Raw genomic sequence first — 40681 nt, forward strand, 5'->3', positions numbered from 1 at the left:
GCATGGCGCTGCTGTACGCCGAAGCAGGCAGCCTGGGCTTCAGCGAGATCGGCAAGGCCATCGCCGCCACCGGCATGCCAAGCCCGATCGCCAGCCTGGGTCTGGGCATGATGTTGATCGGTCTGGGCTTCAAACTGTCGCTGGTCCCGTTCCACCTGTGGACCCCGGACGTTTACGAAGGCGCCCCTGCCCCGGTGGCAGCTTTCCTGGCGACCGCCAGCAAGGTTGCGGTGTTCGGTGTGCTGGTGCGCCTGTTTCAGATCTCCCCGGCGGCCACCAGCGGTGTGCTGACGGACGTGATGTCTGTCATCGCCGTCGCATCGATCCTGATCGGTAACCTGTTGGCACTGACTCAGAACAACCTCAAGCGTCTGTTGGGTTATTCGTCCATCGCCCACTTCGGTTACCTGATGATCGCGATGGTCGCCAGCAAAGGTCTGGCAGTTGAAGCGATCAGCGTGTACCTGGTGACCTACGTGCTGACCAGCCTGGGTGCTTTCGGTGTAATCACCCTGATGTCGTCGCCGTACAGCGGTCGCGACGCCGATGCGATGTTCGAATACCGTGGCTTGTTCTGGCGTCGTCCGTACCTGACGGCGGTGCTGACCGTGATGATGCTGTCGCTGGCGGGTATTCCTCTGACGACGGGCTTTATCGGTAAGTTCTACATCATTGCAACCGGTGTCGAGGCGCACTTGTGGTGGCTGACCGGTTCGCTGGTGATCGGCAGTGCGATCGGTGTGTTCTATTACCTGCGGGTGATGGTGACGCTGTATCTGCAGGACTCGAAGATTCAGCGCCACGATGCGCCGTTCAATTGGGCGCAGCGTGCCGGTGGTGTGATGCTGTTGGGGATTACGCTGTTGGCGTTCTTCCTGGGTGTGTACCCGCAGCCGTTGCTGTCGCTGGTGCAACACGCCGGGCTTTGAGGGTTCGGTGAGGTAGAAGAAACCCTGCTTTTGAGCAGGGTTTTTTTATGGCTGGTATCCGGGTGATCTGGATTTAGGATGACACTGGGTTTGTAGGCGCATCCGTTGTCGATGGTGGTGCTGATGGGTTCTGGCTAACGCCAGACCTGTTTCGCCTTCGGCGAGTTACTTTTTCAAGAGCCAAAAAGTAACCAAAAGGCCCTGCTCCAGGTTGGGCCCGACTTCGTCGGGTTCCTTCACTTCGGCGACGCTCCGTGGGCCCGCTGCCATCGGCCATCCATGGCCGGGGGCAGCTCTCGCGGCATCCATGCCGCTCGGCCCACTGCGCGACGCCTGCGTTCAGCCTGCACCCAAGTCGCGTTTTGTGGTGTCTGGACTTTCGCGGTGAAAGATCAAGATCAAGATCAAGATCAAGATCAAGATTGGAGGCGCCGCCGCGCTTCGCTATCTCATGACCGATAAAAAGCCCCTGTGGGAGACGTCGGAGGTTACGACGGCAGCGAATGCGATGTGTCATTCACCCTTAATATTTCTCTCCTCCACCGATTGTCTGCAACCTTCTGAATCCCCCTCACCTTCCAGCGTCTGCGGTCGATATGTTGTAGGTAGCCGTGGACGTCTGTTCTAAAAATCCAGCCACGCACTTTTTTGTTTCTGCCTTCCAACACTGATAGAACCAGCGGAATATTTCATGAATATCAAACAGAAGCTGACGTGGGCGTTTGCGGCCATCGCGTGTCTCCCGGTTATCGTGGTGGCGGTGCTTGTCGTGCTGAACGTACGGGCAGCGGCCGAGGCCGACTTCGTGGACAGCAGTGGTCGCGAGATTCGTCAGATCGATAACGGCATGAAGCAGTTTTTCGACGGGATCAGCCAGAACGTCGAGTACATCGCGAAGGACCCGCGCGTCGTCGCTGGCAAGGATTTGAAGAACTACTCAGGGGCTGACGCGGCTCAGATTCCGCTGACTGAAAACAACCGTGCATTTCTTGAGATGTTCGAGGGCTTCGCCAAGACCCACCCGAGCACGGCGTATCTTTCGCTTGGCTTGACGGACGGCGGTTACGCGAGCTGGCCGGACGACGCCAAGCTCACCCAGTACGACCCGCGGCAGCGTCCCTGGTATCAGGCAGCGATCGCCGCACCGGGCACTACCGTGCGTACCGGGGCTTATTACTGGGCCCCCGATGACGTCTCGCTGATTGGGACCGTTCGTACCGTGACCGACGCGACCGGGAAGCTGGTGGGCGTGGTCGGTCTGGACGTCTCGCTCAAACAACTGACGGAGCTGGTCAAGGACATCAAGCTGGGCAACAGCGGCTACCTCATGCTGGTCGAGGCCAACGGCAACGTGCTCGTGGACCCGAGCAACGCTCAGCATAACTTCAAACCAATGGCCGATCTTGGCGCCAACTACGCCGAACTGGCGCAGCGCGGCGACGGCCCTGCTCAGGTCGAGATCGATGGCAAGGTCTACATGGCCAACGTCATCAGTTCCAAAGGTCTGGGCTGGCGTTTCATCGGTCTGATCGAGCGCGATGAGGTCATGGCCAAAGCCTCGAACCTGACCTGGTTGATTGCCGCCATTGCCGCCGCCCTCGCGGTAATCTTCGCCGTGGTCGGCGCCAGCTTCGCGGGCGTGATCGTGCGACCGATTCGTGGGGTTGCCGATGGTTTGCAGGAGATTGCCGAGGGCGAAGGCGATCTCACCCGGCAACTCAAGGTGCAGGGCAAGGACGAAACCGCCACGTTAGCCGGGTGGTTCAACCAGTTCCTCGGGATGATTGCGCAACTGGTGCAACGGATCAGCAGCGCGTCCACCGATTTGCAGGAAGCGGCGGCCGACACCCATCAGGTTGCGAGAAACATGGACGAAGTCGCCGGCCGCCAGCGTGAGGCGGTAGAGCTGGTCAGCACTGCGTTCAACGAGATGGTCGCCACCGCGAACGAAGTCGCGCGCTCCTGCAGCGAGGCGGCGTCCAGCGCGGATTCGGGTTACCGCGACGTGTCCGACGGTCAGCAGCACATCAGCGAAGCCACGGGCAGCGTGCTGAAACTGAGCCAGGAACTGCAGCAGTCAACGGAAACCATGCAGTTGCTGGAACAGGACAGCAAGAACATCAACAGCATCCTCGACACCATCCGCTCCATCGCCGAGCAGACCAACCTCCTGGCGCTCAACGCCGCCATCGAAGCGGCGCGGGCCGGTGATCAAGGTCGTGGCTTTGCCGTGGTTGCCGATGAAGTGCGAGCCCTGGCTCGACGCACCGCCGACTCGACAGGCGAAATTGGCAATCTGCTGGGCAACCTCGGACGGCGTACCCTGGAGGTGACGCAGCAGATGCAGGGCAGCCTGCAGGTGTCGCAAAACAGCGTCGAGTGCATACAGCAGGCGCGGGACAGCTTCGACAAAATTCGCACGTCGGTCGATTCCATCCGCGATCAGAACACCCAGATCGCCACGGCAGCAGAAGAGCAGCATCAGGTGGCAGAAGAGATCAACCGCCACATCGCACAGATTCATGCCGATGCGCAGTTGGTGGAAGAATTCGCACACTCGGCACAGTCCGGCTCGGGGCGCCTGACGGACATCTCAAGTCAACTCAAAGGCCTGGTGGGACGCTTCAAGTTTTGACGGCGTCTGCCTGATGCCACGGAGGGCTGCAGCGGCTTATTACCAGGAGAAGGGCTCACGCAGAGCCCTTCATATGAGCGTGATCAGCTTTTTTTCTGAGGGGGCGAGGCTTGCGAAATGGACCTGTGCCATAGCACGTTACTCACGCCCGAACGCTCCGCCGCTTCCACGATGGACGGATAACTTCCCTGCCACGTGCCCACGACATTCCCCAATGCTGCGCCCGAATGAAGCAGCGCGTAATAGACGGCATCGTGCCCGCAGAGCTGATCTTCCTGGCATTCCAGCACGCGTTGAATGCCTAAAAAACGATAACAAATCGTGAAGCCCATGAAGCACCCCCATCGACACTAATCCATTGTGCAGGGCGATCATAATCCTTGCCCTCGACCACCGCTGTGGCGGGCCGCTCATATTTAGTGACTTTCCGGGCCACCGAGTTGAGGTCAGAGACACACGGTTTGAATCCACGCACTGCCTAGTAATCCTGCGGCTGGCGCCCTGCGTCAAAGAAGGGGCGACGCAGAGCGTTCACAGCGGTGTTACCACGCGGAGCGTGGGAACCATCAAGCAATCAACTGCGGAAGCAGAACTGTCAGATGGACGCGGTCTCTGTAGGAGCGTGGCTTGTCCCGCGATCTGGCGCGCAGCGGCAGCAAACGAGGCGACTCGGCTGTACCAGACACTCCGCATGCGCCGGTTTTGCTGCCGGTCCCCGGCAGATCGCGGGACAAGCCGCGCTCCTACGCCTTCGGCAGAATCAAAAGCCATTGCCATTGCCATTGCTACTGCTACTGCTCTTGCTTCTCTCACCGCGACAGTTCAGACACCACAAAACGCGACGTGGGTGCAGGCTGAACGCAGGCGTCGCCGGAGTGAGCAACCCGACGAAGGAGGGCCGAGCCAAGAGCCAACTTTTGGTCACTTGGGGTTATCAAGTAACTCGCCGAAGGCGAAACAGAAAGGCCTTAACGCCGAACCAACATCAGCGCCAACCGGGTAAAGGGAAATCCCCCCAACCAGCGCCAACCCACCAGAACAAAAAACCTACCCCGGCAACCGCACCGTCTTCTTCGCACTGGTAAACAACCCCCACGTCGACATGAACAACGCCGCAATCATCGGCCCGATCACGAAGCCGTTCAGCCCGAACACCGCCATCCCGCCCAGCGTGGAAATCAGAATCAGATAATCCGGCATCCGCGTGTCCTTACCCACCAGAATCGGCCGCAACACGTTATCCACCAGCCCGATCACAAACACGCCGAACAACCCCAACACCACGCCTTGCCAGATCATCCCGCTGAGCAGGAAATACACCGCCACCGGCGCCCAGATAATGCCTGCCCCTACCGCCGGCAAGAGCGACAGAAACGCCATCGCCACCGCCCACAGCAATGCACTGGGAATGTCCAGCACCCAGAAAATCAAACCGCCCAGTGCGCCCTGGGTGAGCGCCACCACCACGTTACCCTTCACCGTCGCGCGGACCACACGGGTGAACTTCAACTGCAGCCGGCGCTTTTGCGGTTCAGCCAATGGAATCGCGATGCGGATCCGGCGGGTCAGGTCCTGGCCATCCCGCAGAAAGAAGAACAGCAGGTACAGCATGATGAAAAAACTCACGACAAAATCGAATGTGCCCTGCCCGAAACTGAACGCCTGGGTCGCGAGGTACTGGCTGCCCTGCATCGCAGCCTTGGAGATCTTGTCCTGCAGCCCTTTGAAGTCCCCCATGCCCAGTCGATCCAGCCAATGCTGCATCGACCCCGGCAACAACGCTTTGAATTCCGCGAGGTACTTGGGAATGTCGATCTGGCCGCTTTCGACATTCTTGTAGAGCGCCGCGCCCTCTTGAACCATCAGCATGCTGATGATAATGACCGGAAGAATCGCGATCACCAGGCACACCATCAAGGTACACACGGAGGTGAGGTTGCGTTGCCAGCCGAAACGCGCGAGCAGACGGCGCTGGAGCGGCGCAAAGATAATGCCCAGAATCACCGCCCAGAACACCGCGCCATAAAACGGCAGCAGAATCCAGATGAACGCGATGGTCACCAACACCAGAAGCAGCATCAGGGTTTTGTTTTGCAGCGAAGTTTCGTTCATGTTCCTTCCATGTCATTGAGCCCCACTGAACGTACGGCCTAATGGTTAGTCCGCCAATCGTCACAGGAGTGCCGCCTGTAACGTAGACGAAACAAGGGTTGGAATCATGAGGGAGAAGTTTCGTGGCGGGCCGTTGCGACCTGCCACGATGCGTTTGAGACCGTGTCAGGTGCGGAACTGGCCGACCAGTTGCCCGAGACGCTGGTTGAGCTCGGTCAGGTTGCGCGTTGTGTTGGCGCTGTGACGGGTTTCGTCTGCCACGCTTTCGACCGCCGACGCAATCTGGTGCACGCTGCGATTGATCTCTTCCGCAACCGCTGTCTGCTCCTCTGCAGCACTCGCGATCTGCGCGTTCATCGAGTTGATGGTGCCGATCAACTGACCAATGGTGTCCAGCGATGCACCGGCTTCGTTGGCCCGCGCCGAGGTGCCATCACCCGCCTCACTGGAACGGCGCATCGCCGCAACCGCGCCTTGCGTGCCCTGCTGCAGACGATCGATCATGCCCTGGATTTCCTGTGTGCTTTGCTGGGTACGACTGGCCAGCGCACGGACTTCATCGGCCACCACCGCAAACCCGCGTCCCGCCTCGCCGGCCCGCGCGGCTTCGATCGCCGCGTTCAGCGCCAGCAGGTTGGTTTGCTCGGCGATGGAGCGGATCACGCCCAGCACGCCGACAATCGAGGTCACGTCGTTCTGCAGGCTGTCCAGCGAGGTCCCGCTGTGACGGATGTCATTCACCAGGGCGTGAATCTGCTCAATGCTGCCGTCGACCACACGCTTGGCCGCCTGACCTTCTTCGTCAGTTTGCTGTGCGGCCACCGACGCGCCCTGAGCGCTCTTGGCCACTTCCTGCGCGGCTGCCGACATCTGGTTGATGGCCGTCGCGACCTGATCTGTCTCGTGACGTTGACGTTCCATGGCCTGCTCGGAGCGCTGTGCCTGGTCAGTGACCTCACCGACGAGGTCCGTGAGCTGGCCCGTCATTTCAGCGATCTGCCGCACCAGGCCGTGGATCTTGTCGACGAAGCGGTTGAACGAGCCGGCCAGTTCGCCGAGCTCGTCCTGAGAGGTCACCGTCAGGCGCCGGGTCAGGTCGCCCTCCCCTGCGGCAATGTCATCCAGGTTGGCTTTCATCTGGCGCAGTGGCCGCAAGAGGCCACCCGCCATCCAGACGCCGACCACGGTAATGATCACCAGCACCAGAAGTGCGATGCCAACGATGGTGATCAGCATGTTCTGCACCCGCTCACTCACGTTCTTCTCGACCTCGGCGACCTTCGCGTCGATGTTGTCCAGATTGACGGAAGAGCCTACCGCCATGTCCCACTTAGGCAGGTATTCGGAGTAACCGAGCTTGGGCACCAGTTCGCTGGAGCCTGGAAGCGGCGAAGAGTATTCGAGGTAATGGGTCCCGGCCTTCGCGACGTCGACAAGACCGGCGTTGACGTACACGCCGTTGGGATCGCGAGCATCCTTGAAACTCTTGCCGACGCCGTCAGGACTGCTGCCCTTGAACAGGCGTACTGCCTGAGAGTCATACCCGAAGAAATAGCCGTCTTTGGCGTACTGGACCTGCGAAAGCATCTTGATGACTTGCGCACGGGCCTCCATGTCGCCCGGTGCCGACGCGTCATACAAGGGCTTGATGGTACCGATGGCCACCGCGACGTAGCTTTGCAGCGTTGCCTTGGCCTCGGCGAGCAGGTGTTGACGGGTGTCTTCCACCTCACGTTTCGCTTGATCGCGCAACATGACCACCGTGCTGACGCTGACAATCAATGCAAACAGCAAGACCGGAAGCACCGCAAGCGTGAGAACTCTGGCTTTCAGATTCAGGCGCATATATCCGTGACCTTTTATTTTTGTGTGCGTTACGCCGTTGGGCTCCTTAACGGTTAACGGCCCCGCCCGGCAAAAGTTGAGGTCAACGGGCAATCAGTCGATGATCGGATGCCCCGTTCGCTCAGGCAGATCGATCCGCACCTGAAGGCCGCCCAGCGGGCTGTCCAGCAACTGAATACGTCCGCCCCAGGATTCGACGATGTCCTTGACGATACCCAGGCCGAGACCGTGCCCCGTAACCTGCTCATCCAGACGATTGCCACGACCCAGCACCTCTTCGCGCTGATCCGGCGCAATGCCCGGCCCATCGTCGTCGATCAACAGGCAATAGCCACCCGACACCTCAGTGATGCACAGGCAAATACGGCTGTCCGCCCATTTGCACGCGTTGTCCATCACATTACCCAGCAATTCGAGGATATCCTCCCGGTCCCATGGCAGAACCAGCCCTGGAGCAACCTGGTTGTTCAACTCCAGGTGTTCGCCGTGAATCATCCGCAAGGTGGAAAAAAGGCCCGGCAGTTCAACGTCGCAATCGAAACGCACACCGGGCAAGGCGTCCCCCGAAAGCCGGGCGCGATTGAGCTCACGCTCCAGACGTTGCTGAATCTGCTGCAACTGATCGCGCAACGTGGCCCGAACCTGGGGGTGCTGCTCCAGCTTCTGGCTTTCGGTGAGACTCATCAGGACGGCCATCGGGGTTTTCAGCGCATGCCCCAGGTTGCCCAGTGCGTTGCGCGAGCGCTTGAGGCTGTCCTCGGTGTGCGCCAACAAGTGATTGATCTGTGCCACCAGTGGCTTCAACTCAACCGGTACGGCTTCGTCGAGTTGGGAGCGCTGACCTTGTTGCAATTGAGATATCTGCTCGCGCGCGGTGTCCAGCGGACGCAATGCCCGGCGCACAGTGACGCGCTGCAAGGCCAGTATCAGAATCAGCGCCGCCAGCCCAAGCCCCAGACCAATGCGCTGAACCAACGCAAAACTGGCCTGAACCGGTGTGTAGTCCTGGGCGACGGTGATCGAGATTTTCTGACCGAATTTGCGGTATTCGGAGTGCAGCAGCAGCAACGACTGCTTCGTTTTTTCCAGCTCAAGGTCAGCATGCAGCCCAGGCTGCTCGGGCTGCGGCAATTCAACGTCCCACAGGGATCGCGAGCGCCAGTGACCGCCATCGAAGTCGATGCGGAAGTAATGACCGGAATACGGTCGCTGATAACCGGGTGAGAGACGGTGTTCATCCAGTTGAAGACCGGTGGGTCCACGGACGATCGCCACCAGCAGCAACTCACTGTCGTTGCGCAGCCCGGATTCCAGATAGCGCTGCAGCCCGACCTCGAACAGCCAGAGACTGATCTGCGCCAACACCAGCCCAACGATCAGCAGTACGCTGATCAGACCAAGACTCAAGCGGCGCTGGATCGACCTCACCCGCCACTCCCGCCGAACCGGTAACCCTGGCCGCGCCGGGTTTCCACGACCGCTCGCCCCAGCTTGCGACGCAGGTGATTGACATGAACTTCGATCACATTCGAATCCCGCTCGTTCTCACCATCGTACAAATGTTCGGCCAGATGGCTTTTGGAGAGGATCTGCTCGGGGTGCAGCATGAAATAACGCAGTAACCGAAACTCGGCGGCGGTCAGTTGAATGTCTTCGCCGTCGCGGCTGACGCACTGGCGGCCTTCGTCCAGATGCAGCCCGGCGGCTTCCAGCTTCGGTTGATTGGCCAGGCCACGGGCACGGCGCAACAGCGCCTGAATGCGCAACTGCAACTCTTCGGGGTGAAAAGGCTTGGTGAGGTAGTCATCGGCACCGGCCTTGAGGCCTTCGATCCGCTCGGCCCACGAGCCACGCGCAGTCAGAATGAGCACCGGGGTCGACAACCCGTCCGCACGCCATCTCTGCAGGACCTCAAGGCCAGGAACCCCGGGCAATCCAAGGTCGAGCACGATCAGGTCGTAAGGCTCGCTCGCGCCTTGATGGATGGCGTCCCGGCCATCGGCCAGCCAGTCGACCGCGTACCCCTGACGGCTGAGTCCGCTGATCAGTTCATCCGCCAGGGGAACGCTGTCTTCAACCAATAGCAACCGCATCAATCGTCTTCCTTGTCTTGCAACAAACGACAGTCCCGGGCATCGAACTTCAACTCGCGGACCACATGGTCGGCCGTCAGCAGTTCGATTTCATAGACCAGCACGTCGTGTTTCTCTTCAAGCTCCGCTTCCAGAAGCTTTGAGCCCGGATATCGCCCCAGTGCCTCTTCGATGAATTGCTCAAGCGGCAGGATGACACCTTCCTGACGCAACTTGAGCACTTCATCCTGATCCAGGTCGCGTGCCGAGCTGACCGTAGCAATCATGACGGCACCGACCGCCAGTAAACAGTAAACGAAACCCTGACCCGGCCGTTTACCGGCAAAGCGACGTTTACGCGCGTTCATCAGGTGTCCTGATGGTCTTTGAGTACCTGGCCGCTGACCGCATCAAGTTCGACGTCCCACTCGACGCCCTTGGCATCGCGCAGTTCGACTTGATAGATATATTTGCCATATTCCTCTTCCAGCTCGGTGTCGGTCACGGTCGCGTTCGGGTGTTTGGCCAGCGCCGCGGCGTTGAGTTTTTCGAAAGACTGAATAGTACCTGCATCGCGCAGTTTCAGCGCCTCATCCGGGCCCAGATCCTTGGCCTGAACGTAACCGGCAGTGACAGCGAGGGCAGTGGCAGCAAAAAAAGCAGTCAAGGTGTTCATGAGTGAATCTCCGTTGTAGTCGTGATGTTTACGGAATCCACGATAACCAACCGAACTTAATTGAAGCTTAATGTTCTGGCTACATGCCATCACCCTGCTCAGACTCCCCGATCGCCTGACAGCGGATATAATCCGCGCCTGACTGCCCCTGGAGTGCTCATGAGCGCCATTCACATCACATCCCCCGCGCTGACGATCAAGGCCGGTCGACGCGCCATGACGCGCATTCGCGAGCAGGGCCTGAAGCCTGCGGACGTCGGGATCCTTCCCGGCGCGGCTGGCGGCCCGAAGGCGCTGGGCATTCAAGGGCTGGATCTGGCGCTGTTTGGCGAATGGCTGCCGCGTTTTGAGCGTGAACGCTCGCTGATCGGCGCCTCGATTGGCGCCTGGCGGTTTGCGAGTGCGTGCCTGCCCGACCCGGTGGAAGGCCTGGAACGGCTTGGACGGTTGTACAACGAGCAGCGCTTCGCCAAGGGCGTGACCATGGCCGAGGTCACACAGAGTTGCGTGAAGATGCTCGACGACCTGTTGCAGGGGCGCGATGCCAGCGTACTGAGCAATCCGCACTACCGCCTGAACATCATGATCGTCAAAAGCCACGGCCTGCTGGCGATGGACCATCGCGGTCGCCTCGGGCTTGGGCTCGGCTCGGTGATCGCCAACAACCTGATCGGGCGGGCACGGCTGTCACGGCATTTCGAACGCCTGATCATGCATGACGCGCGCCTGCCTCCGCCTCTTTCCGGGCTGACGGATTTCCCCTCCCGAAACCTGCACCTTGATGAATTCAACTTGCGTCAGGCATTGCTGGCTTCAGGCTCTATTCCCATGGTCATGCAAGGGGTGACGGACATCCCGGGGGTCGGCCCCGGCACGTTCCGCGATGGTGGATTGCTGGATTACCATCTGGACCTGCCCTACAGCGGCAGCGATATCGTGCTGTACCCGCACTTCACCGACAAAATCATTCCGGGCTGGTTCGACAAGACCCTGCCCTGGCGTCGAGGGGACCTGGGCCGGCTGCAGGATGTCGTGCTGCTGGCGCCGTCTCGTGAATACCTCTCGAGCCTGCCGCTGGGCAAACTGCCGGACCGCAGCGATTTCAAGCGCTTCGTCGGCAAGGACAAGGAACGTCAGGCCTATTGGCGTACGGCAATGGAAAACAGTCGACGCCTGGGCGATGAGTTCATTGAGCTCGTGGACACTGGCCGGCTGGCGGAGCGGCTGCAAGCGCTGGTTTGATACCAGGTTTAACGGAGCGGCGTTAACCGAGCGGTCAGGTTCTGCCTGTTCCTGGCTAAAGCATTGCTGGTAAACTCGCCACCTGCATTTTTTCGCTCAGGCGATCGCCACCTTTCAAGGCTCTCTATACCGTGGAAATCTTCAAGGAATTTACGTTCGAATCGGCTCACCGTCTTCCTCACGTCCCGGAAGGCCATAAATGCGGCCGTCTGCACGGTCACTCCTTCCGTGTCGCCATTTATCTGCAGGGCGAACCTGATCCGCATACGGGCTGGATTCGTGACTTCTCCGAGATCAAGACGATTTTCAAACCGCTGTATGAGCGTCTGGACCATAACTACCTGAACGATATTCCCGGCCTGGAAAACCCGACCAGTGAAGTGCTGGCCAAGTGGATCTGGAATGAGTTGAAACCGTTGTTGCCTGAGTTGTCGGCAATCCGGATTCATGAAACATGCACCAGCGGTTGTGTTTATCGCGGTGACTGATGGGTCAGTGATATCTACAAAAAGCCACCTCTGCGGTGGTTTTTTTGTGGGCGGTGTTGGCGTTAATAGCGGTGAGGTATTCGCCTGCTGCGGTATGAAGATCAAGCGCGAGTCGCGCTTTGCGCTCTTTGAGTCCAGGACACGTGTCACTGGTCTTACACAAAACCTGTGGGAGTCAGCTTGCTGACTCCCACAGGAGAGCGGCGTTCGTTCAGACCGACCGCTCAAGATGGTCAGGCCATAACCACACAGGCCGGTTACCGATCATGCCGTGAACGATCGATCATCAAGCATCTACCGGACGCAACCGTCAGAACCGATAAGCCACGGCCAGGTTAGACACCACCGTTCTGCTGGATTGAGAGCCGGAATCGCCGCCATAGTAGTCACGCTCACCGCTCTGTAGATCCTTGGCGACAACACTGCCCTTCGCTTCCGCGTAAACCTGGTAATCAATGCCGGCCTTCACCGACAGTTTCGGGTTGACGTCATAGGACACCGCCAACGCCAGGCTTTGCATCCGACCGCTATTGCCCTGGTTGCCGGCAAATGTCAGGTCACGCATGTGATGCTGATCGTAGTCCCGCGCCTTCACCCACTGGCTGTATTTGAAGCGGCTTTCAACCGTCCAGTCCCGGTAGTGGTAGACACCGACCAGACCCACATAGGGCGTCGCGTAAGATTGCCGGTAGGTGATGCCCTTCTCGCCGGCCGGAAACTCCCCTGCGTTATCACGGAATCTCTCGTCCGACGAATAGACATAGCGACCGCCACGGGCTTGCCAGCCCAATTCATTGCGCTGATAGCCCAGCATGGCGCCAAGGGCCAGACCGCCACGTTTCAGCGCCCACGCGGTCGCCGCGACCTCCGCCTGCCAGGCCTTCTGCACGCGGGTGTCAGGGTGATCGGAAAAGTCCGTCCAGCCCTCGCCCCCATCGTCCATCCAGTCATAATCCTGCAAGTGACCATCGCCCTTGGCCACTTTGGTCCAGCCTTTCGCTTCAAGGGAAAGCCAGTCCAGCGGGTGGTAGATCAGGCCCAGATGCAAGGTGGGCACCTGCTTGAGGTCCCAGTTCAACTGACTGATTTTCTGGCCATCGTAAGCGTCATACACCTTCTCCTGCGCCTGTCCGTTCAACAGGCCCAGACCCAGACTGACGTCCACACCGCCCAGCTGAAATCGCTGTTCATCCAGGGTGTGTGCATGCGCAACCGCGTGTTGCCCAACCGTCACGAGGCCCAGCAGCGCCAGCGTTTTACGTACCTTCATCGACCATCCGTTCCTTTCGTTTCGAGGGTGTACCGGGCGGCAACGTGCTGCCACGGCAAGCGGCGAAAGGATGAACACTCAAGAAGGAAATTTCTGCCAGCCCGATCCCAAGTCGGCGTGTGAAAGCTAAACGTTTTGAACGGGATGTTTCCTACAAGAAGTCACGGGGTCGGGCTGCGATCCAAGCGCTACCGGGCGCGGTGTGCAACACACAAAAAAAAGGCCGCCCGTTCGCACGGGCAGCCCTTCCATCAACAGCAACTATCAGCAGCAACGACCGACGCGAATTACGCCAGGCTTTTGCTCACCACCTCGTAGACGTCCGGCGACAGCTGGCCGGAAGCACGGATGCGCTCCAGCTCGCCTTTCATCAAGGCCTGACGGGCGCTGTCGTATTTGCGCCAGCGGGTCAGGGGCGCCAGTTGGCGCGAGGCGATTTGCGGGTTGAAGCCGTTCAGCTCGATGACCAGATCGGCCAGGAAGCGATACCCCGAACCGTCCGCCGCGTGGAAGTTGATCAGGTTTTGCCCGGCAAAGGCGCCGATCAGGGCACGCACCTTGTTCGGGTTCTTCATCGTGAACGCCGGGTGTTGCATCAGCGCCTTCACACGGGCCAGGCCACCCGGCAAGGTGCTGCCGGCCTGCACGCTGAACCACTGATCCATGACCAGCGCGTTGTCCTTGAAGTTTTCGGCGAACACCGCCAGCGCCTTGGCCTTCTCGTCTTCGAACGGCGAGTTGACCAGCACGGCCAGCGCGGTCAGGCGCTCGGTCATGTTGTCGGCGTTGTCGAACTGCTCAATCGCTGCCGCCAGCACGTCAGGCTTGCCGGTCAGCATCAGGTAAGACAGCGCAATGTTCTGCAGCGCGCGGCGAGCGAAGTGCTCGGACGCAGCCACGTACGGAGTCTTCTTCGACAGTTCACGGTTGGTCTGGTAACGCTTCCAGAGTGCATCGCTCAGACTGTTCGCCAGTTGCCGGCGTGCGAATTCACGGGCCGCGTGAATCGCATCGACGTCGGCCACTTCGCTGATTTCCGTCAGATAGGCTTCGCCCGGCAGGGACAGCATTTCCGCGACCATCGCCTGGTCCAGACTGTCGTCCGCCAGCACCGTCCCGAGTGCGGTGACCAGACGCTGATCCATGATCAGGTTCTCGCCTTTCTGATGCTGGGCGATGAGTTCCTGAAGGACCTGAACCGACAACTGCTGGCCGGCATCCCAACGGTTGAAGCCGTCGGTGTCATGCTGCATCAGGAACATCAGTTGATCGCGGTTGTACGGGAAGCTCAGTTTGACCGGTGCCGAGAACCCGCGCAGCAGCGACGGCAATGGCTGTTCGGCCATGTCCACGAATGTGAAGGTCTGTTCGGCTTCGGTGACCGAGATCACCCGGGAAGTCCCCGATGCCGACGGCTCGCCCTGCAGACGTAGCGGCATCTCCTTGCCTGCCTTGTCGAGCAGGCCCAGCGACACAGGAATCACGAATGGCTTTTTCTCTTCGCCTGGCTGGCCTGGCGTCGTCGGCGTGCTCTGGCGGAAGGTCAGGCTGTAGGTCCTGGCCGATGGGTCATAGGACTCGGTGACCGCCAGACGTGGCGTACCGGCCTGCGAGTACCAGCGCTTGAACTGGGTCAGGTCGACACCGTTAGCGTCTTCCATGGCTTTGACGAAGTCGTCGCAGGTCACGGCCTGGCCGTCATGGCGTTCGAAATACAGGTCGCTGCCTTTGCGGAAACCGTCGGCGCCCAGCAAGGTGTGGATCATGCCGACCACTTCCGAACCCTTTTCGTACACGGTCAGGGTGTAGAAGTTGGAAATTTCGATGAAGCTGTCCGGACGCACGGCGTGGGCCATGGGACCTGCGTCTTCGGCGAACTGGTGGGTGCGCAGGTAGGCCACATCCTGAATGCGCTTGACCGTGGCCGAGTTCATGTCCGAAGAGAAGCCGGCGTCGCGGAACACCGTGAAGCCTTCCTTGAGCGACAGCTGGAACCAGTCGCGGCAGGTGACGCGGTTGCCGGACCAGTTGTGGAAGTATTCGTGGGCGACGATGGCTTCAACGCGCTGGTGCGCGGCGTCGGTCGCGGTTTCCGCGCGGGCCAGCACGGCGCTGGAGTTGAAGATGTTGAGGCCCTTGTTCTCCATCGCGCCCATGTTGAAGTCGTTGACGGCAACGATCATGAAAATGTCCAGGTCGTATTCGCGACCGTAGACTTCTTCGTCCCAGCGCATGGACTTCTTCAGGCTGTCCATGGCGTGCTGGCACTTGTCGATGTTTTCCTGCTCGACATAAATACGTAGCGTGACCTTGCGGTTCGTCATCGTGGTAAAGGTGTCTTCAATGCACCACAAATCACCGGCCACCAGCGCAAACAGATAGGCCGGTTTTTTGAACGGGTCTTCCCACGTGATCCAGTGGCGTCCGTTTTCAGAAGGACCCGCCTCAATCGGGTTTCCGTTGGACAGCAGGATCGGGAAATCCTGCTGGTTGGCAATGACCGTCGTGGTGAAGCTGCTCATCACGTCCGGGCGGTCCAGGTAATAGGTGATCTTGCGAAAGCCCTCGGCCTCGCACTGGGTGCAGAACATGCCGCCGGATTTGTACAGGCCTTCCAGTGCGGTGTTGGTTTCCGGGTGGATCTTCACGCTGGTGTCCAGGGTGAAGGTTTCGGATTTGGGCTGGACGGTCAGGCTGTCCGGGGTCAGTTCATAGTCGCCCGGTGCCAGATCGACATCGGCCAGTTTCACCGACAGCAACTCCAGCAATTGACCATCGAGAACCAACGGCGGCAAACCGGCGCCTCGCTCAGGGTTGCGACGCATCACCAGTTGGGCATGGACCAGCGAGTGATCGTCGAACAATTCGAAGGTCAGGTGCGTCTCGTCGATGAGGTACTCAGGCGCCTGATAATCCTTCAGGTAAATCATTTTCGGCTGTTCGGTGCGCATGATGCTGTCCTTGATTCGTAGGCTGAATACATAGCTGCCAATGAACGGCTACTGGTGCACGGCGAGCTGATACGCCGTGTATTTGCGGATATTGATCACGCCGGTGTCGAAGATCAGGTATTGACCCTTGATGCCCAGCAACGTGCCCTCGGCGATCGGGTCCTTGTCCAGATTGAAACTCACGATCTTGGTCGGGTACGCCTGGACCGGGTATTGAATCTCGATCGGCGCGACATCGTTCAGCAACTGGATGGCTTGCAGGCCGAACCGCGCTTGCAATGCGGTCAATCCTTCAGCGCAGGACTCGAACAATTGCTGACGGATGGCCGTCAGGTCCACCGAGGGCGCGTCGCCTTTAAGCAACGCGCGCCAGTTGGTGCGGTCGGCCACCTGACTGCGGAACAGGTCTTCGACGAAGCCCGACTGCTGGCGGGTCGCCACGCGCACGATCGGCAGCGCCTGACTGGCGCCTTGATCCAGCCAGCGCGTCGGCAATTGCGTGGCGCGGGTAATACCGACCTTGATGCCCGACGAGTTGGCCAGATATACCACGTGATCGGTCATGCAGAACTGCTCGCCCCACGACGGATCCCGGCAGGTGCCGTGCTCGTGGTGGCACTTTTCCGGGCTCATGATGCACAGGTCGCATTGCGCCAGCTTCTGCATGCACGGGTAGCAGTAGCCCTGGCTGAAGCTGGTCTTGGTGCGACGGCCACAGTGGCTGCAATGGATCGCGCCCAGATACTCCAAGCGCACGGTCTTGCCGATCAGCGGGTTGACCGGGATTTCCGAATCACCGAGACGAAATGCGTATTCAACCCGCGTGACATCCAGCCGCGCGGCCATCTTGTTGACGGAGCCTCGACCTAGTTCGATCAATGGATGGCATCCGACTTGAACAGGATGTTCGGCACGGGCGCCGACTTGGAGGCACACTCTTGCGGGCCCATATAACCGATACGCTGCTCTTCGGGCACATTGCGCACTTCCCAGGCGATCAGGGCCTGCAGGGACAGTTCACGTTGTTCCTGGGTCAGCTTGCGGCCATCGGACCATTTGCCGATTTCAACGGCCAGTTTCAGGCTCTCGTAGATGTCCGGGGTGATGTTTTCGATCATTTCAACGAATGAGGACATGGGGCTCTCCCAGAGTGAGGCGGGCAATTTTAATGTTTACGGCGAGCTAATGCACCGCCCACAAGACCTGTTGCACAACCGATGATCAGTCCGCCGACATGCGCCCCGTTGGCGATCTCGCCAAAGCCGAGCAGGCTGATCAGCCCGGACATGCACAGCACCAGCCAGATCAGCATCATGGCCAGCACGCCACGCGGCAGACGATAGATGGGGTTGGGCGCCAGTAATTGAAAGATCCAGCAGTGGCCGAGCAGGCCATACAGTACGCCAGACAGGCCGCCAAACAGGCTGGGGCCGCTCCAGAAATACTGCCCGTAGTTGGAAAACGCGCTGAAGGCGAGGGTCAGGCCCAGCAGTTGCCAGCTTCCTTGACGCAGTTCGATACGTCGCCCCAACTCCCAGAACCAGAGGGCGTTCATGACCAGGTGCAACACACCGAAGTGAATCAGCATCGGCGACACGACACGCCACCACTGCCCTGCCGCCAGCGACACCTCGACCGGCGTGAACGTCACGTAATCACCGCTGACGCGGAAATCATTGAAGGTCAGCCAACTCAGCGCTTCGTAGTTGTCGCCGAGCAACGTCACGCCCGCGACGATCAGGCACACCAGCAACACGATGCTGGTCACGGGACTGCTGCGCACCTGCACCATCGGGCCCGGCCGGGTCACGGCCACCACTTCGCGACCGGGCGGCAGCTGCGCGGTGGGATCACCTTGTGGGTACTGCGCGTACAACTGACGAATGTCATCGGCCAATTGCGGCGCGTCGGGCACCCACAGCACTTGCTCACCGGCCTCTTCGCTGACGCGATGAGGGACGTTGAGGCGTCGCAATAACTCGACGAAACCACTGAGGTCTGTGTTCAACGGCAAGCGTAATACCGCAACCGGATTCATACGGTGTTCTCCGGTCGAGTGACGTCAACCCAGACGAATTTGCCGGGGTCGATCCGGGTTTCCTGATCGAGCCTGTAAGCCACGAGTTTGCCATACAGCACGGCGCTGTAATCGAGGCACGCCAGGTTCGGGCGGATCGGCGCAGGGATACCGCTGCGCCAGTAGTGGCCGACAAACAGCAGCGGCTCATCGGCGCCATAACGTAGCAAGGCGTTTTTCTCGCTCTCGGACAATGGTCGCTTGGCCACGGGTTCCGGCAAGGCATCGGGCTGGAACACCACATCGCCGTAGGTCTGCGGGTCGTCCTCCCAGAACTTGGTGCGAAACGAGGCCCGCGTCAGGCCGTCGCCACCGGTCAGCGTCATGCCGTGCGGCAGGCGCATGTCGGTGCCGCGCAACAGCCGGTCGAACACGGCGCTGGCAAAACTGCCCGGCACCGCTGACGCCTGAACGAAATGCTGATCGATACGGCCATCGCCATGGGCGCTGCGCAACGGTTCGATCAGGCTCGCGTCCCAGCAGGCATGCACCAGCCGAAACCGCTCGGCGTCGATGAACAACGGCAGCTCGTAGAACCAACCGAGGAAGTCTTTCCAGTCGCCGGGATGCTGCTCGAACTGCGCCAGCGTTTCACCGAGCAAACGGGCGTGACGCGGGGTGTGTTCGCGCACGAACTGCTTGCCACTTTCCGGCGGCGCCGGCGTGCTCCAGCCCAGCGCGTTGAACTCATGGTTGCCCATGATGCAGAACGCCTGACCGGCCACGACCATGTCATGCACAATGTGCAGCGCCTCGCGAATGCGCGGGCCGCGATCAATGATATCGCCGAGGAACAGGGCGATGCGTTCAGGGTGACGCCAGACGCCAGCCTGAAAGCGGTAACCGAGGGTGTCGAGCAAGTGCTCAAGGGTCTGGGCACATCCATGCACGTCACCGATCAGATCGTAGCTACGCGCGGGATCGAGCATCAGTCGCCCCCGCCGCCAAGCCGACTGCCCCAACCGAGTTTGGTCCGGCAGACTTCGTAGTAATTGTGATCGAGCGGGTGAATGAGTCGCAGCTTCTGGGGTTTCTTTTTCACGGTCACGGTGTCACCCGGCGCGCAGGTGAAGTGGTTTTGTCCATCGCAAGAGACCTGTGGATAAATCGTCATGTCCTTTGAGACAACGATTTTCAGCTCACTGTTGCCGTCGACGACAATTGGCCGCCCCGAAAGCGTATGCGGGTACATCGGCACGATGACAATGGCGTCCAGTTTCGGGTGCATGATCGGCCCGCCCGCCGACAGCGCATAGGCGGTGGAGCCGGTCGGCGTGGCGACAATCAAACCATCGGCCTTCTGGCTGCAGACGAACTGGCCGTCGATGTAGATCTCGAATTCGATCATGCGCGTGGACTTGCCAGGGTGCAGGACCACATCGTTGAGCGCGTCGCCCTGGCCGATGGCTTCGCCGTGACGGCGGACTTCAGCCTGCAGCAGGAAGCGGTTCTCGACCAGATAATGGCCGTCCAGCACCTCGGCGACCTTCACTTCCAGCTCGTCAGGGCGGATGTCGGTGAGAAACCCCAGGCTGCCACGGTTGATGCCGAGCACCGGCACATTGTGCTTGGCCAGCGCACGGGCGGCGCCGAGCAGGCTGCCATCGCCACCGACGACGATGACCATGTCACAGACCTCCCCCAGCATCTTGCGCGAAGAGGTCTGCATGCCGTGCCCCGGCAGCACTTCGGCGATGGCGTCTTCGAGGATGACGTGCAGGTGCCGCGACATCAGAAATTTCTTGAGTCGGCGAACGGTCTCGAGCACCTGGGAACTGCCCAGGCGACCAATGATGCCGATATTACGAAATTGCTCCATGGGGCTCCCGCAGGGTCGATGCATACAAAGAAGGCGATTATGGGGGAAGGGGTCGGGGGCGGCAAACCGGCAAGCGTAATCGCCGCGATTACATGGCGCTGAAAGCTGGTTCTGCCTAACGGCAGAAGCGTTTCAACTTCGTGACCTGCCCGGCGGTTTGGCGACTTCTTCGTCGTCTTACTCTTCGGGGAGGATCAAAAGCGCCGCAGACAGCGATCGTTCCCGCGCTCCGCGTGGGAATGCTTTGCATGACGCTCTGCGTCCAAGTCGACGCGAAGCGTCAATCGATGCATCACCACGCGGAGCGTGGGAACGATCAGAGCCACAAATCACGAAACAAATCACGATACGAGCCAATCCCGACCTGCACCGTGCCACGACCCACAACACCCGCTATTCTCCCCCCATGACCCCATTCCCCACCCTCGCCGCCCTGCCCCGTCAACTGCGCACGCCTCAGGTGCGTGACCTCGCGTGGGCGATTGTTTCGCCGCCGATGCTCGCGGTGACCGATTGGCCGCAGCGTCATCCCTTGAGCGGGAGCGACTGGGTGCAGCATCCCGACGCGCTGGCGGACTTCCTGCGCGCGCTGGATCAGGACAGCAGCGCATTGCTCGACTGGTTATCCAAAAGCTCGATACGCCGTCTGGGCCTGTACTACGAACGCCTGTGGCATTTCGCAATCCGGCACGCGCCGGGCGTGGAGATGATCGCCGCCAACCTGCCGATCCGTGTTGAAGGCCGCACGCTGGGCGAACTGGACATGCTGCTGCGGGACCGGGATGGCGTTCACCACGTCGAACTGGCAGTCAAGTTTTACCTCGGGCCTCAAGACGGAAACGGCGAGGATCCCGCGAGCTGGCTGGGACCGGGCGCGCATGACCGGCTCGACCTGAAGCTGGCGCACCTTAACCAGCACCAATTGCCGATTTCCACGCGAGACGAAAGTCGTCGGGCGCTCGCGGCACTCGGCATTGAGTCGCTGGAAAACCCTGCGCTGAAGGCGGAGCTGTGGCTCGGCGGATACCTGCTCTACCCATGGCCCCACAGTGCCGCCTCCCCCGTCGGTGTGAACCCGAATCATCTGCGCGGTCTATGGTTGCACCAGAAGGACTGGCTGGCCTTTGCCGCTCGACATCCTGACGGGCGCTGGCAACTGCTACCCCGTCACGCCTGGCTGGGGCCGGCGCGTTATGACGAGGCTTGGAACGCAGAGGAGCTTCAGGCCTGGCTCGAACAACTCACGCCCATGGCGCCCGCGCAGTTACTTGTTCGCCTGGTGGAAACGCCCAAGGGGCATTGGGAAGAAGCCGAGCGGCTGTTTCTGGTGTCCGACCTGTGGCCGGACGTCACTGAAATGAACGGGGCTACAGACTCAATCTCAGCACCAGCGCCGCCAGCGTGATCAACAACACTGGCAATGTCAGCACGATGCCGACCCGGAAGTAATACCCCCAGCCGATGCTCACACCCTTGCGCGCCAGCACGTGCAACCACAGCAATGTCGCGAGACTGCCAATCGGCGTAATCTTCGGACCCAGATCGCTGCCGATGACGTTGGCGTAGATCATCGCTTCTTGCAGCGGACCATGGGCCTGACTGGCGTCGATCGACAGCAGGCCGATCAGCACGGTCGGCAGGTTGTTCATCACCGAAGACAACAACGCCGTCAGCACGCCCGTGCCCATCGCCGCGCCCCACAGGCCGTGCTCGGCAAAACGGTCGAGCCAGCCCGCCAGGTAAGTGGTCAGGCCTTCGTTGCGCAATCCATAGACCACCAGGTACATGCCCAGCGAAAAGATCACGATCTGCCACGGCGCGTCTTTCATCACCTTGCGGGTCGAAATCCTGTGTCCCTTGGCGGCGATGCCCAGCAGGATCGCCGCACACACCGCCGAGATCGCGCTGATGGGAATCCCCAGCGGCTCCAGCGCAAAACAGCCCACCAGCAAGATCACCAGCACCCACCAACCCGCCAGAAACGTCGCGCGATCATGAATGGCGGACGCGGGCTCGGCCAGTTGCGAAGCGTCGAATGTCTCGGGAATGTCGCGACGGAAGAACAGCATCAGCACCGCCAGCGTCGCGGCGACGCTGACCAGGTTCACCGGCACCATCACCGAGGCGTAGCGATTGAAGCCAATGCCGAAGTAGTCGGCGGAAACGATGTTCACCAGATTGGAGACCACCAGCGGCAGGCTTGCGGTGTCGGCAATGAAACCGGCGGCCATGACGAACGCCAGCGTGGTCGCCGGTGAGAAGCGCAGCGCCAGCAGCATCGACATGACGATCGGCGTGAGGATCAACGCCGCTCCGTCGTTGGCAAACAAGGCGGACACCAGAGCCCCCAGCAGCACGATGAACGCAAACAGCCTGCGGCCCTTGCCATTCCCCCAACGCGCAACGTGCAATGCCGCCCAGTTGAAGAATCCGGCCTCATCGAGCAGCAGACTGATGATGATCAGCGCAATGAACGTGCCCGTGGCGTTCCAGATGATGTGCCAGACCTGCGGGATGTCCGTCAGATGGACCACGCCAAAGAGTAGCGCCAGCACGGCACCGAACGTGGCACTCCAGCCGACCCCCAGACCTTTCGGCTGCCAGATGACTAAGGTGATGGTAACCAGAAATATCAGCGCGGCGATGAGCATTTAACGTCGGGTTCTCGGAAGCAGGATGGCGAGGATGCCAAGCAACGGCAGGAATGAGCAGAGGGTGTAGACATAGACAATGCCGTGAAGATCCGCGAGGTGGCCTAATAATGCCGCACCAATGCCACCGAAGCCGAACATCAGTCCGAAAAAGATCCCGGCGATCATGCCGACGTTGCCCGGAACCAGTTCCTGCGCGTAGACCACGATGGCCGAGAACGCCGACGCGAGGATGAAGCCGATGATCACACTCAGCACGCTGGTCCAGAACAGGTCGGCGTACGGCAGCGCGATGGTGAACGGGGCGACGCCGAGAATGGAGAACCAGATCACTGCCTTGCGTCCGATCTTGTCGCCGATCGGGCCGCCGAAAAACGTCCCCGCCGCCACCGCCGCCAGGAACATGAACAGGTGCAATTGCGAACTGGCCACGGTCAGCTGAAATTTGTCGATCAGGAAGAAGGTGAAGTAGCTGGTGAAGCTGGCCATGTAGAAATACTTGGAGAACACCAGCAGCGCCAACACCACCAGAGCGCCGGTCACTCGGCCCCTGGACAACCCGTGTGTCGCCGCTTGGCCGGCCTTCAGCTTGAAGAGCGCAAGGTGTTTTTTGTACCAGCGGCTGATAGCGTAAAGCAGCCCCACCGAGAACAGCGCGATCAGACCGAAATAGGCGATATGCCCCTGCCCGAACGGAATGATGATCGCGGCGGCCAGCAGCGGGCCGATGGCCGAGCCACTGTTACCCCCGACCTGGAAGCTGGATTGCGCCAGACCAAAACGACCACCGGACGCCAGTCGGGCGATGCGCGACGCTTCGGGGTGGAAGGTCGAGGAGCCAACACCGATCAAACCGGCCGCCAGCAGGATCAGCGGGAAACTGCCCACGGTCGCGAGCATCAGAACACCCGCCAGAATGCACAACGACCCTACCGGCAGCACCAGCGGATTCGGATGACGGTCGGTGTAATAGCCCACCCAGGGCTGCAGCAACGAGGCCGTGACCTGAAACGTCAGGGTAATCAGGCCCACCTGGGTAAAACTCAAGCCGTATGACGCTTTGAGCATGGGATAGATCGAGGGCAGGATCGACTGGATCAGGTCATTGAGCAGGTGCGCCAAGGCCACCGCACCAATGATGCGCATGACCAGCGGACTGGATTGAGAGGTCGCGGAGGTCGCGGTCGAGGGGCTGGTGACGGCCATCGGGTTCATCCATCGAACGATTGAGCACCGCGCGCGAGATCATTTCAAAAGATGTCGGCGGCACAAGGGGCCGCCAATGTGCCATTTTTTGGGGCAGTGATGCCATGTTTTGTTGCGAGTGGCCGGGCTCGCCTCATCAGCATCTTCTGCAGGAGTGAGTTTGCTCACGAAGAGGCAAGCGCATCCGCCACCTTTCCATCGCCTGATACTCACCCTTCGCGAGCAAGCTCACTCCCACAGGGACGGTCCAGGCCCTAGGCGACGGGCTGCATCGCAGGACGCCGGGCCAGGCTGCCATCCACGTCGTGCAACGACACCTTCGACGTTTCCGGCAACGCCAGACCGCCGACCAGCCCCAACAGCGCGATCACGATCAGGTAGAACGCAGGCGAGAGGTTGCTGCCGGTCAGGCCGATCAGCCAGGTCGCCATCAACGGCGCGGTACCGCCAAAGATCGTGTAAGCCATGTTGTAGGTGATGGCCGACGCGGTGTAACGGGTGCGTGTCGGGAAGGTTTCCGACAGCAGTGCAGCGGTCACCACGTTGCACAGTACGGCGCCGGTCGCCAACAGCATCACGCCGACGATCGAGCCGGTGAACGATCCGGAACTCGCCATCAGGAACGACGGATACACCATCACCGCCAGCAGGACGCAGGCGGTAATCACCGTCGCCCGACGCCCGACCTTGTCGGAAAACGCCCCGGCCACCGGACACATCGCTGCGGCGAACAGCAAGGCAATCAATGACACCAGCAATGCGGTCGCGCGGCTCAAACCTCCCGCGACTTGCAGGTAGGTCGCAAAGTAGGTGGTGAACATGTAGAACGACAGCGCCGTCAGCGAAATGAACGCGCCCAGAGCACAGATCGCCGCACCGTGATTGCGCAGGGTTTCCTTGAGCGGGGAATGCGCGACCGCGTGTTCTTCAGTGACCGCCTGGAACGCAGGGGTTTCGTCCAGCTTCCAGCGCAGGTACAGGCCGACCAGCCCCAGCGGCGCGGCGACCAGGAATGGCAGGCGCCAGCCCCAACTGCTCATGGCGTCGGCAGACAGCGAGGCTTCCAGCGCATAGGCAAAGATCGCCGCCGCAGCGAACGCCGAAAAGGTCGAAACGGGCACGAAACTGCCGTACCACGCACGCTTCCCGCGAGGGGCATGCTCCATCAGGTAGGCACAGGCACCGGCGTATTCGCCGCCGGCCGAGAACCCTTGCGCGCAGCGAATGATCGTGAGCAAAACCGGTGCCGTGACACCGATGGCGGCGTAGGTGGGTAGCAGTCCAATGATGGTGGTCGCCCCGGCCATCAACAGAATGGTGAACGCCAGCGTGCGTTTGCGGCCGATCTTGTCGCCGAGCATGCCAAAAAACAGCCCGCCCAACGGACGGAACGCGAAGGCTACGGCGAACACTGCGAAGGTCTTGAGCAACGCCACGCTGGCATCGCCACTGGGGAAGAATTGCTGGGCGATCGTGGTCGCGAGAAATCCATACACGGCGAAGTCGAACCATTCGACGAAATTGCCGATCCCGGCCGCAACGATGACTTTTCTCAAGGTGGCAGGTTCAACCTGCTCAATGGCTGGAGTGGTCATGCAAACCTCGGCAAACGTGGGAAAGATCCAATTATCGGTACAGCGCCTGAGCCATCTTGCTCCAGAAGTGTCGCCGACATGCTCAGGACCGACCTGTCGGGGTGTCTGTTTCGCAGGATTCGTGCCAGACAGCGCGCAGCGGCGGAAATCTTCCGCCATTCTGTCGCCGAGCGACGGTACGCTGAGGGAGCGCATTCATTCGCTCCACAGGCGGCGTGTGGTCGTTTATTGAATCAGCGTGCCCCCACGGTGAACGTTGTTTTTCCTTGAAGCCCGCCGGTGTGTACGAAGACCAACCGAGTGCCTGACGCGAAACGCCCGGCCTCCACCGCCTGCCGCAATGCCAACAGCGCCTTGCCGGTGTACAGCGGTTCAAGCGGGATCCCACCCTGCTGCTCACACTCCGTCATGAACGTCATAAGCGCGGAATCGACTTTGGCAAAGCCGCCTCGACTGGCATCAAGCAACTCGTAACGCTGATCGTGAGAACCGCCGAGAATGGCTTGTACGTTCTGCGCCACGCCATGCCCCTCAGGCACCGCCATCGCGCCGTAGACCTGGTGTCCCGCCGACTCTGCGAGCACGAGGCCCGCCAGTGTGGTTCCCGTCCCGCAGGCCAGCCACCAACCGTCGTAATCCTGCCAGCCCAGAGCGCCAAGCTGGCTGCGCGCCTGACTCACGATCTCGGCGCAACCCAACGCGCCGTCCATACCGCCACCGCCTTCAGGAACCGGGTGCAGCTTTGGATAACGGTCACGCCACGGCGTCCAGAAACCCGCTTCATGCCGAGCGCGATACCCGGCATAGCCCAGCCAGTGCAGCGTCATGCCGAACCGCTGCACGTCGAGCACCGTAGGCGTTTCCACCGGGTGCCCGCGCACCAGCCCGACCGTTGAAAAGCCAAACCGCTTCCCCGCGGCGGCCAGTGCATGAAGGTGATTGGAATGCGCGCCACCGAGACTGATCACGCCTTCAGCGCGGGCCTGCCTGGCGGCGGTCAGATGATGTTTCAGCTTGAACCACTTGTTGCCGCTGATCAGCGGGTCGATCAGGTCCAGACGCAGGATGGCGACCTCGATGCGGGCGGCACGCAGCCAGTCGAGATCGAGGATGTGCAATGGCGCGGGAGGGAGCATGGCGATCGTTGATCCATCAAAGAGGGCGGAGTTTACCACCACGCCCGGGCCACGCTGGGCCCGGTCCGCCTTGACCTCATGACCGCCGATACCCGCAGGATCGTCCCTTATAGCTCCGCCGCCAGTCGCGAGCCCTGGTTGATTGCACGCTTGGCATCGAGCTCAGCGGCGACATCCGCCCCCCCGATCAGGTGCACGCTCTGACCTGCGGCCTGCAAGCCATCGTACAGCTCACGGAGCGGGTCCTGGCCTGCGCAGATCACCACGTTATCCACCGGCAGCAACCTCTCCTCGCCTTCCGCGCCGATGCGAATGTGCAGACCGGCATCGTCGATCTTCAGGTACTCGACGCTGTTCAGCATCTGGACCTGCTTGTTCTTCAGCCCCGTACGGTGAATCCAGCCAGTGGTTTTCCCCAGGCCATCGCCCACCTTCGAGGTCTTGCGCTGCAGCAGGAACACCTGCCGCGCAGGGGCGTGTGGATGCGCCTTGATCCCGGCGACACCCCCACGGGCCGACAACGCGCCGTCGATACCCCACTCTTCCCAGAACGCGTCGCGGTCCAGACTGGTGGCAACCCCCTGATGCACCAGGAACTCGGAGACGTCGAACCCGATCCCGCCCGCCCCGATCACCGCAACCGAGTTGCCCACCGGCTTGCGCCCGAGGATCACGTCCAGATAGCTGAGCACCTTGGCATTATCGACACCTGGAATCGCAGGCGTGCGAGGGGCGATCCCGGTGGCAAGAATGACTTCGTCGTACCCCTTGCCCACCAGATCATCCACCGCGACACGGGTGTTCAGGCGCACATCGACTCCGGTGGTCTGCAGCTTGCGACCGAAATACCGCAGGGTTTCGTAGAACTCTTCCTTGCCCGGAATCCGCTTGGCGATGTTGAACTGACCACCAATCTCGCTGGCTGAATCGAACAGTGTGACGTCATGTCCGCGCTCGGCGGCGACAGTCGCCGCCGCAAGGCCGGCGGGGCCTGCGCCAATCACCGCGATCTTCTTGATCTGCCTGACCGGCAGGTAATTGAGCTCGGTTTCGTGACACGCACGCGGGTTGACCAGGCAGGTGGTGAGCTTGCCGCCGAAGGTGTGATCCAGGCACGCCTGGTTGCAACCGATGCAGGTGTTGATTTCATCGCCTCGGCCTTCTGCCGCCTTGTTCACGAAATCGGCGTCAGCGAGAAATGGACGCGCCATGGACACCATGTCGGCATCACCTTCAGCCAGTACCTGCTCAGCGACCTCCGGTGTATTGATCCGGTTGGTGGTGATCAGCGGGATCGACACTGACCCGCGCATTTTTGCGGTGACCTTGACGAATGCCGCGCGCGGGACCTTGGTGGCGATGGTCGGAATGCGCGCTTCGTGCCAGCCAATGCCGGTGTTGATCAAGGTCGCCCCGGCCTGTTCGATGGCTTTGGCCAGTTGCACCACTTCTTCCCAGGTGCTGCCACCTTCAATCAGGTCCAGCATCGACAGGCGATAGATGATGATGAAGTTCACCCCCACAGCCTCTCGAACCCGACGGACGATTTCCACCGGAAGGCGCATGCGGTTTTCGTAACTGCCGCCCCAACGATCGGTGCGGTGGTTGGTGTGGGCGACCAGGAACTGGTTGATGAAATAGCCTTCCGAGCCCATGATTTCCACGCCGTCGTACCCGGCAGTCTGGGCGAGGGTTGCGCAGGTGACGAAATCCTGGATCTGCTTCTCGATGCCTTCCTCATCCAGTTCCTTGGGCTTGAACGGGTTGATCGGCGCCTGAATCGCGCTGGGCGCAACTTGCTTGGGACTGTAGGCATAACGGCCCGCGTGCAGAATCTGCATGCAGATCTTGCCGCCAGCCTCGTGGACCGCCTTGGTGACGATACGATGGTGATCGGCTTCTTCGGGCGTGGTCAGCTTGGCTGCGCCGGAATACACCCCGCCCTCGGCATTAGGGGCGATACCGCCTGTGACCATCAGCCCGACCCCGCCACGCGCCCGCTCGGCAAAGTAGGCCGCCATCCGTTCGAAGCCACCCGGCTTCTCTTCAAGACCGGTGTGCATGGAACCCATCAGCGTGCGGTTGCGCAGCGTCGTGAAGCCCAGGTCCAGCGGAGCGAGCAAATGCGGGTAGTGTGCGGCGGCCATAAAAACTCCATCGAGCATCATCACGGGACGCGAGCACTCTGTGGCGCTCGTCGAATTCATCAGGACCTTTAAGGTTAGCCCTGTTCATGACGCAGACAGTAAACAGCCGCACGGTCACGCTCAATGCCCGAAAGTGACAAGTTAATGATCTGAATGCGCAGCGGATCGCCGATTGGGGGCGTTTTTGCCCCAAACCTTGGCGGAGGTCTAGACACAGGATCTTGAAAACGGATGCAGGTCGTGGAGAGAATCGACCTATCCCCTGCCAGGAGGATCCATGTTCCTATGTGGAGGGATGGCCGGATGTCATTACACTAGTGGCTCGTGATATTTTCCAGCTAGGCCAAGGCCTCCTTTTCATCCAGGTCTCCACACCTCATGTCGAGCATTGCCGTTACCGATCTGCCCTCCACCATGGACGTCGACAGCGTCTCGCGGCCGATTGTGGCTCTGAGTGCCACATTGGCTGCCAAGGACTGGGAAAATGCCACGCATCAGCACCGCAAGTCGCAATTGATCTATTCGGTTCGCGGCATCCTCAACTGCGAAATCGAAAGAGGCGTCTGGATCGTGCCGCCGCAGTGTGCCTTGTGGATCCCCGGCGACCTGCCCCACTCAGCCTGGGGTTCTGGTGTATTGGAGTGCTGCTGCTTATTCGTCGAGCAGGGCGTCGCGCCGGGTCTGCCGACCACCTGCTGCACCATTTCGGTATCGCCGCTGCTGCGCGAGTTGTTGCTCAGAGCAACCGCCATTTCCGAGCTGTATGCCCCAGGCGGACGGGAGGAACGGCTGCTGGCGGTATTGCTCGACGAGCTGGTGGCGGCCCCGGTGGAGGACCTGCACCTGCCCATGCCGCGCGACCCACGATTGCGTCGCCTCGCGGAAATGATCCTGGCGACGCCGGCTGATAAGACGCCGAAGACCGCCTGGGCGACGCGCATTGGTATGAGCGAGCGCAGCATGAGCCGTTTGCTACTGCAGGAAACGGGTATGAGCTTCGGGCGCTGGCGTCGACAACTGCACGTGATCCTGGCGCTGCAACGGCTGAACAAGGGTGAAAGCGTGCAAACGGTGGCGTTTGAACTGGGCTACGAAAACGCCAGTGGCTTCGTGACGATGTTTCGCAAAGCGGTGGGCAAGCCGCCAGGTCGCTACCTTTCGGATCGCACCGATAGCGCGGTGACGAGAGTTGCGCCCGGAACCACGCCCCCCGATCCGACCGCCCCCTGATCCAATCCCCGCTCCTGACGCCATCCTGCGCTGCGTCATCGAAAAGCTTCGGACTTCGGCAAGCCCCCAGCGAGGGCACTCGCCCATGAAGACGGCTGCGCACAACGGCAACACGGCCGCATGTCAAACGGGCCGATTCCCCTCCTCGATCCGACTCACAAGTCGGCCATATCCCGAGCCATCACTATTACCAAACGGCCAAGGCGAAGGGCTCGATCATGATTGGCCGAATCGAGCAACAATCTGGCCTGATTTCACCATCGTGATGCGTCGCCCTTGTTGTTAAATCCGCCAACATAAATACGAATGAGTATCGCTTAATGAATGCTTCATCTTTTGAAGGGAAGTCTCGCACGCCTCTCGCCCTGTGCACCGGTTCGGTCGTCTGTCCGCCGCCCGCCGGGCACATCAAAAACGCCCCCCGCAGCGCGTTGGGCTCGGCGATTGCGGCAGCACTTCTGCTTAATGCGCCAGGCGCATTGGCCGCCGAGACGGCGCAGCCGCAGAACCAGACAGCAGACCCTTCTCAACAGGAGGTGGCCCTGCCGGCTATCAGCGTGACAGGCCAGATGAACAACGCGACTAGCGAGGGCACCGGCTCCTACACCACCGGCGAGACAGCAGCGGCGACGCGCCTGCCGATAACGCTTAAGGAAACGCCCCAAGCGGTGACGGTGATCACGCGTCAGCGCATGGACGACCAGCAACTCAACACGGTACAGAGCGTGCTGGAGAACACCAATGGTGTCACCGCGGACCAGGCCGATAGCGAGCGCACCAGTTTCTATTCTCGGGGCTTTCTGATTAGCAACGTGCAGTACGATGGCATCCCCACCGTGATCGGCAACGCCGTCAACGGCAGCGGCATCAGCGCTCTAGACACCGCCTTCTATGACCGTGTTGAGGTGGTGCGCGGCGGCTCGGCCCTGCTGACTGGGACCGGTAACCCTTCGGCCGCCATCAATCTGGTGCGCAAAAGGCCCACGCCTGAATTCGCGGCATCCGCGTCCCTAGACGCTGGGAGCTGGGATACCCACCGCGGCATGGGCGACGTCTCCACACCGCTGACCGAGGACGGACGCATTCGCGCGCGCCTGGTGGGTACCTATCAGGACGGCAACTCGTACCTGGACGGCTACAAGCCCGAGCGCAAGGCATTCTACGGCATCGTTGAGGCCGATCTGAGCGTCGATACCACGGTGAGCCTGGGCTACGACTATCAAGACATCACGCCAAAGGGCGCCACTTGGGGCGGCTTGCCACTGTGGTACAGCAACGGTTCACAGATCGATTATTCCCGCTCCAAGAGCTACGGACAGGACTGGAGCCATTTTGACAATACTTTGAAGACCGCCTTTGCCGAAATTGAACACCGCTTCGATAACGGCTGGACCCTCAAGGGCGTGTTCAACCAGTACCACACCGATAGCGAATCCGAACTGGTCTCCCTGGGTGGCCGACCTGACCCCGTCACGGGGCTGGGCGCATTCCCATTTGCAGTGGCGTCCCAAGGACGCAGCCGTCAGAACACTTTTGACGTGATGGCCAGCGGTCCCTTCGAAATGCTCGGACGCCAGCACGACCTGGTGGTGGGCGCGACCAACTCACGCCGCAAGGCCGGCCAGGACGACGTAGCGCCGTTCTTCGCAGGCTTTACGCCGATCAACATCCATACCCTGAGCCCAGGCACGCCGCGGCCCAACTTTGATGCCATGCCGCATATCCCGACCCGCACCGAGGTCAAGCAGAGCGGCATCTATAGTGCGGCCCGCTTCTCCCTGGCCGATCCGCTGAAGCTCATCGTCGGCGGGCGCCTGAACTATTACGAGGTCGATGACGACGCCAACGGCAGCACGCTGCACTACAAGAAAAACAACGAATTCACCCCGTACGTCGGACTGGTCTACGACATCGACAGTACCTACTCGGCTTACGTCAGCTACACGGGCATCTTCAACCCGCAAACCGACTTCCGCGACACGACCGGCAACGTGCTCACGCCGTCCAAGGGCAAGACCAAGGAAGTCGGCCTCAAGGCCGCCTACCTGGACGGGCGCCTGAATGCTGCCGTGGCGGTGTTCGAGACCAAGCTGGACAACGCCGCGCAACTGGTCCCCGGCGCGTTCACCCCAGGCGGAGCCAACGCCTATACCGGCGCCGACGGCACCAAGTCTCACGGCATCGAGTTCGACCTGCAGGGCGAGCTGGCCACTGGCTGGAACATCTACGCCGGTATCGCCCACTTCACCGCCGAGGATGGCGACGGCGAGCGCCTGAACTCCCAGCTACCGCGCACCACGGCCCAGTTCTTCACCACCTACCGGCTGCCCGGCGCGTGGAACAAGCTGACCCTGGGCACAGGCGTGAAGTGGCAGAGCCGCTTTTACCAGGCGCCAGGCGTTGGCACCAGCACGCTGGGCGGCGAACAGAGCGCCTATGCCCTGACCTCGGTGATGGGGCGTTACGCCCTGAGCGAGAACATCGACCTGGGCCTCAACGTCAACAACCTGTTCGACAGGAAGTACGCCTTGCAGAAGGGTGACTTCGACACCGTGACCTATGGCGCCCCGCGCAACCTGATGGCCACGCTGGACTACCGCTACTGATTGCCCGCAGTACGCGGATCGCTGCCGGCAACTCGTGCCCCTACCGCCTGAACATCGAGAACGTGCTCATGCCTACCCAAAACCCGGTTCACGTATTGGCGATACACAATGCGAACAAGGTCACCTTGCTCTGGTTGACGACTACTGCTGGCGCAGTGCTCTTCGTGACCTTCCAGTTGTTCTTCTACGTAAATGACTTTGTGAGAGCACAGGGCACCGCCCCGGCGATTACCTTCGAGCCCGGCATGCTGTGGGTGTTTCCTACCTTCTATGGCTCCTGGATCGTCACGGTGCTCCTCGCCCTGATCGAAACCCGCAAGGCCCAGTGGGCTGTCCTGATCCTCGGCAGCCTGCTTGTCGTGCTCAATACCCTGGGCGGAGTCACCGACGGGCTGCGCGACGGCTGGTACGTCGTCTTCTCGGCGGTATTCTTCATCACCCTGCCCGGCGTGTTCGCCATCGCCGCCAACTGGCGTCACCTCAACCGCAAAGGAACCCGCCATGTCGATGAATAGCGCTGAATTCCCGCTGGTGTGGATGAGTTTCGCCCACGAGCCCGGGCACGATACCCAGAAGGACTTCGACGAGTTCGCAGCCAACCTGCAGCGCGGCGACCCCTTCGTGCTGCTCAGCGAAACGCCACCGGGCGATGACCATGAGCACTCACCACAAGAAAAGAAACGCATCACGCTGTGGATGAAGAAGCACAAGGCACAACTGCGCAGCCTGGTTCTGGCCCTGATCATGGTCGAACCCAGCGCGGCAAAGCGCTTGGGATTCAAGGCATTCGCCGGCCTGTTCGCCAAGGTCTGGGGCTACCCGCTGCTGTTCGCCGCCTCACGCAAGCAGGCCATCGAGATGGCCCACGAACTGCTGCGCAAGACTAACAGGTAGGCGCGCTGAGGGTTGGCTCGCTGAAACGACTCAGGTCGCTACAACTTTATCCTCGGAAACTTCGTCCAGTGATTTGCCGCGAGCTCGCTCTTGCGAAACGGCTTGGTAAGCCGCGGTACTTCTGGGTGATTATCAGGCATCAGTGCGGTGAGGGCATGCGATGGGCAGCAAACGGCCCAGAGTGTGTAAAAACGCTTCGCCAAAATTGAAATGTGCGCGTCCACGTTAAATCTGAAATTTATCGGCACGTCAGCAGATGTGGATTTCGCGTAGAAGCGCGATTTTCAGTCCGTTCTGCGGGATGTTCGAACGTAAAGACACCAGTAGCAATGTGCAGAAGGGAAGCTTTGGCCAAGCGCTTGCTGAACAGATTGCCTTGAAGCCCGAATTCAAGGTCCCAGAATACCTCGCGCAAGCGATCCAGCACGTTTGCCGGGGAGCGGACAAGCCATGAAGCTATCCGATGAGCAGAAAGCTGTAATCGAAGCGCCCTTAGAACCGATGGCAGTCACTGCTTGCGCCGGCAGTGGTAAAACAGCCACCGCTATTCGGCGGCTGATCGCCATTCGGCAAAAGCTGGCTGATCACCGCGGCCGCGTCGTGCTGTTGTCTTTTTCCAATGTGGCCGTGAATACCTTCAACAACGGCTACGCAGAGCTCGCTTCGGATCTGCCGGACGATGCTAATCGCAAGCGCGTAGAAGTGGACACGCTAGACGGATTTTTCACCCAACATGTTCTGCGCCCCCATGGCTACCGCACCATGGGAGCCACGCGACCCCCCTATCTTGTATCGGGTTCGGAGCCGTTCTTAAGTAGCTTCCAGTACTGGAAGAGCAAAACCGAACGCCCAATCCCGATCAAGGATGTGCAGGTGGGCGTAGAGAATCGAAAGTCGGTCTTCTTCGTCGACACCAAAGGAGGGGTAGAACAACTTGATCACGGAAAGGCCAAGGAGGTCATCGAAAAGCTGGGACGCACTGGCGCATATACCCATGACCTCGGGCGCTATTGGGTAATTCGAACGCTGCTCCATCAACCTGCGATTCTTAAGGCATTGGCCACCCGCTATCCGCATATTCTGGTCGACGAATCGCAGGATCTGGGCACGATGCACAAAGTGACCTTGGAAATACTCATGAAGGCGGGCGTGCAGATTTCGCTGATCGGTGACGTTAACCAGGGCATCTTCGCCTTCGCTGGCGCTGATGGCATGTGCGGCTCAAGTCGGGCCAAAAAACCAAATCATCCGCAAAAAAAATCCACCTAATGTGGACGAACCGTCATAAGTGATTGATTTGTCGTGTTCCGCATTTCAGACTGAGTGATTACCCACGACACGCTGGCCCTGCGGCAGGGCCAGCGTAAATCTTCTACAGTGATCAGTGATCAGTGATCAGTGATCAGTGATCAGTGCCCCAGCATCATCGATTGCATCCGCGCCTGGGCTTTTTGAACGGTCTGGGCCTGTGCATTCAGGTCTTGCAACAGCGCGTTCAGTTCCGCCTGCACTTTGGCGTCCTTGACCTTGACCACCGGGCCATTGATTTCAATCTGCGCCTTATGGGCGTCAAGGTAATCGGCCACCTTCAAACTGCTGTCCAGGGCGCCGTTGATCTGAGGCACCACGCTCAGAAACGTATTCGCGGGGACGCTCACGGTCCGGTCATAGGCGCTGTCGTAGACCGCTTTGAGATCTTCAGGCTGTTTGAGCTGGACATGGGCACTGTCGGCCTTGGCCTGTTGTGCCTTGAGTTGCGCGGCCATGTCGTTCAGGCCGCTTTGCACCGCCCTGAGGTCGTCACGGCGCGAGACCACATCGCCCAACGAACGCACGGTGCTTTTCTGGACAAGGCTGCCCAAGGGTTTGACGCTGGCGTCCATGCCGTTGTTGAAATCAGTGATCACCGCGTAGTGAGTCGCGTACTCACCAAACGACTTCGACTCATCGGGCGTCAGTTTCGGTACGTGAACCCCCGGTTTGTCGACGATGCGAGTCTGCAGAAATTGCTTGAACGCGGCGCGCTGGTCGGGCTCGCTGCTGCCGCAGGCGGCAAGTACGAGGGGAAGCGCGATGGCCAGTAACCAGTGAGGGCGAAATGAGACGTTCATGTCGGTGAATCTCCAGGCAGTGAATAAGCCCGTGGCAGCCAGCTACTGCACACGAGCGGATGATGAGTGAAGCAGCGCCCCGCGGGGAAAGTTGGCCGATGCAAGGCGACCTGCGAACGACTGAACCGATCGCTGTCAGCGCCCTATGACATACCGTTGCACTTGGTCGTGCAGCAAAACAGCGAGTAAAAAGCCGCCCAGCATCGCGAGTAGATCCAGCAATCGGGCGCGACGGACTCGAGCTCATCGCTCTCGCCTTCAACGCTGTAGATGATGTGTTCAGTCATGGATCAACGGTTCCGTCGTTCAACTCAATACAGGACTCAGACCGACACCGGCGCAGTCTGCGCGAGGTCCAAAGCCGTATCCTCCATCAACAGGCTCAAGGTGTTGAGAAACAGGTCATGGCTCAGGATGCCGGTGGCCACTGTCGACAGCACGACCTTTCCGGCCTCGTCCTTGATCACAACCTTTTCGCTCCAGGCGCTCAGGTCAACGGTGCGCAGCGTAGCGACTGGTACCTGGCTGTCCTGGATGTACAGGACGTCGCGGGAGACCCGGATCGGCAATGTCTTCACGTTCAGGAAATCACCGCTCATGCGCTTGCCCCAAACCTGCGCGGAGTCGATGTAATTGAACGTCACACTGCCGCCGGCCTGGAGCGTTTGCAGCACCGCTGGCTGCCGGGCATTGAGATAAAGTTCGCGGAACATCTGCTGAAAACGCTGGAAGCCTTTGAGCGCTTCGATCACGCGATGGAAGGGTTCGCTTGCGTTGCGACGAAACGCCAGATTGGTGATCAGCCCCGTGAATCCCGCCTGGCCCGAACCGAACAGATACACGTCGTCGATCTCGGTGAATGCCAGATAGGTTTTCTTGCCGTGAGTGATGTGGGCGATGCCGCGCTCATACAGCTCGTAGCTTGTCTGACGCAGTTTCTTTTGCCACGCATAGACACCGAATGCGCCCAGGCCGAGGATGGCCAGAAAAGCGCTGGTGCAGTAGATCAGGACGATGGGGTTGGAAAAGTCGAGCGTGTTGCCGCGCTGGGTCGTGAGCGTGACTGATCCCGAAGAGTTCGCGGGGAGCACGGTGCTCAGGTACAGCACGAACCCGGCCATGCCGAGCAGGATCACGCCGAACACCAGAAGAAAAATCAGAAAGCCCTTGCCGTACTGAAAACGGGCGACCAGCTCGCCGGTGGTCGGCGCAGTTGCTGAGGCTGTTGAGGTCGTTGGGGTCGTTGGGGTCGTTGGGGTCGTTGGGGTCGTTGGCATGAGGTTTTATGCATCCCTGTCGTGGTGAATGAAGCAGCGCCGTCCGGATTGGCTTCGCCGTCTGGCCGGCGCTGAACGCGTGTCGCTCGCGGGTGCGAACTGCCCCTGAGCGTGATGCTAGATAGCTTACGGAACAATAAATTCATTTTGGATCCGATTTTTTTGTCGTTTTGAGGACTGCTGCTCATTCCGCGGCTCGAACATCGCGTCCCTGCTTCCACTCCCCCGCTCCCACTGCCGAATTATCGTTCACCCCTTGTTTTGTCGTATCCTGCCCGCCTCTCGATTCCGCACCCGCTATCTGATCAGGGCAATCATCCGTCCCCCATGCGCAAAGTTCTTGGCACGTTCATCACAGTGGTATTGGCGATTCTTCTCGTCAGTTATGCGCTGTGGACGAGCAAGCGACATGTCGGCCACTACCTCACGGACCTGCGCATTCAACTGGTGATCAACGATGGTCAGCCCGGCGGACGTGGCAACCTGTTGGGCATTCAGCCTGAGCTGTTCCCTTCGGATTACTCAAGCGTCAAGCGCCTGCACCGCAAGCTTGCGGCTTATCTGGAGCAGGCGCGGGACCAAGGTTTGCTCAACGACAAAACCATCGTCGTACTGCCCGAACACATCGGAACCTGGCTCCTGGCCGTGGACGAGAAATCGCAGTTCTATGAGGCCACGACCATTGAAGAGGCCATGAACTGGCTGTCGTTCAGCAACCCGTTGCTGTTCCTCGATGCGCTGTTTCATACCCGTGGTGAACGCTGGCTGGATGACGTGCACTTGCGCATGAAGTCACGCAGCATGGCGCGCGATTATCAGACGGTTTTTGGGGGACTGGCGAAGGAGTTCGGCGTGACGCTGGTGGCCGGCTCCATCGTGTTGCCCAACCCGAAGGTACGAGACGGGCAGTTATTGGTCGGCACAGGCGCGCTTTACAACAGCAGCCTGGTGTTCGGACGTGACGGCTTGCCGATGGGTCAGCCGCAACGGCAACTGTTTCCCAACTGGTATCAGCGGGGCTATATCCGCGCCGGTAAAAAGGCGCCGCTGAACGTCGTCGAAACGCCAGCCGGCCGTCTTGCCACACTGATCGGCAGCGACAGCTGGTACCCGGATAACTACACCCGCCTTAACGAAAGCGGGGCCGAATTGATCGCCGTCCCGGCCTTCGTCGCAGGCACCGGCAGTTGGTCGCAGCCGTGGCGAGACGATAAGCACGAGGCGCTCGCAGCGCATCTGCAGCTCGGCGCACAGCCCCTGAACGAAGGCGACGCCTGGCAACGCCTGACGCTTGCCCCGCTGACCGGCGCCAAAGCCGGCATCAGCGTGTTCATGCGCGGCCAGTTCTGGGACCAAGGCAGTGCCGGCCATAGCTTTGCCAGCCGGGGCGGGAAGAGCATCGCCGAGCAATCCGTCAGCGCCGCGCCCAAGGGTGCCAAACCCGGTCACGGGGCGCGTTTGATCAATCTGTGGTTGTGACAGATGACCGCGCCCAGGGTCCGCCTCGGTGATCTGTCGGTCGGCTTCGTCCACAACCTGGCCGACGCTGTCCGCGATCTGGGTCAGGACCCGCAGTCGCTGCTCGACCAATACGGGCTCGACCCCGCCCGGCTGGCGGAAGCCGGTGCACGGTTATCGATTCCCCGGTACATGCGCCTGGGCCATGCGGCGATTCAACTGACCGGCACGCCGGCCCTGGGTCTGCGCATGGGCCGGTTGAGCCGGTTGAGTCAGTCAGGCCTTGCCGGGGTGACGGCGGCCCAGGCGCCGACCGTAAGAGAGGCGGCACGGACATTGATCCGCTTTGAGCCGCTGTACGGCTCCAACTACCGCGGGCAGTCGAGCTTTCACGAGGACAGCGAAGGCGCCTGGCTGCGCTTCTACTCCATCAGCCCTTACAACGATTACAACCGCTTCGTGGTGGATTCGATTCTCGCAGGGTGGCTGCATCAGCTATCCACACTGGCGCGCACAGACATCATCGCGGAGAAGGTCGAGATCGAATTCGACGCCCCTGCCTATGCCAGTCAATACGGCAGCTTGAGCGAAGATCCCGTCAGTTTCGCGGCGGGCGTCAATCAGGTGCGCCTGAGCCAACGCGTGCTCGGGCTGCGCAACCCGGATCATGTGCCCGGCACATGGCGGCATCTGCTTCAGCTGTGTGAGCGGGAGCTGGAGCAACTCACGCGCACCCGCAGCCTGCGTGAGCGTATCACTCAGTTGCTGGGACCGTTATTGAACGGAGGAAGAGAGCCGGATCTGGAGGAAGTGGCTGCACGGCTGAAGCTGCCCACCTGGACCCTGCGCCGCAAACTGGCGGAGGAAGGCACACGCTTTCGCACGATTCTCAATGACACGCGGCGTGACCTTGCGATGACCTATATCCGTGACACGGAACTGGCTTTTGGCGAGATCGCCTACTTGCTGGGTTTTGCGTCGGCCGAAGCCTTTCAACGCGCCTTCAAACGCTGGAACGGTCAGACGCCAGGCGCGTTCCGCCGCAGCCAACGTCATTCAGCCTGAGCAATGCTTAAAGCTCGGTAGCGTCGTCAGCAGGCTCAAGCGGGTCAAGTTCGTAAGCCTGATATTCCAGCAGTTCTTCTTGGTAATCGTCCATCACTCATGCCCTCGTGGCTGTTCTCGTTCGTCTCGATAGTCTTTTCTGTCGTCTCAACGACTGGTTTCACTGACCACGACCTTCACCCTAAAGTGCCGTCATGAAGGATAAATGAAGGCTTCTTGAACAGTTGACGCGCTCATTTTGAGGAAACGGCCCTGATGCACCCCTGCCAAGGCTCTAGAACGGGATCCGTAGCCAGCCAATGGAATGTTTAGCTCATAACAAAAAATCACGCAAGTGGTCAGGAAATCCCTACGCCCATGGGTCACGCATCTGTAGGAGCGTGGCTTGTCCCGCGATCGGCTGCGCAGCAGTCGTAAAACCGGGAAATGCGGTGTATCGCCAGAAGACACTTGATCATCTTACTGTCGGTTCCCGGCAGACCGCGGGACAAGCCGCGCGTCTATACGAGCCTGCCCTTGACGGATGCGCCGCGTTCGCCATAGTCTTCAGGCCATGAACCTTACCCAGCACTTCTTCGGCCAGATCATTATTACCGCCATTCCAGTCATGGCGGGTTAGCCGACGTTTGCACCGAACCCGCCCTGGAGGCGGGTTTTTTCTCCCTGTCTCCCGGGCTTCGAATCTCGAACCAGGAGTCAGACATGATCACCATCCGCCCTTCCCTCGCCGTTTTTTCGCCACGCCTGATCATCGCTTCCGTTTCGACGAGGCCGACACGATGAACTCGATGTTCGACAGAACGCAGGCGCATGGCGACCTGCTCAATCAATACGTCAAGAAAATCCTCACCTCCCGTGTCTACGACGTGGCCGTGGAAACCCCGCTGCAAGGCGCTCGTCAGCTGTCCGAGCGGCTGGGCAACCAGGTGCTGCTCAAGCGCGAAGACCTGCAGCCGGTGTTCTCCTTCAAGATTCGCGGCGCCTACAACAAGCTGGCGCAGCTGAGCGCGGAAGAACGGGCGCGGGGCGTGGTGACCGCCTCGGCGGGCAATCATGCACAAGGCCTGGCACTGGCGGCGAAGACGCTGGGTGTGTCAGCGACCATCGTGATGCCCAAGACCACCCCGGAGATCAAGGTCGAAGGCGTGCGTTCGCGCGGTGGCAAGGTCGTGCTGCACGGCGACTCGTT

The 40681-nt window shown here is 60.4% G+C and carries 34 protein-coding genes and 2 pseudogenes (1 of these 36 cut by a window edge); 14 read left to right on the top strand and 22 right to left on the bottom strand.

Features of this window, described 5'->3' with window-relative positions; translation table 11 throughout:
* From nuoN to BMY73_RS28735, 3 genes and pseudogenes are all read left to right on the top strand, one after another.
* Window positions 1–929, top strand: the 3' portion of a protein-coding gene (nuoN, locus tag BMY73_RS03565; protein ID WP_062380720.1) for an NADH-quinone oxidoreductase subunit NuoN. Its footprint begins 529 nt before the window's first position; only the last 929 of its 1458 coding nucleotides appear in the window; its start codon lies off the left edge, out of view; it ends in the stop codon at window positions 927–929.
* Between the two features lie 691 nt (window positions 930–1620).
* A pseudogene (locus BMY73_RS28730) lies at window positions 1621–2703 on the top strand (cache domain-containing protein); the annotation flags it as partial.
* A 93-nt stretch (window positions 2704–2796) separates the two neighbouring features.
* A complete protein-coding gene (locus BMY73_RS28735; protein WP_371914945.1) occupies window positions 2797–3564 on the top strand; it encodes a methyl-accepting chemotaxis protein in 768 nt (255 codons plus the stop codon).
* Between the two features lie 83 nt (window positions 3565–3647).
* Here BMY73_RS28735 and BMY73_RS03580 read toward each other — a convergent pair whose 3' ends face one another.
* The 8 genes and pseudogenes from BMY73_RS03580 to BMY73_RS03610 form a co-directional block, all read right to left on the bottom strand.
* Window positions 3648–3896, bottom strand: a complete 249-nt coding sequence (locus tag BMY73_RS03580; RefSeq protein WP_062380716.1) for a hypothetical protein — start codon at window positions 3894–3896, stop codon at window positions 3648–3650.
* A 715-nt stretch (window positions 3897–4611) separates the two neighbouring features.
* Complete coding sequence (locus BMY73_RS03585) at window positions 4612–5676, bottom strand: AI-2E family transporter (RefSeq protein ID WP_062380714.1); 1065 nt, start codon at window positions 5674–5676, stop codon at window positions 4612–4614.
* A 165-nt stretch (window positions 5677–5841) separates the two neighbouring features.
* On the bottom strand, window positions 5842–6663 hold the full coding sequence (locus BMY73_RS28740; protein WP_371914946.1) for a methyl-accepting chemotaxis protein: 822 nt from the start codon (window positions 6661–6663) through the stop codon (window positions 5842–5844).
* A 36-nt stretch (window positions 6664–6699) separates the two neighbouring features.
* Window positions 6700–7521: pseudogene (locus BMY73_RS28745) on the bottom strand (cache domain-containing protein); the annotation flags it as partial.
* 93 nt (window positions 7522–7614) lie between these two features.
* The gene (locus BMY73_RS03595; protein ID WP_092405079.1) at window positions 7615–8949 is read right to left on the bottom strand and encodes an ATP-binding protein; all 1335 of its coding nucleotides are present in this window, start codon (window positions 8947–8949) and stop codon (window positions 7615–7617) included.
* Window positions 8946–9614 (bottom strand): response regulator transcription factor, encoded by a 669-nt coding sequence (locus tag BMY73_RS03600; RefSeq protein WP_092405081.1) that lies wholly within the window; start codon window positions 9612–9614, stop codon window positions 8946–8948. The genes BMY73_RS03595 and BMY73_RS03600 overlap by 4 nt, the downstream gene beginning before the upstream one ends.
* Window positions 9614–9880 carry a PepSY domain-containing protein gene (locus BMY73_RS03605; RefSeq protein WP_092405141.1) on the bottom strand — a complete coding sequence of 89 codons (267 nt, stop codon included), beginning with the start codon at window positions 9878–9880 and terminating at the stop codon, window positions 9614–9616. The genes BMY73_RS03600 and BMY73_RS03605 overlap by 1 nt, the downstream gene beginning before the upstream one ends.
* 80 nt (window positions 9881–9960) lie before the next feature.
* Complete coding sequence (locus tag BMY73_RS03610; protein WP_062380705.1) at window positions 9961–10269, bottom strand: PepSY domain-containing protein; 309 nt, start codon at window positions 10267–10269, stop codon at window positions 9961–9963.
* Between the two features lie 159 nt (window positions 10270–10428).
* Between BMY73_RS03610 and BMY73_RS03615 the strand changes: the two genes are divergently transcribed.
* Together BMY73_RS03615 and queD are read left to right on the top strand one after the other, a co-directional pair.
* Window positions 10429–11511 (top strand): patatin-like phospholipase domain-containing protein, encoded by a 1083-nt coding sequence (locus BMY73_RS03615; RefSeq protein WP_092405083.1) that lies wholly within the window; start codon window positions 10429–10431, stop codon window positions 11509–11511.
* Window positions 11512–11642: 131 nt separating this feature from the next.
* The gene (gene queD / locus BMY73_RS03620; protein ID WP_062380703.1) at window positions 11643–11999 is read left to right on the top strand and encodes a 6-carboxytetrahydropterin synthase QueD; all 357 of its coding nucleotides are present in this window, start codon (window positions 11643–11645) and stop codon (window positions 11997–11999) included.
* Window positions 12000–12309: 310 nt separating this feature from the next.
* Here the strand turns inward: queD and BMY73_RS03625 are convergent, their stop codons facing one another.
* From BMY73_RS03625 to BMY73_RS03655, 7 genes are all read right to left on the bottom strand, one after another.
* Window positions 12310–13269, bottom strand: coding sequence for an omptin family outer membrane protease (locus BMY73_RS03625; RefSeq protein ID WP_092405085.1), 960 nt, complete (start codon window positions 13267–13269; stop codon window positions 12310–12312).
* 287 nt (window positions 13270–13556) lie between these two features.
* Window positions 13557–16220 (bottom strand): aminopeptidase N, encoded by a 2664-nt coding sequence (pepN, locus tag BMY73_RS03630; protein ID WP_092405087.1) that lies wholly within the window; start codon window positions 16218–16220, stop codon window positions 13557–13559.
* Window positions 16221–16268: 48 nt separating this feature from the next.
* Window positions 16269–17099, bottom strand: coding sequence for a DUF2797 domain-containing protein (locus tag BMY73_RS03635; protein WP_175500120.1), 831 nt, complete (start codon window positions 17097–17099; stop codon window positions 16269–16271).
* Window positions 17096–17356 (bottom strand): YeaC family protein, encoded by a 261-nt coding sequence (locus BMY73_RS03640; protein ID WP_062380693.1) that lies wholly within the window; start codon window positions 17354–17356, stop codon window positions 17096–17098. Before BMY73_RS03640 ends, BMY73_RS03635 begins: the two co-directional genes overlap by 4 nt.
* A 29-nt stretch (window positions 17357–17385) precedes the next feature.
* Window positions 17386–18258 (bottom strand): rhomboid family intramembrane serine protease, encoded by an 873-nt coding sequence (locus tag BMY73_RS03645; protein ID WP_062380691.1) that lies wholly within the window; start codon window positions 18256–18258, stop codon window positions 17386–17388.
* Window positions 18255–19229, bottom strand: coding sequence for a metallophosphoesterase (locus BMY73_RS03650; protein ID WP_371914947.1), 975 nt, complete (start codon window positions 19227–19229; stop codon window positions 18255–18257). Before BMY73_RS03650 ends, BMY73_RS03645 begins: the two co-directional genes overlap by 4 nt.
* Window positions 19226–20116 (bottom strand): NAD(+) kinase, encoded by an 891-nt coding sequence (locus tag BMY73_RS03655; protein ID WP_062380689.1) that lies wholly within the window; start codon window positions 20114–20116, stop codon window positions 19226–19228. Before BMY73_RS03655 ends, BMY73_RS03650 begins: the two co-directional genes overlap by 4 nt.
* Before the next feature lie 406 nt (window positions 20117–20522).
* On the opposite strand from BMY73_RS03655, the gene BMY73_RS03665 reads away from it, so the two are divergent.
* Window positions 20523–21521 carry a DUF1853 family protein gene (locus tag BMY73_RS03665; protein WP_092405093.1) on the top strand — a complete coding sequence of 333 codons (999 nt, stop codon included), beginning with the start codon at window positions 20523–20525 and terminating at the stop codon, window positions 21519–21521.
* Here BMY73_RS03665 and BMY73_RS03670 read toward each other — a convergent pair.
* The 5 genes from BMY73_RS03670 to BMY73_RS03690 form a co-directional block, all read right to left on the bottom strand.
* Window positions 21484–22767 carry an arsenic transporter gene (locus tag BMY73_RS03670; protein WP_092405095.1) on the bottom strand — a complete coding sequence of 428 codons (1284 nt, stop codon included), beginning with the start codon at window positions 22765–22767 and terminating at the stop codon, window positions 21484–21486. The genes BMY73_RS03665 and BMY73_RS03670 overlap by 38 nt on opposite strands.
* A complete protein-coding gene (locus tag BMY73_RS03675; protein WP_092405097.1) occupies window positions 22768–23973 on the bottom strand; it encodes an MFS transporter in 1206 nt (401 codons plus the stop codon).
* A 254-nt stretch (window positions 23974–24227) separates the two neighbouring features.
* A complete protein-coding gene (locus BMY73_RS03680; protein ID WP_092405099.1) occupies window positions 24228–25568 on the bottom strand; it encodes an MFS transporter in 1341 nt (446 codons plus the stop codon).
* 233 nt (window positions 25569–25801) lie between these two features.
* The gene (locus tag BMY73_RS03685; RefSeq protein WP_092405101.1) at window positions 25802–26704 is read right to left on the bottom strand and encodes a 1-aminocyclopropane-1-carboxylate deaminase/D-cysteine desulfhydrase; all 903 of its coding nucleotides are present in this window, start codon (window positions 26702–26704) and stop codon (window positions 25802–25804) included.
* 107 nt (window positions 26705–26811) lie between these two features.
* Window positions 26812–28851 (bottom strand): NADPH-dependent 2,4-dienoyl-CoA reductase, encoded by a 2040-nt coding sequence (locus tag BMY73_RS03690; RefSeq protein WP_092405103.1) that lies wholly within the window; start codon window positions 28849–28851, stop codon window positions 26812–26814.
* Between the two features lie 378 nt (window positions 28852–29229).
* Here BMY73_RS03690 and BMY73_RS03695 point away from each other — a divergent pair, with 378 nt between their 5' ends.
* The 5 genes from BMY73_RS03695 (at window position 29230) to BMY73_RS03720 (ending at window position 34850) form a co-directional block, all read left to right on the top strand.
* Window positions 29230–30081 (top strand): AraC family transcriptional regulator, encoded by an 852-nt coding sequence (locus BMY73_RS03695; RefSeq protein ID WP_092405105.1) that lies wholly within the window; start codon window positions 29230–29232, stop codon window positions 30079–30081.
* Window positions 30082–30401: 320 nt separating this feature from the next.
* Window positions 30402–32687, top strand: coding sequence for a TonB-dependent siderophore receptor (locus BMY73_RS03700; protein ID WP_092405107.1), 2286 nt, complete (start codon window positions 30402–30404; stop codon window positions 32685–32687).
* A 68-nt stretch (window positions 32688–32755) separates the two neighbouring features.
* The gene (locus tag BMY73_RS03705) at window positions 32756–33202 is read left to right on the top strand and encodes a hypothetical protein (protein ID WP_062380670.1); all 447 of its coding nucleotides are present in this window, start codon (window positions 32756–32758) and stop codon (window positions 33200–33202) included.
* A complete protein-coding gene (locus tag BMY73_RS03710) occupies window positions 33189–33581 on the top strand; it encodes a hypothetical protein (RefSeq protein ID WP_062380668.1) in 393 nt (130 codons plus the stop codon). Before BMY73_RS03705 ends, BMY73_RS03710 begins: the two co-directional genes overlap by 14 nt.
* 450 nt (window positions 33582–34031) lie before the next feature.
* On the top strand, window positions 34032–34850 hold the full coding sequence (locus BMY73_RS03720; protein ID WP_256570802.1) for a UvrD-helicase domain-containing protein: 819 nt from the start codon (window positions 34032–34034) through the stop codon (window positions 34848–34850).
* Window positions 34851–34990: 140 nt separating this feature from the next.
* Here BMY73_RS03720 and BMY73_RS03725 read toward each other — a convergent pair whose 3' ends face one another.
* Window positions 34991–35692: a DUF3053 domain-containing protein gene (locus BMY73_RS03725; RefSeq protein ID WP_092405111.1), complete on the bottom strand. Its 702-nt coding sequence runs from the start codon at window positions 35690–35692 to the stop codon at window positions 34991–34993.
* 323 nt (window positions 35693–36015) lie between these two features.
* Window positions 36016–36969 carry a hypothetical protein gene (locus BMY73_RS03730; protein ID WP_139214093.1) on the bottom strand — a complete coding sequence of 318 codons (954 nt, stop codon included), beginning with the start codon at window positions 36967–36969 and terminating at the stop codon, window positions 36016–36018.
* Between the two features lie 327 nt (window positions 36970–37296).
* On the opposite strand from BMY73_RS03730, the gene BMY73_RS03735 reads away from it, so the two are divergent.
* From BMY73_RS03735 to BMY73_RS03745, 3 genes are all read left to right on the top strand, one after another.
* Window positions 37297–38448 (top strand): carbon-nitrogen hydrolase family protein, encoded by a 1152-nt coding sequence (locus BMY73_RS03735; RefSeq protein ID WP_092405113.1) that lies wholly within the window; start codon window positions 37297–37299, stop codon window positions 38446–38448.
* A 3-nt stretch (window positions 38449–38451) separates the two neighbouring features.
* Window positions 38452–39492: an AraC family transcriptional regulator gene (locus BMY73_RS03740; RefSeq protein WP_092405115.1), complete on the top strand. Its 1041-nt coding sequence runs from the start codon at window positions 38452–38454 to the stop codon at window positions 39490–39492.
* An 818-nt stretch (window positions 39493–40310) separates the two neighbouring features.
* Window positions 40311–40681 (top strand): pyridoxal-phosphate dependent enzyme (locus BMY73_RS03745; protein ID WP_139214095.1); only part of this gene is annotated, 371 nt, incomplete at its 3' end.

Origin of the sequence: Pseudomonas sp. NFACC02 (genome assembly GCF_900110765.1) — a bacterium.
Lineage (GTDB): Bacteria > Pseudomonadota > Gammaproteobacteria > Pseudomonadales > Pseudomonadaceae > Aquipseudomonas.

Coding starts and splice junctions, on each gene's coding strand:
- BMY73_RS03675 (WP_092405097.1), bottom strand. CDS start 23,973: ATGGCCGTCACCAGCCCCTCGACCGCGACCTCCGCGACCTCTCAATCC.
- BMY73_RS03670 (WP_092405095.1), bottom strand. CDS start 22,767: ATGCTCATCGCCGCGCTGATATTTCTGGTTACCATCACCTTAGTCATC.
- BMY73_RS03720 (WP_256570802.1), top strand. CDS start 34,032: ATGAAGCTATCCGATGAGCAGAAAGCTGTAATCGAAGCGCCCTTAGAA.
- pepN (WP_092405087.1), bottom strand. CDS start 16,220: ATGCGCACCGAACAGCCGAAAATGATTTACCTGAAGGATTATCAGGCG.
- BMY73_RS03730 (WP_139214093.1), bottom strand. CDS start 36,969: ATGCCAACGACCCCAACGACCCCAACGACCCCAACGACCCCAACGACC.
- BMY73_RS03655 (WP_062380689.1), bottom strand. CDS start 20,116: ATGGAGCAATTTCGTAATATCGGCATCATTGGTCGCCTGGGCAGTTCC.
- BMY73_RS03625 (WP_092405085.1), bottom strand. CDS start 13,269: ATGAAGGTACGTAAAACGCTGGCGCTGCTGGGCCTCGTGACGGTTGGG.
- BMY73_RS03725 (WP_092405111.1), bottom strand. CDS start 35,692: ATGAACGTCTCATTTCGCCCTCACTGGTTACTGGCCATCGCGCTTCCC.
- BMY73_RS03585 (WP_062380714.1), bottom strand. CDS start 5,676: ATGAACGAAACTTCGCTGCAAAACAAAACCCTGATGCTGCTTCTGGTG.
- BMY73_RS03580 (WP_062380716.1), bottom strand. CDS start 3,896: ATGGGCTTCACGATTTGTTATCGTTTTTTAGGCATTCAACGCGTGCTG.
- BMY73_RS03615 (WP_092405083.1), top strand. CDS start 10,429: ATGAGCGCCATTCACATCACATCCCCCGCGCTGACGATCAAGGCCGGT.
- BMY73_RS03680 (WP_092405099.1), bottom strand. CDS start 25,568: ATGACCACTCCAGCCATTGAGCAGGTTGAACCTGCCACCTTGAGAAAA.
- BMY73_RS03700 (WP_092405107.1), top strand. CDS start 30,402: ATGAATGCTTCATCTTTTGAAGGGAAGTCTCGCACGCCTCTCGCCCTG.
- BMY73_RS03600 (WP_092405081.1), bottom strand. CDS start 9,614: ATGCGGTTGCTATTGGTTGAAGACAGCGTTCCCCTGGCGGATGAACTG.
- BMY73_RS03740 (WP_092405115.1), top strand. CDS start 38,452: ATGACCGCGCCCAGGGTCCGCCTCGGTGATCTGTCGGTCGGCTTCGTC.
- BMY73_RS03710 (WP_062380668.1), top strand. CDS start 33,189: ATGTCGATGAATAGCGCTGAATTCCCGCTGGTGTGGATGAGTTTCGCC.
- BMY73_RS03610 (WP_062380705.1), bottom strand. CDS start 10,269: ATGAACACCTTGACTGCTTTTTTTGCTGCCACTGCCCTCGCTGTCACT.
- BMY73_RS28735 (WP_371914945.1), top strand. CDS start 2,797: ATGGACGAAGTCGCCGGCCGCCAGCGTGAGGCGGTAGAGCTGGTCAGC.
- BMY73_RS03640 (WP_062380693.1), bottom strand. CDS start 17,356: ATGTCCTCATTCGTTGAAATGATCGAAAACATCACCCCGGACATCTAC.
- BMY73_RS03690 (WP_092405103.1), bottom strand. CDS start 28,851: ATGGCCGCCGCACACTACCCGCATTTGCTCGCTCCGCTGGACCTGGGC.
- BMY73_RS03665 (WP_092405093.1), top strand. CDS start 20,523: ATGACCCCATTCCCCACCCTCGCCGCCCTGCCCCGTCAACTGCGCACG.
- BMY73_RS03735 (WP_092405113.1), top strand. CDS start 37,297: ATGCGCAAAGTTCTTGGCACGTTCATCACAGTGGTATTGGCGATTCTT.
- BMY73_RS03605 (WP_092405141.1), bottom strand. CDS start 9,880: ATGATTGCTACGGTCAGCTCGGCACGCGACCTGGATCAGGATGAAGTG.
- BMY73_RS03695 (WP_092405105.1), top strand. CDS start 29,230: ATGTCGAGCATTGCCGTTACCGATCTGCCCTCCACCATGGACGTCGAC.
- BMY73_RS03685 (WP_092405101.1), bottom strand. CDS start 26,704: ATGCTCCCTCCCGCGCCATTGCACATCCTCGATCTCGACTGGCTGCGT.
- BMY73_RS03645 (WP_062380691.1), bottom strand. CDS start 18,258: ATGAATCCGGTTGCGGTATTACGCTTGCCGTTGAACACAGACCTCAGT.
- BMY73_RS03705 (WP_062380670.1), top strand. CDS start 32,756: ATGCCTACCCAAAACCCGGTTCACGTATTGGCGATACACAATGCGAAC.
- BMY73_RS28740 (WP_371914946.1), bottom strand. CDS start 6,663: ATGACGGGCCAGCTCACGGACCTCGTCGGTGAGGTCACTGACCAGGCA.